52 protein-coding genes (2 of these 52 only partly in view) are annotated in these 57671 nt (G+C 42.7%); 34 read left to right on the top strand and 18 right to left on the bottom strand.

From position 1 onward, the window contains the following. The 4 genes in view from ACE2AL_RS18030 to narI are tightly spaced (each overlapping or abutting the next) and all read left to right on the top strand, a layout consistent with a single transcriptional unit that may run on beyond the window. A protein-coding gene (locus tag ACE2AL_RS18030; protein ID WP_375083740.1) for a nitrate reductase subunit alpha crosses the window boundary here: on the top strand, nt 1-1753 show its final stretch. Its footprint begins 2009 nt before the window's first position; the window shows 1753 of its 3762 coding nt (coding positions 2010-3762); its start codon lies beyond the left edge, outside the window; the stop codon is at nt 1751-1753. Continuing rightward, entirely contained in the window at nt 1753-3294 is a 1542-nt protein-coding gene (gene narH / locus ACE2AL_RS18025; RefSeq protein ID WP_375083739.1) for a nitrate reductase subunit beta, read from the top strand. Before ACE2AL_RS18030 ends, narH begins: the two co-directional genes overlap by 1 nt. Further along, entirely contained in the window at nt 3291-4013 is a 723-nt protein-coding gene (gene narJ / locus ACE2AL_RS18020; RefSeq protein WP_206083359.1) for a nitrate reductase molybdenum cofactor assembly chaperone, read from the top strand. The genes narH and narJ overlap by 4 nt, the downstream gene beginning before the upstream one ends. Then, nucleotides 4010-4687, top strand: coding sequence for a respiratory nitrate reductase subunit gamma (gene narI, locus ACE2AL_RS18015; RefSeq protein WP_206083360.1), 678 nt, complete (start codon nt 4010-4012; stop codon nt 4685-4687). Before narJ ends, narI begins: the two co-directional genes overlap by 4 nt. 120 nt (nt 4688-4807) lie before the next feature. Here narI and ACE2AL_RS18010 read toward each other — a convergent pair whose 3' ends face one another. Beyond that, on the bottom strand, nt 4808-5590 hold the full coding sequence (locus ACE2AL_RS18010; protein WP_225820483.1) for an IclR family transcriptional regulator: 783 nt from the start codon (nt 5588-5590) through the stop codon (nt 4808-4810). Between the two features lie 253 nt (nt 5591-5843). On the opposite strand from ACE2AL_RS18010, the gene ACE2AL_RS18005 reads away from it, so the two are divergent. The 20 genes from ACE2AL_RS18005 (at nt 5844) to ACE2AL_RS17910 (ending at nt 25582) form a co-directional block, all read left to right on the top strand. Then, nucleotides 5844-6839: a 2-dehydro-3-deoxygalactonokinase gene (locus ACE2AL_RS18005; protein ID WP_206083362.1), complete on the top strand. Its 996-nt coding sequence runs from the start codon at nt 5844-5846 to the stop codon at nt 6837-6839. A gap of 32 nt (nt 6840-6871) precedes the next feature. Beyond that, nucleotides 6872-7489 (top strand): 2-dehydro-3-deoxy-6-phosphogalactonate aldolase, encoded by a 618-nt coding sequence (locus tag ACE2AL_RS18000; protein WP_206083363.1) that lies wholly within the window; start codon nt 6872-6874, stop codon nt 7487-7489. A gap of 27 nt (nt 7490-7516) precedes the next feature. Then, the gene (locus ACE2AL_RS17995) at nt 7517-8953 is read left to right on the top strand and encodes an amidohydrolase family protein (protein WP_272539356.1); all 1437 of its coding nucleotides are present in this window, start codon (nt 7517-7519) and stop codon (nt 8951-8953) included. 12 nt (nt 8954-8965) lie between these two features. Further along, complete coding sequence (locus tag ACE2AL_RS17990) at nt 8966-9361, top strand: RidA family protein (protein ID WP_206083793.1); 396 nt, start codon at nt 8966-8968, stop codon at nt 9359-9361. A gap of 24 nt (nt 9362-9385) precedes the next feature. Beyond that, nucleotides 9386-10837: a sodium:solute symporter family protein gene (locus ACE2AL_RS17985; RefSeq protein WP_206083365.1), complete on the top strand. Its 1452-nt coding sequence runs from the start codon at nt 9386-9388 to the stop codon at nt 10835-10837. Between the two features lie 22 nt (nt 10838-10859). Further along, nucleotides 10860-12116, top strand: a complete 1257-nt coding sequence (locus ACE2AL_RS17980) for an amino acid deaminase (RefSeq protein ID WP_206083366.1) — start codon at nt 10860-10862, stop codon at nt 12114-12116. 1460 nt (nt 12117-13576) lie between these two features. Continuing rightward, nucleotides 13577-14107, top strand: a complete 531-nt coding sequence (locus ACE2AL_RS17975; protein ID WP_206083367.1) for a fimbrial protein — start codon at nt 13577-13579, stop codon at nt 14105-14107. 79 nt (nt 14108-14186) lie between these two features. Then, nucleotides 14187-14738, top strand: a complete 552-nt coding sequence (locus ACE2AL_RS17970) for a fimbrial protein (protein WP_225818672.1) — start codon at nt 14187-14189, stop codon at nt 14736-14738. Nucleotides 14739-14758: 20 nt separating this feature from the next. Continuing rightward, nucleotides 14759-17449, top strand: a complete 2691-nt coding sequence (locus ACE2AL_RS17965) for an outer membrane usher protein (protein ID WP_206083369.1) — start codon at nt 14759-14761, stop codon at nt 17447-17449. A gap of 35 nt (nt 17450-17484) precedes the next feature. Then, on the top strand, nt 17485-18237 hold the full coding sequence (locus tag ACE2AL_RS17960) for a fimbria/pilus periplasmic chaperone (protein ID WP_206083370.1): 753 nt from the start codon (nt 17485-17487) through the stop codon (nt 18235-18237). A gap of 13 nt (nt 18238-18250) precedes the next feature. Next, complete coding sequence (locus ACE2AL_RS17955) at nt 18251-18832, top strand: fimbrial protein (protein ID WP_206083371.1); 582 nt, start codon at nt 18251-18253, stop codon at nt 18830-18832. Beyond that, nucleotides 18825-19379 carry a fimbrial protein gene (locus ACE2AL_RS17950; RefSeq protein ID WP_206083372.1) on the top strand — a complete coding sequence of 185 codons (555 nt, stop codon included), beginning with the start codon at nt 18825-18827 and terminating at the stop codon, nt 19377-19379. The genes ACE2AL_RS17955 and ACE2AL_RS17950 overlap by 8 nt, the downstream gene beginning before the upstream one ends. 11 nt (nt 19380-19390) lie before the next feature. Then, nucleotides 19391-19876, top strand: a complete 486-nt coding sequence (locus ACE2AL_RS17945) for a fimbrial protein (protein WP_241016808.1) — start codon at nt 19391-19393, stop codon at nt 19874-19876. Next, entirely contained in the window at nt 19876-20406 is a 531-nt protein-coding gene (locus ACE2AL_RS17940) for a fimbrial protein (protein WP_206083373.1), read from the top strand. Before ACE2AL_RS17945 ends, ACE2AL_RS17940 begins: the two co-directional genes overlap by 1 nt. A gap of 17 nt (nt 20407-20423) precedes the next feature. Beyond that, nucleotides 20424-21266: an adhesin gene (locus ACE2AL_RS17935; RefSeq protein WP_349415527.1), complete on the top strand. Its 843-nt coding sequence runs from the start codon at nt 20424-20426 to the stop codon at nt 21264-21266. 14 nt (nt 21267-21280) lie between these two features. Further along, nucleotides 21281-21553, top strand: coding sequence for a helix-turn-helix domain-containing protein (locus ACE2AL_RS17930; RefSeq protein WP_206083375.1), 273 nt, complete (start codon nt 21281-21283; stop codon nt 21551-21553). A gap of 358 nt (nt 21554-21911) precedes the next feature. Next, nucleotides 21912-22880, top strand: a complete 969-nt coding sequence (locus ACE2AL_RS17925; RefSeq protein WP_206083376.1) for a siderophore ABC transporter substrate-binding protein — start codon at nt 21912-21914, stop codon at nt 22878-22880. Nucleotides 22881-22883: 3 nt separating this feature from the next. Beyond that, entirely contained in the window at nt 22884-23846 is a 963-nt protein-coding gene (locus ACE2AL_RS17920; RefSeq protein ID WP_206083377.1) for an ABC transporter permease, read from the top strand. Continuing rightward, a complete protein-coding gene (locus tag ACE2AL_RS17915; RefSeq protein WP_047757179.1) occupies nt 23833-24822 on the top strand; it encodes an iron chelate uptake ABC transporter family permease subunit in 990 nt (329 codons plus the stop codon). Before ACE2AL_RS17920 ends, ACE2AL_RS17915 begins: the two co-directional genes overlap by 14 nt. Nucleotide 24823: 1 nt before the next feature. Continuing rightward, nucleotides 24824-25582: an ABC transporter ATP-binding protein gene (locus ACE2AL_RS17910; protein WP_206083378.1), complete on the top strand. Its 759-nt coding sequence runs from the start codon at nt 24824-24826 to the stop codon at nt 25580-25582. Between the two features lie 89 nt (nt 25583-25671). Here ACE2AL_RS17910 and ACE2AL_RS17905 read toward each other — a convergent pair whose 3' ends face one another. The 4 genes from ACE2AL_RS17905 to ACE2AL_RS17890 form a co-directional block, all read right to left on the bottom strand. Then, the gene (locus tag ACE2AL_RS17905; protein WP_206083379.1) at nt 25672-27135 is read right to left on the bottom strand and encodes a hypothetical protein; all 1464 of its coding nucleotides are present in this window, start codon (nt 27133-27135) and stop codon (nt 25672-25674) included. Nucleotides 27136-27346: 211 nt separating this feature from the next. Beyond that, nucleotides 27347-27847, bottom strand: a complete 501-nt coding sequence (locus tag ACE2AL_RS17900) for a RidA family protein (protein ID WP_206083380.1) — start codon at nt 27845-27847, stop codon at nt 27347-27349. A 124-nt stretch (nt 27848-27971) separates the two neighbouring features. After that, nucleotides 27972-29390 carry an FAD-binding oxidoreductase gene (locus ACE2AL_RS17895; protein WP_206083381.1) on the bottom strand — a complete coding sequence of 473 codons (1419 nt, stop codon included), beginning with the start codon at nt 29388-29390 and terminating at the stop codon, nt 27972-27974. 883 nt (nt 29391-30273) lie between these two features. Next, nucleotides 30274-30936 (bottom strand): DUF1028 domain-containing protein, encoded by a 663-nt coding sequence (locus ACE2AL_RS17890; protein ID WP_349415528.1) that lies wholly within the window; start codon nt 30934-30936, stop codon nt 30274-30276. 161 nt (nt 30937-31097) lie between these two features. On the opposite strand from ACE2AL_RS17890, the gene ACE2AL_RS17885 reads away from it, so the two are divergent. The 6 genes from ACE2AL_RS17885 to ACE2AL_RS17860 are packed head-to-tail and all read left to right on the top strand — an operon-like array spanning nt 31098 to nt 38072. Then, nucleotides 31098-32657, top strand: coding sequence for an ABC transporter substrate-binding protein (locus ACE2AL_RS17885; RefSeq protein ID WP_375083738.1), 1560 nt, complete (start codon nt 31098-31100; stop codon nt 32655-32657). An 18-nt stretch (nt 32658-32675) separates the two neighbouring features. Further along, complete coding sequence (locus ACE2AL_RS17880) at nt 32676-33623, top strand: ABC transporter permease (protein ID WP_206083795.1); 948 nt, start codon at nt 32676-32678, stop codon at nt 33621-33623. Then, entirely contained in the window at nt 33620-35437 is a 1818-nt protein-coding gene (locus ACE2AL_RS17875; protein ID WP_206083384.1) for a dipeptide/oligopeptide/nickel ABC transporter permease/ATP-binding protein, read from the top strand. The genes ACE2AL_RS17880 and ACE2AL_RS17875 overlap by 4 nt, the downstream gene beginning before the upstream one ends. Continuing rightward, a complete protein-coding gene (locus ACE2AL_RS17870) occupies nt 35434-36228 on the top strand; it encodes an ATP-binding cassette domain-containing protein (protein ID WP_206083385.1) in 795 nt (264 codons plus the stop codon). The genes ACE2AL_RS17875 and ACE2AL_RS17870 overlap by 4 nt, the downstream gene beginning before the upstream one ends. 18 nt (nt 36229-36246) lie before the next feature. After that, the gene (locus tag ACE2AL_RS17865; RefSeq protein WP_206083386.1) at nt 36247-37017 is read left to right on the top strand and encodes a FadR/GntR family transcriptional regulator; all 771 of its coding nucleotides are present in this window, start codon (nt 36247-36249) and stop codon (nt 37015-37017) included. Nucleotides 37018-37022: 5 nt separating this feature from the next. Further along, nucleotides 37023-38072: an osmoprotectant NAGGN system M42 family peptidase gene (locus ACE2AL_RS17860; protein WP_206083387.1), complete on the top strand. Its 1050-nt coding sequence runs from the start codon at nt 37023-37025 to the stop codon at nt 38070-38072. A 43-nt stretch (nt 38073-38115) separates the two neighbouring features. On the opposite strand, the gene dsdA is transcribed toward ACE2AL_RS17860, so the two are convergent. Next, the gene (gene dsdA / locus ACE2AL_RS17855) at nt 38116-39450 is read right to left on the bottom strand and encodes a D-serine ammonia-lyase (protein ID WP_353165870.1); all 1335 of its coding nucleotides are present in this window, start codon (nt 39448-39450) and stop codon (nt 38116-38118) included. Nucleotides 39451-39462: 12 nt separating this feature from the next. Further along, nucleotides 39463-40800: a D-serine transporter DsdX gene (dsdX, locus tag ACE2AL_RS17850; protein ID WP_206083389.1), complete on the bottom strand. Its 1338-nt coding sequence runs from the start codon at nt 40798-40800 to the stop codon at nt 39463-39465. Between the two features lie 209 nt (nt 40801-41009). Between dsdX and dsdC the strand changes: the two genes are divergently transcribed. Together dsdC and ACE2AL_RS17840 are read left to right on the top strand one after the other, a co-directional pair. Next, nucleotides 41010-41963 carry a DNA-binding transcriptional regulator DsdC gene (dsdC, locus tag ACE2AL_RS17845; protein ID WP_206083390.1) on the top strand — a complete coding sequence of 318 codons (954 nt, stop codon included), beginning with the start codon at nt 41010-41012 and terminating at the stop codon, nt 41961-41963. Nucleotides 41964-42043: 80 nt separating this feature from the next. Further along, a complete protein-coding gene (locus tag ACE2AL_RS17840; RefSeq protein WP_272539344.1) occupies nt 42044-43066 on the top strand; it encodes a LacI family DNA-binding transcriptional regulator in 1023 nt (340 codons plus the stop codon). A gap of 49 nt (nt 43067-43115) precedes the next feature. Here ACE2AL_RS17840 and ACE2AL_RS17835 read toward each other — a convergent pair whose 3' ends face one another. Genes ACE2AL_RS17835 through ACE2AL_RS17820 form a run of 4 tightly spaced genes read right to left on the bottom strand, consistent with a single transcriptional unit; the run spans nt 43116 to nt 47142 of the window. Further along, nucleotides 43116-44096, bottom strand: coding sequence for an NAD(P)-dependent oxidoreductase (locus ACE2AL_RS17835; protein ID WP_206083392.1), 981 nt, complete (start codon nt 44094-44096; stop codon nt 43116-43118). Nucleotides 44097-44108: 12 nt separating this feature from the next. Then, complete coding sequence (locus ACE2AL_RS17830) at nt 44109-45389, bottom strand: MFS transporter (protein ID WP_272681475.1); 1281 nt, start codon at nt 45387-45389, stop codon at nt 44109-44111. A gap of 13 nt (nt 45390-45402) precedes the next feature. Then, nucleotides 45403-46386 carry a sugar kinase gene (locus ACE2AL_RS17825; RefSeq protein WP_272539343.1) on the bottom strand — a complete coding sequence of 328 codons (984 nt, stop codon included), beginning with the start codon at nt 46384-46386 and terminating at the stop codon, nt 45403-45405. Between the two features lie 3 nt (nt 46387-46389). Further along, on the bottom strand, nt 46390-47142 hold the full coding sequence (locus ACE2AL_RS17820) for a sugar phosphate isomerase/epimerase (protein WP_272573976.1): 753 nt from the start codon (nt 47140-47142) through the stop codon (nt 46390-46392). A gap of 513 nt (nt 47143-47655) precedes the next feature. Here ACE2AL_RS17820 and ACE2AL_RS17815 point away from each other — a divergent pair. Further along, entirely contained in the window at nt 47656-48999 is a 1344-nt protein-coding gene (locus tag ACE2AL_RS17815) for a phosphoethanolamine transferase (protein WP_272539341.1), read from the top strand. A gap of 58 nt (nt 49000-49057) precedes the next feature. On the opposite strand, the gene ACE2AL_RS17810 is transcribed toward ACE2AL_RS17815, so the two are convergent. From ACE2AL_RS17810 to ACE2AL_RS17780, 7 genes are all read right to left on the bottom strand, one after another. Next, entirely contained in the window at nt 49058-50533 is a 1476-nt protein-coding gene (locus ACE2AL_RS17810) for an FGGY-family carbohydrate kinase (protein WP_272573977.1), read from the bottom strand. A gap of 11 nt (nt 50534-50544) precedes the next feature. Then, the gene (locus tag ACE2AL_RS17805) at nt 50545-51408 is read right to left on the bottom strand and encodes an L-ribulose-5-phosphate 3-epimerase (RefSeq protein ID WP_375083737.1); all 864 of its coding nucleotides are present in this window, start codon (nt 51406-51408) and stop codon (nt 50545-50547) included. Between the two features lie 19 nt (nt 51409-51427). Beyond that, nucleotides 51428-52462 carry an ABC transporter permease gene (locus ACE2AL_RS17800; protein ID WP_206083399.1) on the bottom strand — a complete coding sequence of 345 codons (1035 nt, stop codon included), beginning with the start codon at nt 52460-52462 and terminating at the stop codon, nt 51428-51430. A 13-nt stretch (nt 52463-52475) separates the two neighbouring features. Next, entirely contained in the window at nt 52476-53465 is a 990-nt protein-coding gene (locus ACE2AL_RS17795) for an ABC transporter permease (protein WP_206083400.1), read from the bottom strand. Then, a complete protein-coding gene (locus ACE2AL_RS17790) occupies nt 53458-54975 on the bottom strand; it encodes a sugar ABC transporter ATP-binding protein (RefSeq protein ID WP_375083736.1) in 1518 nt (505 codons plus the stop codon). The genes ACE2AL_RS17795 and ACE2AL_RS17790 overlap by 8 nt, the downstream gene beginning before the upstream one ends. Nucleotides 54976-55132: 157 nt before the next feature. Further along, nucleotides 55133-56125, bottom strand: a complete 993-nt coding sequence (locus tag ACE2AL_RS17785) for a substrate-binding domain-containing protein (RefSeq protein WP_206083796.1) — start codon at nt 56123-56125, stop codon at nt 55133-55135. A 212-nt stretch (nt 56126-56337) separates the two neighbouring features. After that, complete coding sequence (locus ACE2AL_RS17780; RefSeq protein ID WP_206083402.1) at nt 56338-57150, bottom strand: DeoR/GlpR family DNA-binding transcription regulator; 813 nt, start codon at nt 57148-57150, stop codon at nt 56338-56340. 453 nt (nt 57151-57603) lie between these two features. On the opposite strand from ACE2AL_RS17780, the gene araD reads away from it, so the two are divergent. Next, a protein-coding gene (araD, locus tag ACE2AL_RS17775) for an L-ribulose-5-phosphate 4-epimerase (protein ID WP_206083403.1) crosses the window boundary here: on the top strand, nt 57604-57671 show its 5' portion. The gene runs 631 nt beyond the window's last position; 68 of the gene's 699 nt are visible here — the first part of the coding sequence; its start codon is at nt 57604-57606; the stop codon falls past the right edge of the window.

Genomic DNA, 57671 nt, shown 5'->3' with positions numbered 1-57671 from the left:
AATTGCTAAACAGGCACAAGACGTGGGGCTTTCCCCAGTAGATTACACCGTTAAGCAATTGAAGGACGGCAATATTCGTTTTGCAGCAGAACAGCCAGATGACCCACAAAATTTCCCACGTAATCTGTTTATTTGGCGCTCAAACTTATTGGGTTCCGCAGGGAAGGGCCATGAATATTTATTGAAATATTTGCTGGGTACTGAAAATGGTATTCAAGGCAAAGATTTAGGTCAACAAGGTGGCGTCAAACCTGAGGAAGTAGAATGGCAAGATACAGCAGCACAAGGGAAAGTGGACTTAGTGGTGACTCTCGATTTCAGAATGTCGAGCACCTGCCTGTTCTCAGACGTTATTTTACCGACCGCCACTTGGTATGAAAAAGACGATATGAATACCTCGGATATGCATCCGTTTATTCACCCATTATCCGCCGCGGTTGACCCTGCTTGGGAATCGAAAAGCGATTGGGAAATCTACAAAGGCATTGCCAAAGCTTTCTCAGATGTCAGTGTCGGCCATCTAGGCAAAGAAACGGATGTCGTCACACTGCCGATCCAGCACGACAGTAAAGCTGAAATGGCGCAACCTTTTGATGTGAGAGATTGGAAAAAAGGCCAGTGCGAGCTGATCCCTGGAAAAACGGCGCCGCACATTATTTGTGTTGAACGTGACTACCCCAATACTTACGCACGTTTTACCTCCCTTGGTCCATTAATGGACAAATTAGGGAACGGTGGGAAAGGCATCAGTTGGAATACGCAAGATGAAGTTGATTTCCTGAAAAAGCTGAACAAAACCCAGCCAGAAGGAGCTAATGCAGGCCGCCCTAAAATTGACACTGCCATTGATGCTGCCGAGGTGATTTTAACTTTAGCCCCCGAAACCAATGGACAAGTGGCAGTGAAAGCATGGGATGCGTTAAGCAAGGTGACAGGGCGCGACCATACGCATTTAGCACGCTACAAAGAAGATGAGAAAATTCGCTTCCGCGATATTGTGGCACAGCCACGTAAGATCATTTCCAGCCCAACGTGGTCAGGCTTAGAAGATGAACATGTCTCTTACAACGCTTGTTATACCAACGTTCACGAGATGATCCCATGGCGTACACTTAGTGGTCGTCAGCAGTTATATCAAGATCATGAATGGATGCGTGCCTTTGGTGAAAGTCTCGTGGTATATCGCCCGCCAATTGATACGCGTGCGGCTCAGCCATTAATGGGTAAAAAATCCAACGGTTACCCTGAAAAAGCGTTGAATTTCCTAACGCCACACCAAAAATGGGGTATTCACTCCACTTATAGCGACAACTTATTGATGTTGACGCTCGGTCGTGGTGGCCCTGTGGTTTGGCTAAGTGAGGACGATGCTCGCGAGTTAGGCATTGAAGATAATGATTGGGTTGAAGCGTTTAACAGCAATGGGGCGCTGACAGCAAAAGCGATCGTCAGCCAACGGATCCCTGATGGCATGATCATGATGTACCACGCGCAAGAACGGTTGATCAATTTGCCGGGGTCAGAAATTACGGCGCAGCGCGGGGGTATTCATAACTCAGTAACGCGTGTTTGCCCGAAACCTACCCATATGATTGGCGGTTACGCCCATCTAGCTTATAGCTTCAATTATTACGGAACCGTGGGTTCTAACCGTGATGAATTTGTGGTTGTTCGCAAAATGAAACAGGTCGACTGGCTGGATGGGGAAAACGATGCCTATCAGCAGACCCTGAGCGAAAAGGAGAAAGCATAATGAAAATTCGTTCTCAAGTCGGCATGGTGCTAAACCTCGATAAATGTATTGGTTGCCATACATGCTCAGTGACCTGTAAAAATGTCTGGACCAGTCGCGAAGGTGTTGAATACGCATGGTTTAATAATGTCGAGACCAAACCAGGTATCGGCTATCCCCATCACTGGGAAGATCAGGAAAAATGGAAAGGCGGTTGGATCCGTACCATCAAAGGCAAGCTGGTTCCTCGTATGGGGAACAAAGTGGGCGTGCTGTCTAAAATCTTTGCTAATCCTGATGTACCTGCTTTGGATGATTATTATGAGCCATTTAATTATGACTACGGCCATTTAAAAAATGCCAAAGAAGGCAAACATGTGCCAACTGCGCGTCCACGGTCATTGATCACAGGCGAACGGATGAGCAACGTGAAAATGGGGCCTAACTGGGAAGATGACCTCGGTGGCGAATTTGCGAAACGCGCCGCAGACAAAAACTTTGAGCACATCCAAAAAGAGATGTATGGGCAATTTGAAAATACTTTCATGATGTATTTGCCACGTCTGTGTGAACATTGTTTGAACCCTGCTTGTGTTGCAACGTGCCCAAGCGGTGCGATTTACAAGCGCTCTGAAGACGGTATCGTCTTGATTGACCAAGACAAATGCCGTGGCTGGCGTATGTGCCTGACAGGCTGCCCGTACAAAAAAATCTACTTTAACTGGAAAAGCGGCAAGTCAGAAAAATGTATTTTCTGTTACCCTCGCATTGAATCTGGCATGCCAACGGTTTGCTCGGAAACCTGTGTTGGGCGTATCCGTTATTTAGGTGTGTTGCTGTATGACGCCGATAAAATTGAATCGGCGGCGAGTGTAGAAAAAGAAACGGATCTGTATCAAAGTCAGCTCGATGTCTTCCTTGATCCACACGATCCTAAAGTGATTGAAGAAGCGCAAAAACAGGGGATCCCATTAAGTGTGATCGACGCTGCTCAGAAATCGCCAGTGTATAAAATGGCGATGGAGTGGAAACTAGCGCTGCCGCTGCATCCTGAATATCGCACATTACCGATGGTGTGGTATGTGCCACCTCTGTCACCCATTCAATCTGTCGCTGATTCGGGTTTATTGGCTAACAATGGCGTATTGCCTGATGTGGAAAGCCTGCGCATTCCAGTGCAGTACCTCGCCAATTTATTGACGGCTGGGGACACAGAGCCTGTGCTGTTAGCACTAAAACGTATGTTAGCGATGCGCCATTATAAACGTGCTGAAACCGTAGAAAACCAGTGTGATACCAGTGCGTTGGAGCAAGTGGGATTAACGGAAGAGCAAGCCCAAGAAATGTACCGTTACTTGGCAATTGCTAACTATGAAGACCGTTTTGTGATCCCATCCAGTCATCGTGAATTAGCACGTGAAGTGTTCCCTGAAGCCAAAGCTTGTGGCTTTAGTTTTGGTGATGGTTGCCATGGTAGTGATAGCAAAACCAATCTGTTTAATAGTAGACGTATTGATGCCATTGATGTGACGCCAAAAACAGCGCAGGAGAACACACTATGATGACGTTAAGAGTGATTTCTCGGCTGTTAGAATACCCGTCAGAGGCGCTTTGGCAGCACCGCGATGAGTTAATCGAAGCATTAGAGCAAGCAGATGAATTACCTGTTACTCGTGCTATTCAGTTGATGATGTTTGTGCGCGAATATCTCAATGACGACTTGTTAGATATGCAGGCGCAATATTGTGAGCTGTTTGATAGAGGGCGCGCAACATCGTTACTGTTATTCGAGCATGTTCATGGGGAATCCCGCGACCGCGGTCAAGCAATGGTCGATTTAATGGGGCAGTACCAGCAGCATGGCTTGCAAATTGATTGCAAAGAGCTACCCGACTATTTGCCTATTTACTTGGAGTATCTCACTGTTTTACCACCGCAAGAAACTGTGGGGGGCTTGCACGATATCGCACCAATCTTAGCGTTACTAGGGGAGCGATTAAAACAGCGTGAAAGCCGCTTTGCGAGCTTGTTTGAGATATTACTTGAGTTATCCAATAGCGAAATTGCCACTGAGCAACTTAGCGAAAAAGTGGCATCAGAAGCGCGGGATGACACGCCTCAAGCCCTTGATGCGGTGTGGGAAGAGGAACAAGTGAAGTTTTTTGCGGATGAGAAAACCTGCGGTGGGGAAGTCACCGCCCATCAACACCGTTTTGCCAATGCCGTCACGCCGCAATACTTGGACCTTGGTACGAGCAGCCATGTAGGAGTGCAAAAATGAATTTTCTCAATCAATTCTTCTTCGACATCTATCCGTATATTGCAGGCACCGTGTTTATTGTCGGTAGCTGGCTGCGTTATGACTACGGTCAATACACATGGCGTGCGGGTTCGAGTCAAATGTTAGATAAAAAGAATATGCGTCTGGCATCCAATTTATTCCATTTGGGGATTATTGGGATTTTTGTCGGCCATTTTCTGGGGATGTTAACACCACATTGGATGTATGAATCTTTCCTACCAATGCATATCAAGCAGTTGATGGCGATGATCGGGGGCGGCTCTGCGGGGGTGATGATGTTAATTGGTGGAGCGATGTTACTGAAACGCCGACTGACTAACCCACGTATTCGCGCCACATCTTCCTTTGGTGACATCATGATTATGGTATTGCTGGTGGTGCAAGTGTGTTTAGGGCTACTCACTATTCCATTCTCTGCGCAGCACATGGATGGCAGTGAAATGTTGAAGTTAGTGGGATGGGCGCAATCAGTTGTGACATTCCATTGGGGCGCGTCGAATTACCTTGAAGGTGTTGGCATCGTGTTCAAGTTACATATCGTGTTGGGGATGACAATATTCTTACTCTTCCCATTTTGCCGTTTAGTGCACATCTGGAGTGCACCTATCGAATACCTAAGTCGTCGGTATCAGTTGGTGAGAAATCGCCACTAAGTTCGGGTTTCACAGGGAAGTGAGCCAGTACATTGCTCTTGTGTAATTGATTCTTGTGTAAACAACAAATATGGCTATTTTGGCACCCCACCTAACATGTTAGATGGGGTTTTTTTGTGTTTATTTGCTGACAGCGGGTTCGATATAGCCCAGGCGGCGAGAAATCAGCAAACAAACATGGGCAAGTTCATCGTTGACCCTATCTATTTTGGGTAACATACGGTGTGTTGGGCCTGCAACACTGATAGCCCCAACAATGTTGCCAGTGTAGTTAAATATTGGCCTTGCAACACACGTTAGCCCTTCTTCATTTTCTTCATCATCTAAAGAAAAGCCTTTCAAACGAATATCTGCCAACAATTCATACAGTTTCATTCTATCGACAACGGTTTTTTCCGTGAATTTCACCAGAGGTTTATCCAGAACCTCATCAATTTCTTCCAACGGTTGGAACGCTAAAAGCGCTTTCCCAATCCCTGTGCAATAGGCGGGTAGCCTTGCCCCTAATTTTGCAGTTGTTTGAATTGAGAGGGTACCTTCACTTTTATACAGGTACACCACATGCCCGCTGTTATAGACCCCCAAAAAACAGGTTTCGAATGTTGAGCTCGATAGTGTTTTTAAATAAGGGATTGAAACTTCAACTAAATTGACATTCATTAAACCTTTAATGCCAAGTTCAAGGCTTTTTAAATCAAGGTTATAACGCTCTGTAAGGTGATCGATACTGACATATTGGCGTTCTTTTAACGTCTCTAATATCCGAAACGCAGTGGTTTTGGCGATCCCTGTGTTTTTAACTAATTCTGCCAATGAAATTCCATCGGAATGATTACTTATCTCTTCAAGGATGGTCAGTACTCTATCAATGTTTGATGAGTTTGCTTGGCTGTCTTTCGTCATTGTTGGCTCCTTACATGCGCTGGGGGTCATTGTACGCACAATTTCATGTGAATTAAACGTCGTTCCATTTTCTCCTTGTTGTGACTCTTTTTGTGTGTAAAGGCGGGAGATCTGTAATTAATTGATAAGCCTTGTCTTTACGTTACTGATTGTGATCACGATCGTCATTCTTATAAAAACGGAACGACATTCCTATATTTTGATGTATCTTATAAAAAAAGGAACAACGTTCCGTTATTTTAAAGGGATAAATATGTTGATAGTGACCATTGATACAGGGACAACAAATACCCGCGTGAGAGCATGGCGAAACAATATGGTTGTGGGAGAGCTGAGCGCGGAAGTTGGGATTCGGGATTGTGCGAAAAATGGAAATAATGTGCGTTTAATTCAATCAATAAAAACGCTTTTGGCACAACTTTTAGCAAAGTTTAGTGATGAAGAAAGGGAAAATTATCGCTTAGTGGCATCGGGTATGATTACTTCAGAAATTGGGTTATGTCATTTGCCTCATGAAGTGACTCCAGTTTCGATGAGACAGCTCGCACAAAAGGCCAGTGCACGCGTGATAAATGAAATTAGCGAAAAGCCAATTATTTTTATACCAGGAATTAAAAATAAAACCACGGAATTAACGTTTGACTCTATTGAAAGCATGGATGTGATGCGCGGTGAAGAGGTTGAGATCTTCGGTATCTTATCACAGCAGCCAGATTTAGGCGCTTCGCTGGTTATCTTACCAGGTTCGCATTCAAAGTTTGTTCGCATTGATGACAATAAAAATGTGATTGCACTGGCAACCACGATGGCAGGGGAAATCTTCGATACGCTGACGCACCAAACGATACTCGCAAGCTCATTAGAGCATCAATTTGTTCAGCAACTTGATCGCGAATATTTACTTAAGGGTGCCGAGTTAAGTCAGCAAGTAGGGATTGCCAGAAGCTGTTTCTCAGTCAGATTATTAGATCTTTTTACGGAAGCTACTCTTGACCAAAAATCGAGTTTTTTATTAGGCGCGATTTTAGCATCAGATTTACTTGCGATAAAAAACAGCCAGGCCTTATGTGTGACTAACGATATAAAAATTGTGATTAGTGGAAAACCTATCTTAGCAAATGCGCTTCAATTATTAATTAAAAATGATAGTTATTTCACGGGTGAAATCAGCGTATTAAAAGATAAAAAGGAACAGCCGTATTCTGGGTTAGGTGCAATTTCAATATTAAACCTTACAGAATATAAATAAGCATTCTTAATAATTTGTTATTAGGTGATTATATGAATCTTGAAAATGAAATTCCTTTAATTGCAATATTGCGTGGAATTAAACCTGAAGAGGTTTTAGAACATATTTCAATACTGGCGGAAGAAGGTTTTCAATATATAGAAATTCCATTGAATTCCCCTGAATGGGAAAAGAGTATTCCATTGGCTATTCAGCACTATGGCAATAAATTAAAAATAGGGGCAGGAACTGTCCTCAATCAACAGAATGTTGAAAAATTAGCAGCAATGAACGCAAAGATTATTGTCACACCGAATATTAATGTTTCGGTGATCAAATCATCTTTAGCAAACAAGATGGAAATATACCCAGGCTGTGCAACAGCCACTGAGGCATTTACAGCGATTGATGCAGGTGCTTGTAACTTAAAAATATTTCCAACTGCGCCGCTAGGAGTTAACTACGTTAAGTCACTGATGTCAGTGATCCCTAAAGATATAGCTATTTATGCCGTTGGTGGCGTAACGCCACAAAATTTACATGAGTACCTAAGCATTGGCTGTTATGGCGCAGGGCTTGGGAACGACCTTTACCGTGCAGGCCAATCACCAGAGAAAACCAGAGAAAACGCGAAAGCATTTATATCTGCATATATCGCATTTAAAAATTAAAATTATTAATTTAAAAGAGATATTAAAATGAAATTCGATTATGTTTTTAAAAGTGCCACTGTTATTGATGGCAGTGGTAAAAATGAATTTATCAGCGATGTGGCAATTAAAAATGGCCGTATTATTAAAATTGCTGAAAATATTAACGAAGAGTCTGAAAAAATAATTGATTGTTCAGGGTTAATTTTATCGCCTGGGTTTATTGATGTTCATACGCATGATGATTTAATTGTCATAGATAAACCAGAATATATTGAAAAAACATCACAGGGTGTTACCACCATTATTGTTGGTAACTGTGGGATCAGTGCTGCATGCGCCACATTAAAAGATGAAGTTCCTGACCCAATTAATTTGCTGGGGGAATTAAATGAATTTAATTTCGCAGATTTGGCTAGCTATAAGCAGAAAATTAATGAAATTACGCCGACCGTTAATGTAGCGACATTGATTGGCCATACCACATTAAGAAATAACTGTGTTTCGGATTTATTAAAACCTGCAACCCAGAGCAATATTGCACAGATGAAGCGGGTTTTAGAATCTGCATTAAATGAAGGTGCTTTAGGGCTAAGCACAGGGCTGTCTTACGGTAATGCCATTAACTCATCCACGGAAGAAATCTGTGAGCTGGCCGAATTATTAGCAGAGCATCAGGGCATTTACACCACGCATATGCGTACTGAATATGATGGAATCATCGATGCAATGCATGAAGCTTTTCATATTGGCCGCCATGCAAAAGTACCTGTGCAAATTTCTCACCATAAGTGTGCTGGGGCAAAAAACTGGGGACGTACTAAAGAGACGCTTGCGTTAATCGAAAAATATCAAGCAATGCAAGATATTAACTGTGATTGCTACCCCTATAGAGCGGGCTCTTCAAACTTAGATATCACGCAAGTCACTGAGGATTATGACATCCTAGTGACTTGGTCAACGCCATTCCCTGATGTTGCAGGTAAGACACTAAAAGATATCGCCATAATGTGGAATATCGATATTTACCAAGTGGCGGAAAAAATTGTCCCTGCGGGCGCTATTTATTTTCAAATGCATGAAGACGATGTTCGCCGTGTATTGCAGCACCCAAGCAGCATGGTTGGTTCAGATGGCTTACCCCGCGACCCTAATCCGCACCCACGTTTATGGGGCACCTTTCCACGCGTAATTAGTCACTACAGCCGTGATGAGAAACTGTTCCCAATGACCACCGCAATTTACAAGATGACGGGCATGTCGGCTCAGCGTTTTTCTTTGAAGGATAGAGGGCTTATCAAAGAAAACTTTTTTGCAGATATCGTCTTATTTGACCCAATAAAAATTAATGAAACCTCGACGTTCCAAGATCCAAAGCAGAAAGCAGATGGCATTGAATATGTTTTTGTTAATGGTGTTCTGACCTATACCGCAAAAGAAATGACTGGGGATAGAGCAGGTAAATTCTTAGAAAGAAATAAATAAAAGAGAGAAATAATAATGATTAAACGATTTGGCGTTGAAGGTTCAAAAGGGACTGGTGGGCAATCATTACCTTTTTCGAAAGCTGTGCTAGCGGACGGCTGGTTATATGTGTCAGGCCAAACACCGATGGTTGATGGTGAAGTGATTGATGGCGGCATTATTGCACAATCAAAACTGGCTATCGAAAACTGTTTAAACATCATGAAGGACGCGGGATTTGAGCGCCAAGATATTGTGCATATGAAAGTGGTTTTGAGTGATGCTCGATACTTTCAGTCCTTTAATAAAGTGTTTCAGCAATTCTTTGCTGAGCATCCACCAGCAAGAGTCTGTTTTGTTGCGGATCTTGTGGTTGATTGCATGGTTGAAGTGGACATCACCTGCTTTAACAGCAAGTTCAAATCTTAATCGCTGAGACGATGAGGGGCTATTATGGAACATAATAATTTCTTAATGTGGTTTTTGCTGTATGCGTTCGTCATGATGTTCATTGGCTGGTATGTAACAAGGCATCAAAAGACAGGTGAAGATTTCATTCTTGGCGGCAGAAAATTACCGATGTTACTCACCTTAGGGTCTACTGTCGGAACGATGGTGGGAACAGGGTCAAGTATTGGTGCGGTGAGTTTCGGTTATTCGAATGGTTGGGCTGGTATGTTATATGGCATCGGCGGCGCAACGGGGATCTTACTCACCGCTTGGTTATTTGCGCCAGTAAGAAACTATCGCTTTATGACAATGAGTGAGGAAATTTGTTACTACACAGGTGGCAGCCGCTTAGTCAAAAACCTGGTTGCGATATTAATTTTCTTAGCATCAATTGGTTGGTTAGGTGCGCACATCCTTGGGGGCGGCTTATACTTGGCATGGGCTGCAGACATTGATATCACAGTAGCGAAGATCATCATTGCTGTCGGGTTTGTATTCTATGTGGGTATCGGTGGTTATAAAGCTGTTTCATGGATCGATACATTACAATCCATCGTCTTATTCCTCGGGTTTATTATTCTTGCCGTCGCCTCAGTGAGCTACGTCGGCGGATGGGATGTCGTTGTACAAAATACGGATCCGAAGGCGTTCACGTTATTTGGGATTGGTAAACTTGGTATGCTACCTGCTATTTCACTTGCAATTGTGATTGGTATTGGTGTTCTAGCGACACCTTCCTATCGTCAGCGTATTTATTCAGCAGCGTCAACAAAAGCCATTCGCCAATCATTCATTATTACTGGCGTCTTATATATGGGGTTCTCGTTCTTACCTGCAATTATCGGCATGGCAACCCATGTAATGGAGCCTAATTTAGAAAACAGCAGTTTTGCTTTCTTATATGCAACCAATGCATTACCGCATGTACTGGCAATGGTGGTATTGATCGCAGGTATGTCAGCTAACATGTCATCAGGTAGCTCTGACGCCATCGCAGGGGTTTCGATAATCCTACGTGATATCTATACGATGGTAACAGGGAAAATGCCACCACCAGAGAAAGCCATTAACTTATCTCGGATCTTCTTACTTGGCGTTATCTTGCTTGCACTGGTATTCGCATTGACCTCAAATGACATCATTGGTTATATCACTAAAATGATTTCAATGATTATGTCAGGGCTTTGTGTCACCGTGTTATTAGGTAAATTTTGGCATCGCTTTAACTGGCAAGGTTGTATAGCCGCGCTGGTGGCGGGAAGCTCAACATCGTTAACGATTATTTTAACGCCAGAGTGGTCTGCAAAATTAGGTAACCCCGTGATCCCTGCATTATTGATCAGCTTGGTTTGTGCTGTGGTTGTCACTTTAGTGACACCAAAAAATAAACTCAGCCGTGAGGAAGTTTTAGAAAACATTACCCACGAAAGAGAAAATACGGCGAAAAGTAAATAAATGTTCAAATTGAGAGATGCAAATGACGAAATATAATTTTCTCGAAGAGATAAAGCATAAGTCGGCGAGGTTGCCTAACTCAGAGAGTGTGCAGATAAACATTCTTCACGAGGACGTGTGTTTACCTGCGGTGGTCGTGAAACAGCGTGAATTAGAAAATAATATTGCATGGATGCAACATTATGCGAACACCGTAAATGTGTCGTTATCACCTCATGGTAAAACGACGATGACTCCCGCAATTTTCAAACGCCAAATCGCACAAGGTGCGTGGGGGTTGAGTGTTGGAACTGTTTATCAGGCAAAGGTGGCAATTGAATCGGGTATTAAGCACATTGTGATTGCTAATCAGGTTGTTGGTAAAACGAATATTCGGTTACTTGGCGAACTGGTTAAACTCAATCAAGCCAACTTGTATTGTTGTGTTGATAGTATTCAAAATGCGAAACAACTTGCCGAGGTTTTTTCACGCGAAAACCAAACATTGAATGTTTTGATTGAACTGGGTGTTAATGGAGGGCGTTGTGGTTGTCGTACAGAGGATGAAGCACTGTTGTTAGCCGAAGAATTAAAAGCATTACCCTCTCTAGTCATTGCTGGAATTGAATTTTATGAGGGTGTTATTCATAGCGATGATGCAGAAAAAGACATTAATGAGGTGCAGCAATTCTTACAGCGAGTCTTAGCGACGAGCCAAAAACTCGATAGATTGGGGGTGTTTGATAGATATCAGGGAGAGGTATTACTCACAGGAGCAGGTTCAGTTTGGTATGACCTTGTGAGTAAGAAGGTGGCAGAGTTTACCTTTTCAAAGGCTTTTCGCTTTGTCATTCGCCCTGGTTGTTATATTACACATGACCATGGTATTTATGATGAGGCTCAACAAGCCCTAAAAGCGCGGGATAGTATCGCTTGTCAGTTAGAAGGGGACTTGATGCCCGCAATGGAAATTGTGGCATTAGTACAGTCGGTTCCTGAAAAAGGGCGGGCAATTGTTAATTTTGGTAAAAGAGATGTCGCATTTGATGCTGGGTTACCTCAACCTTTAGCACAATATCGAGATGGTCAGCGGCTTTCCTTCCAACGAGGAAGTGCAAAAACGTTTGGCTTAATGGACCAACATGCCATTTTATCTTTTGATGAAAGTTGTTATTTTCAAGTAGGGGACATCCTCGTTTTTGGTACATCGCACCCGTGCATTACGTTTGATAAGTGGAAAGTTATTTATCTGACGGATGATGAATATAACGTGCTAGAAGATATGCCAACATTTTTCTAAACCGCATTCTTGTTTGTTAATTAAAACCAGCTTCTTTGTTAAGTAGCTGGTTTTTTATTTATTTATTTTTGTAATGCCAACTGGCTGCTGTGTTATTGGATATTAGCGTACAACGTTTGAATTGCCAGCTTTAGAGTCTTACCTCATAAAGTGATTTTACGATATCAGAGGTATTTCAGTTTTTACTGACAAGACAGTGGCAGGAATTGATGTTTTATCACTATAAATTAAACGATAGGTGTCAGGTATATTCGATTTTTCTAGTGCAGATAAAGGATTCCCTTGACATAAATCAAAGGGTATTTAAGGAGATCTTAAAAAGATGATGTTAAGTTAATATTAGATAAAATGAGGATAATAATAGATGGTAGCATCTTCATTATTACGTAATCATCGCTAGTGTAAGGTATAAATTAATAATTATGAATAATATTTAAATGATGAAACTATTCAGTACTATTTAATCATTATAATTCCTAGCATTTTGGGGGGCATCGAGAGTAGATGAGTTTATTGGCTTATGTAAGGTGTCTTAATACCTTCATTCATTAATGTTGTTGACTTTGATTTTGTCTTTTATAAATGGATTTTATGGTTGTTTTATTCCATAATTAATATTGAAAGTTACAAAAAAACACACTTTGAATATTTTTGTAATGCTTTTCTTAGTGTTTTAATACGACTTGATATTTTTTTACTATTTTTTATTTAAGGATTTTCTGTTGTGTTGTTTTATTTTTACTATATATATGTGAGTGTGATTAATCATTAGTAATTGTTAATCACACATATTTCTACTCGTTTTTTGTTATATGGCTATTTTAGGGTAACTATTTGTAATTTAATGTTTTATTTTTTATTTTCATTTAAACTAACACATTAAATGTGTAACAGAAGGTAATATTGGAAACATTATGAAATTATTTAATATTTAAAATTAAGATGTTTCTTATTAAAATAAAAACATGGTTAAATGTTTTTTTTGTTATTTATTTCTGATTTTTAGTTATATTTTATTTTTAGTCATTTTTTTTCACTAATAAGCACCCGTTTTATGAGTATAAAAAACTTTATTATTGAAGAATGGAGTTATTTTGTGGTTTTTTATTAAAAAAAGTCTATTTAAATTGAAGTGTGGTTACTTAATTATCCTATATTAGAGTATTTAATGGCTGTAATTTTTGAATTATTTTATATATTTCACAAACTTACCTCTCTGGGTTGTTTATTAACTCTATAATTTGACATAATTAAAATGAGATATAATAATGGCTTCGCATTGATACATTGTTTAATTATCTGGTTTATTAGCGGAGCCTAATAAATTAGGGATAGTTAGCATGTCAATTTTTAATGTTTACTAACCAAACATATTTTAAGAAAAAATTAAAATAATCAGATTAATAATAACTCGTTATTTTAATTTGTGTCGTCTTTTTTATCTAATGGAAATGTATAAAATGAAATTAAATAAACTTGCTTTAGTATTAGGTTTAGGTCTGGCTGTTGTTGCTGGTTCTGCTTCTGCAAACCAAGGTTCTGGTACTGTAACTTTTAAAGGTTCAATCATTGATGCTCCTTGCTCAATCCCACCAGGTTCTGAAGCATTTGAAGTTAAGATGGGTGCTATCGCAACTTCAGCATTAAACGGCGGCGGTAAAAGTGTTGCTCGTCCTTTCAATATTGAGTTAGAACAGTGTGATATCACTACTCTGAAAACTGTACAAACTACATTCACAGGTACGCCAAGTACTTCTGTTAATGGTGGTTTAGCTATCGCTGGTACAGCTAAAAATGCGGGTATCGTTATCACTGACGTTAATGGCGACAAAATTGATTTAGGCGCTAAATCTCCATCTCAAACTCTGTTTACTGGTGCTAACACACTGCGCTTCACTGCATTCTTACAAGGTGATGCAGACGCGACAAACAAACCTGCTGTTCCGGGTGAATTTGATGCAATCGCAACATTTGCTCTGAGCTACCAGTAATTGGTACCGCCCGTACAAGGATGTATGGGCACTAATTTTAATGAATTGAAATTGCTCATTAAGTTGAAATGGAGTCGTTATGAATCACTTTGGCACAATTGTCATGGTGCTTTCAGGAATAATGTTTGCCCCAATAGTTAGTGCACAAAATCAAATTTCTCGGGCACAAGGTCCATTCGAAGGAACCGTCACAATGGGTGGTTCAATTATCGAAACCCCCTGTGCAATTGATGCAGATAGCCGAGATCAATCAGTAAGCATAACTACTGTGCCTGTTAGTCAAATAATTCATGACAGAGAAAGTCCAGTTCGTAATTTCTCGATACGTCTTATTAATTGTGTTCTAACACCGGTAACGCCTGGAACTCCTAATTGGCAAACTTTCAATATTACATTTGATGGTCCGACAGATGGTCGCAATTTTGATGTTTTCGGTCACGCAAATGGATTGTCAGTAAAAATTTCTGATGCTGATGGAAATGTTGCAATCCCTGGTAAGGCGATGCCTGATTTGCCTATCAAAGCAGGTGAAACAACACTTCACTATAACGTGCGTGTTGTGCCTAATAATAAACGTTTAAAGCCAGGAAACTATCAGACCACTATCCGTTTTAAGATGGATTATTACTGAGTTATTACTAAGGGACTATTATGGCTCTGTTATTAAAAAGTAAAAATAAAGTATCTAATAACTCAGTAAGTTATTTTTTAACACCTGTAGCGGCTATGGTGTTCATTGCAATTGCTCATATAAATTTAGCTAATGCGAATAATGATAGTATTGAGTTTAATACCGATGTTTTAGATCTTCAGGATAAAAGCAATATTTCTTTAAATGAGTTCTCTCGTGCTGGCTATGTGATGCCAGGGAAATATCCATTTAAGGTTAATTTAAATAACCGAGACCTCGCTGATAGCTTTGATATTGAATATATCGCTGATCCCAATGATCCTAGTATCACTACGCCATGCTTGACGGCAAATATTGTCGATAGCATTGCTTTACGAGACGAATGGAAAAAAAAGGTTCAGTTTGATAGCAAAGGGCAATGTTTAATTCCTGAAAGTATTCCAGGAATGACAATAGCTGGCTCGTTGGCTAAAGAAACTGTCACGTTGACTGTACCACAGGCTTATATTGAGTTTACTTCTGATAATTGGGATCCGCCATCCCGCTGGGACGAAGGTGTACCTGCCTTACTTTTTGACTATAACTTGAATGCTAACATCACAAGACCTGCAGATTCAGCCAATACCCAATCATTAACAGGGAATGGAACAACTGGCTTTAACTTAGGTGCATGGCGCTTTAGAGCAGATTGGCAAGCAAGTTATAATCGCACTAATGGGCAATCCACAGACCGTCGTTGGGATTGGAGCCAATATTACGCTTACCGAGCTGTAAAAGAGCTAAATGCAAAGCTGACAATGGGTGAACAGTTTTTGCGTTCAGGGCTGTTTGATTCATTCCGTTATATGGGGGCAAGTTTGATCTCTGATGAGAGAATGCTGCCGCCAAACTTACGTGGTTACGCACCTGAAGTTACAGGTGTTGCAAGAACAAATGCAAAAGTCATTGTAACTCAGCAAGGGCGAGTGATTTACGAAACCCAAGTCGCACCAGGGCCTTTTCGTATCCAAGATTTAAGTGATGCTGTTAATGGTAAGTTAGATGTACGGGTTGAAGAACAAGACGGCTCAGTACAAGAATTCCAGATGAATACTGCATCAATACCGTATTTGACTCGACCTGGTTCAGTGCTTTTCAAAGTTGCGGGTGGTCGCCCAAATAATATGGATCATAAAACCGAAGGGCAAGGGTTCGTCATGGGCGAATTCAGTTGGGGTATCTCTAACGGTTGGTCATTATTCGGTGGTGGGCTTGCAGCAGGTGACTATAACGCATTATCACTCGGTGTTGGTCGAGATTTGCTAGCCTTCGGTGCTATCTCATTCGATGTGACTGAATCACGCGCAAAACTAAAAACGGATAACAAAATTTATACAGGTGCATCGTATCGTTTAAGTTATTCAAAACGTTTCGAAGATTATGATAGCCAAGTGACGTTCGCAGGTTACCGATTCTCTGAGCGTGACTTTATGAGTATGAATCAATACTTAGATCGTCGCTACAGAGGCGTGGAGTTTGATAACAGTAAAGAGTTATACACCATTACGTTTAATAAATACTTTACAACTGCAGATCTGACGGCATATCTGAACTATAACCATGAAACGTATTGGAATAAACCAGCAGCAAAACGTTACAACCTTTCCGTTGCTAAATATTTTGATCTTGGTCGTTTTAAAAATATTAACTTAAGTCTCACGGCATTTCGTAACAAATTTGATAATAAAAACAATGATGATGGGTTATACATGAACCTGTCTGTGCCTTGGGCGGATAGAGCGTCCATAAGCTACAACAACATGATCACAAAAGACGGTAACTCACACACTGTCAGCTATTTTGACGCCATTGATGATAAGACAAATTATCGTGTTGGAACTGGGTTGAGTAGTCGAGGTCGTGGAACTATCGATGGCTTCTACACGCGTTATGCTGATTTGGCAACGATGACAGCGAGTACGAGCTATATCAATGGTGATACATCTTCAGCCGCATTCTCATTACAGGGTGGTGCAACTGTAACAGGCCACGGTGCTGCATTACACCGTATCAATACACCAGGCGGAAGCCGAGTCATGGTCAGTACAGAAGGTGTGGGGAACGTGCCTATTCAAGGTTTTGGGCCAAATACAGAAACTAATATGTTCGGTAAAGCTGTCGTTGCAGATATCAGTGACTATTACCGTACCAGTACGCGAATTGATGTGACTAACTTGCCTGACAATGTGGAAGCAGTTCGAACATCTCAGCCAATTACACTGACAGAAGGTGCCGTCGCTTACCGTGAGTTTGAAGTGTTATCAGGGATAAAAACGATGGTTAGGCTTGCGCTTGCAGATGGTAGCTATCCACCATTTGGTGCAACAGTACGAAATGAGAAAAACAGAGAGTTAGGTATCGTTACGGATAATGGTTCTGTGTATATCTCAGGTGTGAATCCAAATGAAGTGTTGGATGTTTATTGGGATGGTAGCGTGCAATGCAAGATTCAGATTCCTGAAAATATTAGCACGGCAGAGTTTAATTCCCTGTTATTACCCTGTACTAACAGCCCGAATGCCAAGCCTGGTTATATACCAGCAAAAGCGGTACCCGTGGGGAAACCAGCGCCAGCTTATAAGCCAGCGCCAATTCAGCAGGGAGTCGCACCGAGTCAGCGTTGGTTATTGAAGCCACCGGATCTCGCTCAAATTATCGATTATACCGAGTAAACCGGGTTATTAGAGTTTAAAAAGAGTTGGTACTTATGAATATTAAAAAAATTGCGTTTTTTACGACAACAATTACGTTATCGACTGTGCTGTGTGGCCAAGCGTTAGCTGCCATTGCACTGGATAGAACCCGTGTCATTTATAATGGCGCTGATAAGACTATCAGCTTAAATATTAAAAACGAAAACACTGAATTACCTTATCTTGCGCAAGGTTGGATTGAAGATGAGAATGGTAACAAAATTGAAAGTCCATTAACGGTTTTACCGCCAGTTCAACGCGTAGAAGCAGGTGAAAGTAGCCAAGTTAAGATTCAATCGCTCCCTGATGTATCCGCATTGCCACAAGATAGAGAAAGTGTTTACTACTTTAACTTACGTGAAATTCCACCACGTAGTAAAGAAGCTAACGTATTGCAAATTGCACTGCAGACACGCATTAAGTTGTTTTATCGACCAAAAGCGCTATATGCCACACGTACTGACCTCGAAAACCCATGGCAGGAAAAAATTACGTTAACGCGCAAAGGTGATGCTTATGAAGTCAGTAATCCAACGGCTTATTTTGTCACCATTGTGGATGCCAGTTCAAAAGTGGGTGGTGATACGGTTAAACAATTTGAACCAGTGATGATTTCGCCAAAAAGTAATGGAATGCTAAAAGGCAGTGCAAGTTCAATGGGTGCAAAACCAGTTCTAACGTATATCAATGACTATGGCGGAAGGCCAAAATTAACGTTCGGCTGTGCAGGCACAACATGTAAAGTTGAATCTTCGACGGACAGATAACGGAGAATAATGTATGAAAAGGACTCTCCTGTTTAGCGCTATTATATTCAGCGTCGCGCCTGTGTTTACCAGCAGCGCAGATAGTTGGGATATAGAGGGTTTACATGGAACATTGACAGTAAATGGCATGATGACAGAAGCAGCTTGTACTATGGATGTGACTAATTCAATGCGCCAAGAAGTGTCTCTAGGGGAGATCCCTTCATCTTCACTCCGTAAACCAGGTGATAGAGCTGAGCCTGTCTCATTCGAATTAGAATTTAGGCATTGCATTCGCACGGCAAGCCGAATGAGAGACATTCGAACCGATACGCCAATTTGGGATGCGATGCAACCTGTGATAACCGTCTCTTTTGTTGCGGTATCAGATAAATATTTCCCTGAAATGTTGAGTGTTAAAGGTGTCTCTGGTTTGGCATTAGAAGTCACTGATGCGCAAAGAGGTGATATTCGGCTTGGAAGCCAAGGGCGTCCTCAGTTTCTTGATGCACCACAGGGTACTCTTCAATATTTTGTCACGCCAGTGAGGACCCCAGAAAAACTAACGGAAGGAAGTTTCAGCGCTGTAATGGACTTTAAGGTGGATTATGAGTGATTTAAATAAGCAGAGGTACCTGCTGGCATTCTGCCTTGCTGGAATATTTTCAACGTCAGCTTCATATGCAGGGCTACCAGACTCACGTATTAGCCCTTCAGCGGGAACAAGGGCAACGATAACTCCTGGTATGGTGACCGTTCCGATTAAAGGCGTTGTTTTAGCACCACCACCTTGCGTCATTAATAACGGTAATATTGTCAAGGTGGACTTTCAAGAAATCATGAGCACGCGGATTGATGGCTCTGCTTACGCTAAGCCAGTTAATTACAATATAAAGTGCGATAAAAGACCCACTGAACAAATGAAAATGACCCTGGTTGGGATCCCAATATCTTTTGATTCAGGGGCAGTTGAAACGGATATTCCTGGCTTAGGTATTGCGTTTCGTTATAACGGAAACAAACTTCGCTTAAATCAAGAAATTAAGTTTGTTTATCCCAATGCACCTCAATTTGAAGCGATACCTGTTCGCGATTTATCGAAAACACTGACACAAGGTGGTGCTTTTCGTGCAGGTGTCACTATCAAACTTGATTATCAATAAGGGGAAGAACAATGCAAAAATTTATAAAAAAACTTCCTCTGGTAATGAGTTTGTTAGTTATACCTACGGGTATAGCTATTGCTGATGACGTGGAATTTACAGGCACTTTATTAATACCACCTCCGTGTACTGTATTTGAAGATAAAGTGGAAGTTATTGATTATAAAGATATTGGCTTACATAAAATTGATGGTACTAACTTCACAAAACCGATTAATTATGCGTTGAAATGTGATGCGAATTTAAAAGGTTGGGATTTAATACTCACTATTAAGGGGACGGCAACTGATTTTGACAAAGCCGCTCTGCAAACCAATATTCAAGACCTTGGAATGCGCATTACACAAAATGGCCTTGGTTTTGAAATTAATAAGCCAATGAAAATTGTTTATGGGCAAGCGCCTGTTCTCGCGGTGGTGCCTGTGAAGAAACCAGGCATTACGTTGCCAGAAGGAAGCTTTACCGCAACAGGGACATTGCTCGCGGAGTACCAATAATGAACAAATTAATTCAATGTGCAGTTGCTGGTGCTTTATTCATAAATGTGAATGCGGCTTTTGCTGTACCAGATAACTTAAAAATTATCGGTAACTTAGTGGAAGAACCCTGCACAATTTTACCTGGTGATGAAAATATCCCGATGGATTTTTTTGATACGCCAGAAAAGAACTTTTATGCCTATGGCGAAACGGTACCGAGGGAGTTTGCGATTAAATTAGCAGACTGTGATACCACAATTGGTAAATCTGTTGAGGTGACTTTCTCAGGAACACCAAACCTCGCATTACCTGGTTTTTTAGCGCTTTCAACAAGCAGTGTGGCATCAGGTTTTGCTGTGGGACTGCAAAACAGTGATAAAACAGCGCTCGATATCGAAAAAAAAGGCGCGAAGATTACATTACAAAATGGGGCTAACCAACTGCGCTTTTATGCCTATTTAAAAGGTGAGCCTGAAGCGATTAAGAACAAGACAATTAAAGTGGGGCCATACAGTGCCGTGGCCACATTTAAATTAGATTATGAATAATAAGGCTGTGAACTAATATGAAAGTTTTCTTATCTCTATTAATTGGTGCAGTCATGTTTTCATCTTCTGCATCGGCATCCATATTCTCTTATATCACAGAGTCAAAGCCAGGAGCCAATCCAGCTAGAGGGGATGCAGACTATAAATATGTTATAGCCCGTTGGGATCCTGAATCACCCAGTGTGATGAACCCTTGCTATGGTTGGTCTCAATGTTACCTCACCATTAGCCATAAACATACAGCGAATGGAACGCCTGGTGCGGCAACAGTAAAGATTGCTGAAATTTCTAAGTACCGGACGATGAGAGAGGTTCAGAACATCCCTGGAGTGATGACTAAAGCACTGGCTCCTGCAACACAATGGGCTGTACACACAGGTGTCAGGTTACAGAATAACCAAGAATGTGTGGGATTATTTTATCAAGAGACGACAGGCGTGACAAATAATGGAGGGTTAATCCCTGGTTCATTATGTGGTATTGCACCTCCACCAATTGGCGCCTGTAAGATCAATAACAGTATCCCAGATATTAACTTTGGTGCAATTAGTGAAGCTGATCTCGCAGGGCAAGCAAAAGAAGTCCCCATCACTGTAACATGTAATCTAGCGATGGATGTGCTGGTTGTCGCAACAGGGGTTAACGTTACAAATGGTCGGGTTAACTTAAAGCCAGATGGTAGTTTATATGCCAACTTATTTTTAGGGGCGAATAACACGCCAGGAGAGGCGGGTTATAAATTTTATGTGCCTGCTGGGGGAACAAATACCGTCAACCTGAAAGCCGTATTAGGGACGAATGGTCGTGTTCAACCTGGCACATTTGAAGGCGCGGCAGCCCTTATTCTAACTGTACCTTAATAAATGGTGAAAATATGTATTCAGAAAACGGTAGTGAAAAAATCCATTATATGGTCGGTCAAAGGATCTTAGAGAAACGCAGAGAGCTCGGTTATACGGGTTTTCAACTGGCTCAACTGTTAGGTGTAAGCCAGCAACAAATCTCTCGTTATGAAAGAGGGAAGATCAAAATTGACCTGTTTCATTTATTTAAACTTTCATTTTTGATGGAAACACCAATTGATTGGTTTCTGGAAGATATCAGCTCCCAACTCATTGAAAATGGGCGGCTAGATGACATTCATTGATGAGCGTTTAAATTGGTATTAATGATAAATAGGCTGGGATTATAATTTCTGTCGTTCGTTATAATTGAGCTGCCAGAATGCAAATGTAGTTGAAGACTCAGCCTATTTGTTTTTGCCCTGTATTTAGGGCGTTGATTATCCATCATTTCAATGAGTTCCTTTCTAATATTTCTTTCCTACGCTTTATTTTGATTGATATCCATTTATAGAATTGGTGATTTTGTGCGTTCTAACATCTTTTTAGCAAATGCAAATGCAAACTAATATCATTAGCGCTTAATAACGTGTAAGATACCCCCCTCTTCGAGACGTTGACATTTTATCGTCAGTACTTTTATAGATGGATGGAGGAAATGAGATGTTTGCAAAATCATTAGTTTCAGGTCTTGCCTTATTATCCGCTTTAGTTTTGGCGGGTTGCGATAACGCAAAAGAAACGCCAGAAACAACCCAAGCGGCAGAGAAACAAACCATTACAATTGAACATGTACAAGGCAAAACTGAAATTCCTCGCCATCCACAAAAAGTGATTGTCATGAACATGGAAACGCTGGACATCATGGATGCATTAGGTGCACCCGTCGCAGGGGTTCCACAAACCAACGTACGTTTTCCTGAATTCTTAACGAAATACAGTGGCTCTGAGTATGTGAATGGCGGAACGCTGTTTGAACCTGCTTATGAAACATTAAGTAACGCAAAACCTGACCTGATTTTAGGTGGTAGTCGTGCTCGTGATGCATATGATAAATTGAGCGGCGTTGCTCCAACGATTTCTTTAGATATCGACAACAAAAACTTTATCGGTAGCTTAACTGAGCGTACTAATGAGCTTGGCGCCCTGTTTGGTAAAGAAGAAGAAGCAAAAAAACTGATTGCCGATTTCAATACCAAAATTGACGGTATTAAAACTAAAGCCCCAACTGCGGGTAAAGCGATGGTGATTTTAGTCAGTGGCGGTAAAATTTCTGCTTATGGCCCAGGTTCACGTTTTGGCTTTATTTTTGATGTGTTAGGTTTCGAGCCTGCATATGTCTTTGAAGAAAACACGGGTCGTCACGGCAACATCGTCAATGCTGAATTACTGGTAAAATTAAACCCAGATTGGCTGTTTGTGATTGACCGTGATAGCGCGATTGGTAAAGCAGACGCACAACCTGCAGCGGAAGTACTTGATAACGCATTAGTGAGAAAAACAGCTGCATGGGAAAAAGGCCAGATTACTTACCTTGACCCAACAGCGGTATACATCTCAGGTGGTATCCAGACCTATTCCAAATTAATGGATGATATCAATAACGCATTAGAGAAGAGCCAAGCAAAATAACCAATGAAAACGCTTTATCTTTTTTGTGGAATTATCACGTTATTGGTTTTAGCGGTATTAAGCTTGTTTGTTGGAGCGGGTGACGTGTCACCCGTTTCGCTTTTCACCGACCCAGAGATGCAAGACATCTTTTTTATTAGCCGAATTCCTCGAACCGTCTCCCTAATTCTAGCCGGCAGTGCCATGAGTGTTGCAGGGCTTATCATGCAATTACTCACACAAAACCGCTTCGTTGAGCCCTCGCTTGCGGGTACAACACAGTCTGCCAGTTTAGGCTTACTGGTCGTGATGATTCTATTCCCAGCGGCAAGTATTATGACCAAAATGGTCGTTGCAAGTGGCTTTGCCCTGATTGGCACGATGCTGTTTATGCTGTTATTACGCCGTGTCATTTTAAAATCAGCGTTGATAGTACCATTAGTGGGTATCATGTTAGGTGCGGTGATTAGCGCGTTAACTATCTTTACAGCCTATTATTTTGACTTACTTCAGTCCCTTGGGGCATGGATGAGCGGCGACTTTTCTAGCATCATTCAGGGTCGCTATGAATTGCTTTGGCTGGTGGGCATTCTCACGTTAATCGCCTGCTGGATTGCAGATAGTTTTACTGTTGCTGGTATGGGCCGTGAATTTTCCATTAATGTGGGGCTCAATTATCGTAAAGTCATGACCATCGGCTTATCCATTATCGCGCTGATTAGCGGTGTCGTGGTCGTTGTGGTTGGTGCGTTACCTTTCCTAGGCTTAATTATTCCAAATCTTGTGAGCTTAGTGATGGGGGATAACATTCGCAAAACCATTCCGTGGATATGTATTGCGGGTGGTGGTTTAGTTTTACTGTGCGACATTATTGGGCGTTTGATCCGCTATCCATTTGAAATCCCTGCGAGTGTGATTCTAGGTGTGGTTGGCGCTGTTATTTTCTTATATTTATTGTTGAAGCAACAACGTTATGCAAAAAGTTAACTCCGCAATTGCGTTAGCAAAACCTAAAAAAGGGTTAACGCCACTGCAAAGAATATGGATATTGTTGGCTTTATCGCTGCTATCCATTGTGCTTTATATGACAATCAACTTAGGCAATAACCTTGCGTATATTCTACCGCATCGTGGTTATATCGTGTTGACCATGATTGTTGTGGCGTTTGCAGCGGGGGTATCGACAGTATTGTTCCAAACCATTGCAAATAATAAAATATTGACGCCATCAATCATGGGACTTGAGGCTTTGTTTGTCTTGTTGCAAACCGTCTTTATTTTTTATACTGACAGCTTCCCTGCTTCATGGTTACTAAATATCGGTAAGTTCCTGTTGGAATCGACTTTGCTTGTGCTGTTTTCGGTTCTGCTTTATCGCTGGTTATTTGTCTCTGTGAAAATGAATATCAACCTGGTATTGATGGTAGGTATCATTTTAGGCACGTTATTTCGCAGTGTGGCCACATTACTTCAGCGTCTAATGGATCCAAATGAGTTTTCCATTTTACAAAGCCGCATGTTTGCAACGTTCACTCGAGGTACGCCAGAGCTTATTTTCTTTACCTTGCTTATTACTGTTGTCGTTGGCGTTCTCTTGTGGCGGATGCGTTATTGCTTTGATGTCTTGGCATTAGGGCAGGCCAATGCCGTTAATTTAGGGATTAATTATCGCCAACAAGTCACGGTTATTTTACTGCTGATTTCCATCTTAGTCGCTATCTCAACCGCCTTGGTTGGGCCTTTAACCTTCTTAGGACTGATGGTGGCAAACTTGGCTTACTTTATCAGTGGGAGTAGCCAGCACCGCTATTTATTACCCGTGTCTTTCTTGTTAGGTGTGATAGCGCTGATTGGCGGACAGCTCGTTCTTGAATATGGTTTAAATATGGCGGGAACCTTGTCCGTTGTTATTGAGTTTGTTGGCGGAATATTCTTTATTTATATGGTGTTAAGAAGGTTTTAGTATGATTGAGATTAGTCAGATATCGAAAAGTTATCAGGATACTAAGGTCTTAGATAACGTCACAACAACCATTAAAAATAGCGGTATCACTTCGATTATTGGGCCCAATGGGGCAGGTAAATCCACCTTACTGTCGATTATAGGCCGTTTGTTAACACCCGATGAAGGCGGTCATGTTAAGGTCAATGAATTAGATGTTTCGACAACACCAAGCGATAAGTTAGCCAAATGTTTATCTGTCTTGCGCCAAGAAAACCAGTTTGCGAGCCGTTTAACAGTAGAAGAGCTTGTGGGGTTCGGGCGCTATCCCTACACTAAAGGGCGTTTAAACCTTGAAGATAAACAGAAAATTGATGAATCACTGTCATTTCTGAATTTATCTGATTTACGCCACCGCTATTTAGATGAGCTTTCTGGTGGACAACGCCAGCGTGCTTATGTGGCAATGGTTCTGTGTCAAGATACCGAATACGTTCTACTGGATGAGCCCTTAAATAACCTCGACATGAAACACGCAGTGATCATGATGAAGTTATTGCGCCGCGCCGCAGATGAGCTGGGTAAAACGATTATTTTAGTGATCCACGATATCAACTTCGCATCCGTGTATTCAGACTACATTGTTGCATTAAGAAATGGCCGTTTGTCTTATCATGGCAAGCCTGAAGACATCATGAAATCAGAAATTATTGAGGATATCTTTGACACGCCGGTTGATATTAAGCAGGTGGATGACCAGTATATTGCTTTGTACTATTAACTCTTTTAAATTTTCGTCATCCTTTAGGTTGTAGCCGTGGCGGCTACAACCTAAATTAGTCAAAATAATAGGATAGGAAAATAAAACGCCTACGGTGAAATCTCAATATCTTCATCGGTTGTCAGTAAGTCTAGTGACTGCAACACTTCTAAACGTTTTATCCCATCGGCATTGACTACTAAGCGCGCCAGTTCATTGTAGGTTTTTTTATTAATAGTGACGCGGCGGCAAAGGTAAATGTGATACACCTTTTCACCAATAATTGCAGGTTCATCATCATTGACAGTTAATTCTTCATAACTGATATCAATATATTTCAGGAAATCCGAAATATTAAAACGCGTAATATCAGCGATTGATGACTGGTTTTTTTCAAACACTGAATGGCGGTTATGCAGTAGCACATCTTTGCGATAATACAGGATATCTTCCATTCGCTGGACATTAACTAAATTGACCCAATGGGATTTTTGCCTCATCTCACGGATATCTGGGGAGAGTGAGTTTTCACTAATAAAGCGAAAAGACTCTTTACAAATACCCACAGGTGCTTTTACACCCTCACGATAAATACGTAATTGGCGGTCAGGGATCCATTTTTGGAATAGGCGATACAACTGCTCTCGACCTACTTCTTTCAGCCTATCTTTGAAGATATAACCGATGACCATCGCCAAAAATAAATTTGCACTTAAGGCTCCATATTTTCCCTGCCAGAAAAAGGCGATAACAGTAGCGAAAAGCATTGAAATTGCAGCAGCAATACCATAAATAGAGTGTAATAGCAGGGGAAGTCCCCGTTTATGACGAATTTCTAAATAGAGATATCGATTGATATATTTTTTCAATAAATTACGACGATAAGTCACCAACTCAGCATCGGTTTCATCACTAGGGAAACAATCAGGGTATTGTTTTTTCAGGTAACGCATTTCTTGATACCAAAAATGACGTATTTCTTCCCGTAATGGCATGTGTTTATCGGCTAACAAATCACGTAAATAATTTATGGTGTAGTAAGTCATAAACTCGTCACAGTATGAAAACGCGTTGGAATGAATATGTTTTTCAATCAGGGTGGCCTGAGTGGCGAGCTCACGATAAACAGATAGGCATTTTGCAATATTTGCCATTAATTCCGTTAAATATTCCGCAGTCTTCCGTTGTGGGTTTTGGCTCACCATTTTGATATTAATTCGTACGGTTCGCTTAAAGGTTAAGGTATAGCGCTTAAGCCTATTTTCATACTCATCTAGCGAGGGGGGATTGAGTGGATCACACTGCTCCAACCAACGTTTTAAATCGTCTAACTCCCCGTTTTCTTCCGGTAAAGCAGACAGTTTTACCGTAGGAGGGCTGAGCCGAATGTAATTTTTAAGGCTGCGCTGTAGGCTAGAGGCTGTGTATAAGTCAGGATTGATTTGCAGCGAAGAAGGCAAAAAGAAAAAGGTCTCTACTTGGTAGCGGATCTCTTTAGACTTACGTGGAATTGACACTTTTTGTTTAATCTCAAACTGTTTTTTTCCATGGATCTTGAGAGATTCTTTAATCATATTGCGCCTTTATTGGGAACTTTTATCTTTTTTGCTTCTTTATCAATCAATGAAGCATAACATGGTTTTATAAAAACCATAAAATAGCGGAAATCACGGTGACAGTCTGTGAAAGACAATGAAAAAGTATTGCGAGGGAAGGGGGAAGAGAGAAAATATAACGAGGCATATTGCTATGCCCCATTATCGATTCGCTATTCGTTAGAATAACTTATTTTTTCGCAGCAGGACGAACCGCTGTTACTTCAATTTCCACTCTCCAAGCTGGGTTAGCCAGTTTAGCGACTTGGAAAGTTGAACGAGCTGGTAGGTTAGTCACTTTCTCAGACTCATAGAACTTGTTGTAACCAGCCATAAAGCCAGCAAAGTCCATAGTCCCTTGAGTTTCTTCACCACCAACTAAGAATACTTGCATTTTAACAACGTCGTTCATAGTCAAACCCATACCTTCAAGGTTAGCTTGGATTTGTTTTAACACGTTGATAGTTTGTGCTTCGGTATTACCGTAAGACTCTAAAACGCCTTCTTTGGCATCTGCAGAGATTTTAGAAGGAACTTTTCCGCTTAGGAAAATAAGGTTGCCCGCGCTGATTTCTACTGATTCAGAGATAGGGAATCCTTTCACAGGAACGCGTTTAACATCTTCAGCTGCATTTGCACTCGCTACACCTAAAATCAAAGGCAGAGAAAGCAATAAAGTTTTATAGCGCATGTAAACTCCTTAACATTATCAAAGTAAACGGGAACTATCAGTTTCACTTAAGGCCAGTTTTTAGTTTAGCCTAATTCCATTGACTGATAGATCCCAGTAAAAAAAAACGCGACTTTTTCGCTTATTAGTTAAAACGAGAAAGTTTGTACGGCGTTGGATCGATAAATGGTGTTTCACCCATTAACAATTCAGCCGTTAAGCGACCAGATGCAGGACTTTCAGTCATACCCCAACCTGTTGCGGTATTGATGACTAAACCTGGATACTGTTCGACTGTTGAAATAATTGGAATTTCATCATCTGTTGGTGCAACGGTACCACCCCAACGTTCAACTACTTTAGACTCTTTAAATACTGGGAATTCTTTTCTCAGTCTTTCCAGAACGCCATCTAAGTGTTCATTGTTTGGTGTATTGGTTGCAGTACGGAATTCTTCAAATGGTGTTTTCTCATCTAAATTCCAAGATGTCGACATCATGAAGGAGTTAAATAAGTCTTTACCAATAGAGAATTCTAATGGTAATTCTCCGCCGCCTAATACGTGTAGGAATCTTGGGCCTAACAGGAAGCTGTCTTTAACGATAGAGCTGGTAAAGATACGTGGTGCAACCGCGTAGGTACCATCTGCTTGTTCACGGAAGTGAATACCGTTAGGTAAGTGGACGTTGCCTTTCGGTGCACCAGGAACGCCTGAAATACGTTGTTGTGACAGATAAACGTTCAGTGTTGGAACATCAACACCTAAGTTACCCATAAACAGGCGAGACCAAATACCACCAGTCAGAACGACGCGAGAGGTTTTGATAGCGCCTTTTTCAGTCACAACATCAGAAATTTTACCGCCCGCTGTTTCAATGCCGCGTACTGCACAATTGGTATAGATACGGATACCGATTGATTTTGCGTAGTTTGCCATTGCTGGGGTGACGGTTTCTGGGTCAAGGCTACCTGAATCTTCTTCAAATCCACCGATTTTCCATGGAGTTTGAGCATCAACCAGGCGATTTGCCAGTTCAGTACCTTCGATCATACGGGTACGTAATGGGGTATCGAAACCTGGGTTTTCAGAAGCAGCTTTGATCCAAGCTCTTGAAACTTCTAAATCTTCTTCGCTTGAAGGAACTTCAACACGGCCTTGAACACGGTAGCTAGTATCAGCACCGATTTTTTCGTTCATACCGAGCCATTGGATTTTTCCGTAGTGGTGTAAAGGGAAAATCGCTGGTGAGGTTTTATAGCTGATGATTTGGCTATATGCACGGCCTGATTGCTCACCGCCGACAACGCCTTTTTCACAAATAACAACATTCAAACCTTTTTCAGCAAGGTTAATGGCTGTCATGATCCCTTGAAGGCCAGCACCGATGATGACTGCATCTGCAGACTCAGGTAATTTGCCTTCAGTGCCAGCAACAGCTGGTACGCGCGATGGTGTAGATTCGAAACGGCCTTCACGACGGATCATCGGAACAACTGTTGCACCCCCTGCCAGAACACCAGCAGCACCAACCCCTAATAATAGCTTTCTTCTCGAGATTTTCATCTATAACCTCAATAACAATCTTGTTTTTTATATAGTAAATAATTTCAAATTGAGATAATGATCTTATCATATATTTTGAAATTGTTAAGTGGGGGTAGCATTTGTTAATAAAAGTCGATTAAATGAATATGAACGTAAATTGGTGTGCTCAGTGCTGTAAAGGGTTTGTCGGAGATCATTCAAATTTATGTATTAGCTAATTAATGATTTTGAAATATTAATGTAATTAAAAGTGTACGGGTGTAAAGTTAATTATTGTACTTAAGTTGTGCTTTTTGGTATTAATGCAGTGAAAAATTAAAATAATGAATGACAGAACAAAATGCTAAATATAGGTTAAGTCATGTAGCTAATCATATAATATAAAAATAATTTTTTAATTAAATGCTTGCGCTAATTTCATTCAACTTTTGATTAATTAAACGACAGATTTCATCTTCTGAATGGTAATACTCTGATTTGGTGTATTAACTTTGCTTTTTGATTTGCTTATGAATCTATCATTATGAAAAATAATAGTTTTTAAATTTATTTTTAATTGATGAATGACCTAGTGTTGATGAGGGTAATAACTTGGGGGATTTAAAATGATTTATTTCACGATGAAAAATAAATATAACCAACGCGTTGTTTATTTGAGCGAATACTCAGATATATCAGAATGTGAAATAGGTGAGATAAATATAGTGGGATTAAAGATCGAATTGTTTAATTAAATATTATTAATAAATCTATTAATTAATAATATATTTATAAAATTTCTTGTGATAAAAATACAAAAATATTAAGCACCTATCAGTTAGATGGAAAAATAACCATCTAATAATGGGGTGTATATCATTCAGTTATTTTACTTTATTGGTCGATATACACCACATAGAGGTTAATTATTAGTAATATATTCATTTCCTGTGGGGATCTGAGCGAAAAAATCAGCATAATCCTCGGCACGAACCTGTTGAAGGATGATCTCTAGCTTAGTTAAGGGGGCTTCTGACCAGTCACAACGTATATCAATATCGGCATATTGGCGGTTACTCCATATTTTTAGCGCGGCTGAACGTATGCCACGATAATCCCCACCTGATTTTGCGCCTGCTTGCATAGCGAGTAATAGCCTATCGGCGAGTTCAAGACCCCTATTTTTCTGGTAGCACTGGTGCATGGCATCAATGACTTGTTCACCCACTAACATATTTCCCGCTATCGCAACATTTTTTTCTGACAAGCTCCCGCACCAAGGCAAACAAGCTTGCCCAGTCCAATCTGCACTATTGCCAGCATTGTCGATAATAACCCACTGCCGTCGTTCAGGAGTTTCATCTTCCGTTAACAATCTGTTGAGGCATGAACTTGCAAATAGACCATGCTGTAAGTGCTCAATGCCCCTTAAACCTGCAATGGGATTTGTCATGGCTTGTGTGGCGATTGCACCAGCATAACTTGCACCATGCAGGACTAACGCCCCTACAGCAGGGCCGCCAGTTGCCGTTGCTGCACCAATTTTCCCTGTTTGTGGACAACGCGCCACAATTGAAAATGTCATTTTACACCTCATAAATTAGACATCGATCAAATTTATCATTATAAATTGTTGCGTGAAATATAATTTATCATCATAAATAAAGAAAAAGATAAAATAATTAACAAAATTGACACAAATCACATTTCAAATACCACATAGCACGGTTAACACTGGGGGGTTGTATGAGAATACGTTTAGGTAGGTGGATTGCAGCTGTTTTGCTGCTCTCTTTGTTTTCATTACCGACTCAGGCGTCAAAATATAATGATGTGCTGCTGTTAGGGCAGGTTGCAGAACCGCAATCTCTAGACCCTCAAGTGGCAACGGCAGCGAATGACTCACGGATTTTAGTCAATATCTATGAAGGGCTGGTACGCAATACGGATGGCACGTTGACGCTTGAACCTGCTCTCGCAAAGTCATGGAACGTCAGTGATGATGGGCTAACTTATACTTTCCAGTTACGCGACAATATTTGGTTTCATGATGGTAGCCCATTTAATGCGCAAGCCGTGAAGTTTACATTTGAACGTATGTTGGATAATCAGCACCCTTACTATTTTACTGGGCCATTTCCGCTGTCGTTTTTCTTTTCTGCTATCGACAAGATTGATACCCCCGATGATTTAACTGTGGTTTTTACGTTAAAAGAACCTTTTGCACCTTTTTTGTCGAATTTAGCGACACCCGCAGGCCTGATTGTGTCACCTGCTGCGGTTAAGCAATACGGTAAAGATTTTAGTCGCCACCCAAGTGGTACAGGGCCTTTTAAATTCGATGAGTGGACTGCCAACCAACGAGTGGTTGTGTCAGCTAATGACAACTATTGGGAGGGTAAACCAGCCCTAAAACACGTGGTTTTTCGTCCAATTACTGATGCCAATACGCGCGTAGCAGAGATGTTGTCTGGGGGCATTGATGCAATGGTTGAAGTCCCTGCTGATAATGTTCCCCTTTTTGCAAGGGATAGTCGCTTTCGGGTATACGAAGCTACAGGCCCTCATGTGTGGTACAGCATGTTAAATGCTTCATTACCACCGTTTGATGATGTGCGTGTTCGCCAAGCGGTGAACTATGCAGTGAATAAGCAAAATATTGTTAAATATATTCTTCAAGACTCTGCAGATGTCGCGGAAGGTCCGATCCCTTCCGCGTTCGATTGGGCATTTGATAAAGAAACCTCAGCATATCCTTATGATCCGAAAAAAGCCCGCGAGCTTATTAAAGAGGCTGGAGCCGAAGGGCAGAAAATTGTGTTTTACGTGACCGAAGGGGGCTCAGGCATGTTAGACCCTATTCCGATGGCAACAGCAATCCAAGCGGATTTAAAAGCGGTTGGGTTATCGGTGGAAATTCAAACTTTTGAATGGAATACCTATCTGTCGAAGGTCAATGCGGGGCTAAAAGAGGCGCACATGGCGGAGATGGCATGGATGACCAATGATCCTGATACATTGCCCTTCTTGACCTTACATTCCGCCTCTTGGCCTGATAAAGGCGGGTTCAATTCAGGTTATTACAGTAATAAACAACTTGATGCATTGCTGGATAAGGCGCGGGTCACCAATAGCCTTAAAGAGCGTGCTGCACTGTATCGGCAAGTGCAAAAAATAGTCCATCAAGATGCGCCTTGGTTATTTGTCGCTAACTGGAAGCAAAATGCCGTGGCAAGTGAGCATGTTCAGCACTTCAAATTACAACCGAACTTTAATTTATTACTTAAAGATGTTCGTAAAGACTAATTTTATGGGGAAAAAATGATGTGGTTATACTGTTTAAAGCGCATTTTAGCGACCATTCCCATATTGATTGGTTTGACGCTGATTGTCTTTTTGATCATGGCGATGATCCCTGGTGACCCTGCTCAAGCGCTCCTTGGGCCTTGGGCGACACCTGAGAATGTTTCGCGTGTAAAAGCGGAGCTTGGTTTAGATAAACCGTTATACCAACAGTATTTTATTTGGATGCAGAATTTAATATCGGGGGACTTTGGCCGCTCGTTTGTACTGAACCGCCCCGTCGTTGATGAAGTATTAGAACGTTTTTCGGCGACCTTAGTCCTGGGGGGGAGTGCTTTATTATTGAGCTCCGTGTTGGGCTTATTGGCAGGGATAATTTCTGCTATTCGCCAGTTTAGTTGGAGTGATAGATTCATTACTTTAGCGGTTTTATTAGGGATTTCAATGCCATCCTTCTGGATTGGGTTATTGATGATTATGGTTTTTTCCGTTCAACTGCAATGGTTCCCTGCATCAGGGATGTATGATATTTGGCAAGGTGGCGGCTTAGGGGATTTATTGCATCACCTTGTATTACCTGTCATTACGCTATCACTTGTTGCTACTGGCGTCATTGCCCGATTAACACGAACGGCCATGCTAGAAGTTTTACGCCTCGATTTCATTCGAACCGCGAGAGCCAAAGGGCTCAGTGAGCGTAAAGTCATTTTCCGTCATGCCTTTCGTATGGCACTGGTTTCCGTTATCCCCGTCATTGGGATTCAAGCGGGTTTTGTGTTTGGTGGCGCGGTGTATATCGAAACTGTTTTTCAGTGGCCAGGGCTAGGTGCAATGTTGGTCAAAGCCGTGGCAACCCGAGACTTATTCTTAGTTCAAGGGGGCGTCTTGATTGCAGCGGCGTCTTACGTGTTTATCAATTTGTTTGCTGATGTCCTGCAAGCCATGTTAGATCCGAGGTTGAAATCATGAGCCAAACGACAACACCGATTATTCAACATCGCCATCGACAATCTATTGGCTCGCTATTGCTAGCGAACCGTCTTGCGACGATTGGGTTGGTAATTTTAATGGTCATCATACTACTGGCATTATTGGCGCCTTGGCTACCATTGGATAACCCAGATGAAACCAATCTAGTGAACCGCTTATTACCTGTTTTTTCATCGGGGCATGTTTTAGGTACCGACCATTTGGGACGTGATATTTTATCGCGTTTATTATGGGGGACAAGAGTATCACTGATGGTGGGGATCTCTGCCACGCTTATTGCTGCCGTTTTTGGAACGTTAATAGGCTTAATTGCAGGCTATGTTGGTCACCGTACAGACACTATATTGATGCGTTGTATCGATATGCTTATGGCATTTCCTTATATTTTATTGGCACTGGCCATTGTCGCGGTATTAGGGCCAGGCTTATTAAATGCGTTATATGCGATTGCTTTAGTCAATATTCCCTTTTTTGCACGAAATATCCGTGGGTTAACGGTCGGGCTGCGTGATAGAGATTTCATTCAGGCAGCAAGATTGTCAGGTAAGAATCATTTACAGGTGTTATTAACTGAGGTTTTACCTAATGTACTGCCAATTATCGTGGTCACTATGTCGACGACTATTGGTTGGATGATTTTAGAAACCGCAGGGCTTTCGTTTTTAGGTTTAGGCACACAACCGCCGAATGCTGATCTCGGTTCGATGTTAGGGCAAGGGCGCGCACAAATGTTTGTGGCGCCTCATGTCGCTTTAGTGCCAGGTATTATGATTTTCCTAATTGTTATCAGTTTTAACTTATTGGGTGATGGCGTGCGTGATATTCTCGATCCACGTTTAAAATCAGGGGCTTTACACCGATCACAGCCAATGACCCAAACAGATCGCGTGAATATCCCAGCTAAAACGGCAGGCACTCAGGCCGTGCTGGAAGTGAAAAACCTTGCGGTGGCATTTCGCCAAGGCCACCAGCTACGTCCAACCGTCAAAGGGATTAGCTTTACCGTTGGTGCTGGTGAGTGCCTTGGTCTCATAGGGGAAAGTGGCTCGGGTAAGAGCGTGACCGCGCTGTCCATTATGGGGTTGTTGGCTTCGCCGCCCGCGGTGATTACAGCGGGTGGGGTGTATGTGGAACATGAAGAGATGTTGTCCTTGCCGCTTTCTATTATGCAACGGCGGCGTGGCGCACGGGTGTCGTATATTTTCCAAGACCCACTGACGACACTGCATCCGCAGTTTACGATTGGCGTACAGCTTCAGGAGGCTATCACCGCTCACCAAGCGTTATCCAACCAAGTGGCGAAAGTGAAAGCCATCGAACTTCTTGATAGCGTGGGGATCCCTGATGCGGCTGACAGATTCAGTGCTTATCCTCATGAGTTATCAGGCGGGCAACGCCAGCGGGTGGGGATTGCCATGGCGCTGGCAAACGACCCCGTGCTTATCATAGCGGATGAACCGACAACGGCGCTGGATGTGACTGTTCAAGCAAGAATTTTAGAATTACTGAATAAACTGCGCCGCGAACGGGGTGTAGCACTGTTGTTTATTACCCATGATTTCGCCGTGATTAACCAAATTTGCGACCGGGTTGCTGTGATGCAACAAGGGGAAATAGTGGAAACGGGCGTGACTCAAACGGTATTGCAGCACCCGCAACACCCTTACACGCAACGGCTAATTGCTAGTGTTCCAAAACTGGGGGAAGGCCGTCAATTTTTAACGCAAGTGGCCGCGCTTTATCGCAATGAAACCGATGACAAAAGTCTAAACGCAGCGCAGGAGGCACCATGAATACTGTGATTGAAGTGAATCAGCTAGTGAAAACATTTGGGCAGCCTCGTAGCCTATTTCATCCCAAAGGGCGGGAAGTCCATGCTCTGAAAAATATTTCACTGTCATTGTATGAAGGGGAAACATTGGCGGTTGTTGGCGAAAGTGGTTCAGGGAAAAGTACGCTCGCCCGCATTTTAGTGGGGCTGGAAAATGCCACCTCAGGGGACATTCAGGTTTTGGGTCAAAGCAAGGCACAGTGGCAAAAGCAAGGTGCTAAGGCCTTTGGACAAGCGATTCAGTACGTTTTTCAAGACCCTGTTGCATCGTTAAATCCACGAAAAACCATTGGGGAAACTTTATCGGTTCCATTGAAATATTTAAAGCACATGGCTCCCTCACAGCGTACTAATCGATTGGTAGAATTACTTGAAGCCGTCAATATGCCAATGGATTCATTAGCTTGCTACCCTCATGAGTTTTCAGGTGGGCAGGCTCAGCGCTTGGCGATAGCAAGGGCACTTGCTGCTGATGCGCGGGTATTGGTGCTTGATGAGCCCGTAAGTGCTTTGGATGTATCCGTGCAAGCCCAAGTTTTACTGCTTCTGGAAGAGTTAAAAGCGCAATTTTCACTCTCCTATTTATTTATTAGCCATGATTTAGCCGTCGTGGAATCAATCGCTGACAGAGTTGCCGTGCTGTATTTAGGGGATTTGCTTGAGTGCAGTGAAACCCGTCAGCTATTTGCGGCTCCTGAACATGCGTATACTCAAAACCTATTATCGAGTGCGCCACGTATTCGGACCTATTAAAACTTGTTGAGAGCAACTATGAGTATCGATAAGCCATCGGCAATTGAGCCGGTTCGCATTAAACGGACAGATGAAATTGTGAATGCCATTAAAGAAACCATTATGGCGGACAATCTCAGCCCCGGTGATCGGTTACCCCAAGAAAAAGACCTGATTGAGCGTTATAGCGCGAGTAAAAGCACGGTCAGGGAGGCGTTAAAATCCCTCGAAGTTCAAGGGCTGATAAAGACCAAAACGGGCCCAGGAGGCGGTGCATTTATTGATTCAATGACGGAATCACGGGCCATGAGCTTGTTATCTAACTATTTATTTACGCGGGATATTTCCATCAAGGATATCTATACATTGCGAAAATTGTTGGAGCCTGTTGTGGCAGTGAGTGCGATGGAAAAAATCGATAATGCAGGCATTCAAAAACTGTACGAAATCATCGCTATTTACGACCATGAACCTGCTGACGAAGAAGAGCGTTGGCAGCAGCGGATGGCGGAGCTCGATTTCCACACGGTTGTCGCGAGCTATTCGGATAATGTGCTTTTAGTATTTATTTGTCATTTTCTTCAGCGGTTACTGAAAGATTTAGCCGTCTGTAAAGATATTTATTTGAAACCTGAACCCGTTGATAGACGCCAAGGTATTGAATACCAATACCAATTGATAGAAGCCTTACGCCGCAAAGATGCACAAAAAGTACAAGCGGTCATGGAAGCGCACATGGATTATGCAGAACACGCCATGTTGGCTCTACAAGCCACCTTACAAGAACGTTTTTTAAGTGAAGATAGGTAATCATCATGATCGACACAGCATATCTAGCAAATGTATTACGCACATTGTTACAAACGCCGAGTCCTGTTGGGATGACTGATAAAGCGGTTGCGCAGACTCACCAATGGCTGACTGAATTGGGCTTCAAGCCACAGTATACGCGCCGTGGGGTACTGCACATTACATTAGGGTGGGATGAACCCAAACGTGCACTGGCCGCTCACTTAGATACCTTGGGAGCCATGGTCACCCAGTTAAAGTCTAACGGCCGCTTAGCGTTACGTAACACGGGGACATGGGCTGCGCGTTTTGCAGAAGGTGCAAGGGTGACAGTATTTAGTGATAACCACCAGTACCGCGGCACAATTTTGCCTTTAAAAGCATCAGGGCATCGCTTCAATACAGAGGTTGACACTCAAGTGGCGGATTGGGATAACCTCGAAATCCGCTTAGATGCTCCTTGTTATAACCTTGCTGATCTGCAATCTCACGGTTTGAACGTGGGAGACATTGTTGCGGTAGATGCTCAACCTGAATTCATTGATAACGGTTTTATTGTTTCTCGTCATTTGGATGACAAAGCAGGCTGTGCCGTCATGTTAGCTGCTCTGAAATCGCTGGTGGATGATGGCGTTGTGCCTGCGGTTTCTTGCCAAATGATGTTCACGATTTCTGAGGAAGTTGGTATTGGTGGAACCCATGGTTTTGGCTCACAAGTGCAAGAGTTATTGGCGATAGACAACTCAGTATCAGGGCCAGACCAAGCAACGCGGGATGATTCACTGACGCTAGCGTTTCGCGATAGAACAGGGCCATTTGATTTGGCAATCACCCGCCATTTATTGCAACTGTGCCAGCAATACGATATTCCCCATGTTCGCGATACGTTCAAACATTACCGCTCAGACAGTGCCGCGGCGATTGATGCAGGGTGGGATATTCGTGCGGCATTGGCGTGTTTTGCACTCGACAGTTCCCATGGTTGGGAAAGAACACACATGGATTCATTGGTGGCATTAGCCACGCTAGTCAGGCGTTATATTGAAAGTGATTTAGTTCCACTGCCTGGGCAGTAATCGATGAGAAACCCCCTCCACAGTATTGAAGGGGGTAGGATGATTAACTCAGTTTGGCTTGTGCTAAATATTTTTGCATTTCGTCACTCGGTACCATGCCGCCACCTGTTGCCCAAACAAGGTGAGTGGCATTCGCCATTTGCTGTGCACTAAGGCCTTTAGACTGCCAGTAATTAGTATTCTGTGTGACATGTATGCAACCTGTCATACCCGCAAGAGCAGAGGGTTCTAGTTTGATGCCTTCTGTTTTGTTGAGTAACCCTAACAAGTTATACATGTCTTGGTCATCAAGGGTGTAATACCCGTCGATTAACCGCTCCATCGCACGGCCTACAAAGCCAGAGGCACGCCCTACAGCAAGGCCATCTGCGGCAGTGATATTATCAATACCAATTTCTTGTACAGAAATACCATCGTGTAATCCAGTGTGGACGCCCAAAAGCATGCACGGTGAATGCGTTGGTTCCGCGAACAGACAGTGTGCGTCGTCACCAAATGCCAGTTTCAACCCAAAGGCAACCCCGCCAGGGCCACCGCCGACACCGCAAGGCAGGTAGACAAATAGTGGGTGGTCTTTATCAACAATAACACCTTGTTCCGCAAATTGTTTTTTCAGACGCAGCCCCGCGACGGCATAACCTAAAAATAGGGTTGTGGAGTTTTCGTCATCAATAAAGAAACAATTTGGGTCTTGTTCTGCTTCTTTACGACCTTGTTCAACGGCAATGCTGTAATCTTGTTCATATTCAACGACATTAACGCCATGTGAGCGTAGTTTGTCTTTCTTCCACTGGCGCGCATCCGCAGACATATGCACGCTGACGCTAAAGCCTAATTTGGCACTCATGATGCCGATAGACATCCCTAAGTTACCTGTTGAGCCAACCGCGATACTATATTGGCTAAAGAATTGGCGGAATTTATCAGAAAATAGAACTTCATAATTATCATCAATGGATAACAACCCTGCCCCAAGTGCTAGTTTTTCGGCGTGAGTGAGTACTTCATAAATCCCCCCGCGCGCTTTGATAGAGCCAGAAATAGGCAAGTGGCTATCTTTCTTTAATAAAATTTTCCCGGTGATTGGCGTTTGGTAACGCGCTTCGAGCGCGGTTTGCATATTGGCGATTGCAACTACATCAGATTCGATAATCCCTTGAGTAGCTTGTGTTTCTGGGAACGCTTTCATCAAATACGGTGCAAAACGGTTTAAACGCGCTTCGGCATCTTGAACATCACTAATGGTCAGCCCCACATAAGGTAAACCCGCTTCTGTGGTGGTGGCGTTAGGGTTGAACCATGCCACGTGTTTTAAATTGATTAAGTCCTGAACTAAAGGGTAGTCAGCAATTAACTTATTCACGTTTATCTGAGTCATAATTACTCTCTTTTAAATCACAAATGAAAGTGCAAAGGTGCCTGCCAGCGCAACAAGGGATGCGATAAGGGTGGCGACACTATAAAAACGGAATGTTTCAGCCAAGGTGGCATTACAATATTGTTTAACCAGCCAGAACAGGGAGTCTGTGACGATAGTACAACCAATCGCACCAGAACCAATGGCTAATGTCATAATTTCTGGGCTGATGTGTGGGTACATTGGCATTAACGGTGCCACAATGGCGGTGGCGCCCATCATGGCAACAGTGGCGGAGCCGACAGCAGCGTGCAGAATAATCGCCACTAACCATGCCAGCAAAATTGGGTGCATGTCGATACCAGAAAGCACTAACGCAAGAGAATCACTCAGTCCGCTACCTTTTAAAATGCCGTTAAATGCACCACCTGCACCAATAATCAGTAAGATATTGGCGATCGAACTAAAGCTTTCTTCGGTTTTACTGAGCAATACGCTCATGCCCATATTACGGCGAATACCTAGCATGTAATACGCGACAAACGCGGCAATAAACATGGCGGTAATGGGGTTACCGATAAACTGTAGTAAGGTATATAACTGATTGTCTTTACTCATGTTTAAATCAGCGGCTGTTTTGATTAACATGAGAATAATTGGCAGTAAAACGGTAAATAATGTGGCACTTAAAGAGGGTAAGTCTTTTTCGTCACGCACCTCGAGGTCAGAAAATGCCTCTGGTACGGTTTTAAACGGTAAACGCTCACCTAGGAATTTCAGAAATAGTGGCCCACCCACTAATGAAGCCACTAGCCCCACAGCCAACCCTGCAACAATTACCGTACCAATATCTGCACCTAATTCATTGGTGACAAATAGCGCGGCAGGGTGTGGTGGCACGATGCAATGCACTGCCATCAGTGCAGTACAAAGTGGAATAGCGAGTTTTAATAACGAGGTATTGGTTCTTTTGGCAATGGAAAACGCCAGTGGGATCAATAACACCACACCGACTTCAACAAACAGGGTGATACCGCAGATTAAACCAATTAACACCATGGTGACATCGGGGGTTAACCAGCGGCTTTTTTGTAAGGTGACGCCGATGCGTTCCGCAGCCCCCGAGATTTCCATCATTTTTCCGAGGATAGTCCCCAGCCCGATAATGGCGGCGAGGAAACCAAGTGTACCACCAATCCCATTTTCAATGGCATTTACCATTTCTAACGGGTTCATTTTCATGGAGATACCGACAAAGAAGCTGGCGAGTAAAAGGGCTAAAAAAGGGTGAAACTTAAATTTAATAATTGAAACGATGATCAGCAAGATACTAATAACCAGCGTGCCGAGCATCCACATTGTAGAGTCCATATCCTACCCCTAATCATTTTGTTGTTGTGCCTATATTGGATAATAAATATGCAGGAGTGACAAACGATGAAACTTAAGTCTTAGGTGAATTAAATTAACTCAATGGCGTGATATTGGTCATAAAAAAGGGTGATTTACCGATTTGCATCATAATAATTCATGTTAAACGCGCTATTCTGGAAAAATGCAGAACTGACCGAGGAGGTTCGATGTCACCTAATCTTAATCCCTTTGAGCAATCGGGTTTTATTCAATGGCATAAGCGGCTGTCAAGCCATCAGCTTTCCCGTTTACACACTTTTGAAGCGGCGGCTCGTCATTGTTCTTTTGCTCTTGCATCACAAGAATTGGCGCTAACGCCTAGTGCAGTGAGCCACCGAATTAATACCCTTGAAGAGGAATTAGGCTTTAAGTTATTTGAGCGTTTTCATCGGCGTATTGAGCTAACCGCGGACGGCGAGCGGATTTATTGGGCACTGCGCAAAAACTTGGATGATATCAACCAAGAAATTCTGGATATTAAAAACCAAGAGATTTCAGGGGAATTGACCGTGTATTCACGGCCTTCTATTGCCCAGTGTTGGCTTATCCCTAAAATTGCTGACTTTACCAACCAATACCCGTCAATTCAGCTCAATTTATTAACGGGGAATGATGACGTTAATTTTCGTGGTTATGGTATTGATGTGGCGATTTATTACGATGATATTACGCGGCCTAACTTGTATTGCGAAGATTTAATGCCTGAATCCATTGTGCCTGTATGCAGCCCACAATATGCCAAGCAGCATGATTTGATGGACAATATTTATCAACTCAAAAACTGTACTTTGTTGCATGACAGGCAGGCTTGGAGCAGTAACTCCGATTATGATGAATGGAAAGCGTGGAGCGAACACTACCAGTTATCGTTATTTCCTCACCGTCGGAACCTATGTTTTGACCGCTCAGACTTGGCGATTGTAGCAGCCATGAACCATGCGGGCGTGGCAATGGGACGCAAGCAGTTGGTTGAAAAACGCATTAAGCGCCAAGAGCTAGTGATGCCTTTTGGTGATATTGCACTCAAGTGTCAACAACGCCACTATTTTGCGATGTTAAATGAAAAACGTAACCCCAAAGCAGATATTTTTATTCAGTGGCTAAAACAGCAAGTTAGATGAATATGGCAAGAAAATTGCTGTTAATTCGAGTAAGATAAGGCATTAGCCTTTCTTTTCATCACATGGAAAAAACGCGCGCGATGGCACCGAAAATTCAAAAAGTAGCAACAATTAAAGATGTGGCTGCCAAAGCACAGGCAGGGAAAACCAGTATCTCACGTTATTTAAACGGTGAATTACATTTGCTGTCGGATAACATGCGCCAACGTATTGAAGCAGCAATCCAAGAATTGAATTATCGCCCAAACCAAATGGCGCGTAGCTTAAAGCATGGTCGTACAGGGTTGATAGGGTTGATTATTGCCGATATCGGAAATCCATTCTCGGTGGAGGTGCTCAAAGGGGTCGAGTCAGAGTCCATCAAGCAAGGGTTTATGACGGTGGTGTGCAATGCAAACAATAGCATTGAGCTGGAATGCCAATTTATTCAGTTATTAAAAGGCTACCGTGTTGATGGGTTAATTATTAATTCAGCGGGGGTGAACGCACAATTTATTGATGTGCTAAAACAAACCACATTGCCTTTTGTTTTACTCGATAGAAAAATCGAGGATTTCCCATGTGATATGGTCGGCTTAGATAACCCTGCATCTGCTGAGATGGCATTTAACCACTTGATAGAACAAGGTTTCGAGGCAATTTGCTTTGTGACCGAACCCATTGAATATAACAGCGCGCGTAAAGAGCGCCTGCAAACTTTCCAACGCTTGCTAAACCAGCAAGGGCAAGTAAAAGGCGAGTTTCACCAAATCACCTTACCAGACCCAGCGCAATTAGATTCCATCGTTGCCAACTTTTGCGCTTCGCACCGTGGTATGCGTAAAGCGATTGTGGCGGCAAATGGTGTGTTAACCTTGCAGCTTGCCTATGTGATGAACCAACAAGGGTTACGTTGGGGGGCAGATATTGGCTTTCTCAGTTTTGATAACCTCGAATGGGCGGCCTTTGCTGGGCAAGGGATCACCTCTGTTTCACAGCCTACAGCCGAAATGGGCCACAAAGCGGTTGAGTGTTTATTAGAAAAGCTGGAAAATCCCGAAAAAGCCCCAACACAATATCTGTTCCATGGTGAGTTAGTGGTGAGGAATTCAACCACATTGTAAGGCAGGATAACACAAAGAGGGGAGCGCCTCTTTGTGTTATCGATAGAAACTAGCGTGCTTGTATCGCGCTTATATTGGCGCAATTTTCGCTAAGGTCACCGTTTAGTGCGGCAATGAGGTTATCGACTGCACATTCGACCATCGCATAGCGCGTTTCATGGGTGGCAGAACCGATGTGGGGCAGGGCAACCACATTCGGTAATGTGAGCAGTTTAGAATCTGTTGGTAGTGGCTCTACCTCAAACACATCCAAGCCCGCACCGCGTATCGTGCCATTTTCTAAGGCTGCAATCAGCGCCGCTTCATCAATAATCTTCCCGCGAGAACCATTGATCAAAAATGCGCTAGGTTTCATTTTCGCCAGCTCGGTTTTACCGATCAGTTTTTCCGTGGATGGCAATAATGGGACTACCACGCAAACAAAGTCAGACTCTTTCAGTAGCGTATCTAAATCACAGCGTCGGGCATTCAGTTTTGTCTCAGCCTCTGCATGTGCATGGTTGCTGTAATAGAGAACAGGCATGCCAAAGCCTGCATTTGCGCGCTTTGCCACGGCATAACCAATACGACCCATACCTAAAATACCGATGGTTTTGCCATTCACGTTACTGCCGTAATCACTTTCGCCAATGCTTTTTGTCCATTGACCATTTTTCACCATTTCCGCCATTTCAATAATGCGGCGGGCACTGCAAAGTACTAAGGTGAAAATAGTGTCTGCGGTGGTTTCAGTGAGCACATTGGGGGTGTGCATTAAGGGGATTTTACGAGCATTCATAGCGTCAATGTCAAACTGGTCAACGCCAACTGAAATGGTTGATGCTGCTTTTAAGTGTGGCGCAAGGGCTAGCTCTTTTGCCGTAATCGGGTAGCTTGCGCCAATAATACCCTCTGCGGTACTTAATGCTTGCTGGAAACTCGCTCTGTTTTCTTCTGTCACTTCATCAAAAACAGTAACATTAAATTGCTGCTGTAAGCGTGCAAGTTGCGTATTGGGGATCGTTTTATACAAAATAACATTCTTTTTCATGGTTGCCCCTTATTAAGCGTGTTTGGCGATAGCGGAACTGTTGTTCGGTTCTTGGTTGGGTTTCACAATTAGCGTAAAGAACACTGAGGCTAACAATGCTAGACCCATAAACATATAGGAAGCACTTGGGCTTCCTGTGGCACCATTGAGGTAACCGACAAACCATGAGCCAAAGAATGACCCCAAGGCCCCCATGCTGTTGATCAGCGCCATTGCGCCTCCAGCCACGTTTTTCGGTAACATTTCAGGGATAATCGCAAAAAATGGGCCATAAGGTGCGTACATGGCGGCACCCGCAATCACCAGTAATGTATAAGATAACCAGAAATTTGAATTGCCTAGCATGTAAGAACCAAGAAAGCACACTGCGCCGATTAAGAGCATTGGCCAGACAAATAATTTACGGTTATGCATACGGTCTGAAGCCCATGATACCAAAATCATCGCCAACGTGGCGGCAAGATATGGCACCGCAGAGAGCCAGCCTGTTTCTACCATGCCTAAGTTTGATGCACCGCGAATAATCGAAGGTAGCCATAACACAAAGCCATAAACCCCGATACTCCAGCAGAAATATTGTGCGCACAGCAGCACAACATTGCGTGATTTGAACGCCTCGCGGTAATTGCGTACAGGTTTAATATTTTTTTGTTCATCACTGAGGATTTTGTCTAAATCGTCTTTTTCTTGTTGGCTTAACCAATTAACTTGGCTTGGTTTATCACGTGCAGTTCGCCACCAGAAAAATGCCCATAAAACCGCGGGAACACCTTCAATGATGAACATTTCACGCCAACCAAAAGCTTGGATTAAGTAACCCGATAACACTGACATCCATAACACTGTTACGGGATTACCTAAAATTAAAAAGGTATTCGCTCGTGAGCGTTCGGATTGAGTGAACCAGTTACTGATGTAGATAAGCATGGCTGGCATGACCGCGGCTTCGACCACACCTAAGCTGAAACGGATAATCACCAACATAGGGATATTGCTGACCATCCCTGTCAAGCTGGCAAACATACCCCACAGGAAAATACAGGCAAAAATCAGTTTTCTGACGCTGCGTTTCTCCGCGTAGATAGCCCCAGGGATTTGGAAGAAAAAGTACCCCAAGAAAAATAGGGAACCAAGCAGGGAGGACATCCCTTTGGTAATCCCTAGGTCGGCGTTGATCCCTGCGGCAGCGGCAAAGCTATAGTTTGCGCGGTCGAGGTAGGCAAGGCTGTAGGTGATAAACACGATTGGCATAATGCGCCACCAACGTGACATCGCAGGAGCTCTGGTTGTCATAATCTATTCCTTCTTAGCACGCAGCATCTGCGGTGGTTGAGGGGGAAAATGCCATTATTTCTTGCTGTAACTGCGCTTTCGTCGGTAAGCCTTCACTATCACCAATCACTTGGATAGCCCTTGCACCGATAAAGTTTCCTCTTTCGACGGCTTGAGGTAAAGATAACCCTTCGAGAAGCGCGCTAATAACCCCAACGGCAAAGCCATCGCCAGCGCCAACGGTATCCACCACATTTTTGACTAAGTAAGCAGGGACGATACCTTGCTGGTTATTTGATGTTTTATAATAAGCGCCTTGCTCACCTGTTTTGATGACAACGGCTTCTACCCCTTGCGAGAGGTAAAAATCGGCAATGGCTTCGGGTTGGTCAAAACCTGTGAGGATTTTCCCCTCTTTTAAACCTGGCAAGACCCAATTGGCGTGAAAGGCTAACTGGTTTAATTGCGCCACCATTTCATTTTCACTGCGCCATAACGATGGGCGCAAGTTAGGGTCAAAAGATAATGTTTTTCCTACATTTCGCATCCATTTCGCAGCATAGAGTGATAATTGGTAACTGGTGGCAGAAAGCGCTGCGGCGACGCCGCTTAAATGTAAGTGGCGTGCAGAGGAAAAATAATCTTCATTGAAATCAGTGAGGTCTAAATGACTTGCTGCTGAACCTTTACGGAAATACTCCACTTTGGGATCGGTTCCATTTTCAGCTTTAGATTTAAGCTGAAAGCCCGTTGGGTAATTTTCATCGAATTTAACACATTGATGATCAACATGTTCTTTATCTAGTGTACTTTGGATAAAGCGCCCAAAAGAATCATTGCCTAGGCGACTCACCCAGCCGCTTTTTAAGCCGATACGAGAAAGACCTATCGCCACATTCAGTTCTGCTCCCGCAGCACGGCGAACAAAGCTTTCAACTTCATGGAGCTCACCAGTATTTATCGCCACAAACATCATCATGGCTTCGCCAAGGGTTACAACATCTAATTGATTTTTCATGAATTAAATCTCGTTTAACAGAGAAACATAGTGTTCAGTTTCCGCGCGTAGGTCATCACCCTCAAGAGGGAATTCAATCCCGCGGGGAACGTTGTTAGGTAGTAATTTTAAGACGGCTTTCCATGATCCGTTGCTATCATCAAGGGCAACAGCAACGCGTTTATTATCTGCACGTAACTGGCTGGCTTTTACGTGGATGTAGGCGACCAAAGGGGCAAAGTGTTGTGCGGCAACGACAGGGTTTTCACCGAGCCAGTGCCAATTGGCCATATCGAATGCCATTTTGATTGGCATATTTTGTGCCACGACATCCTTAAAAAAGCGTCGGAGTGGGGCAATATGACCACCGACCTCTGTTTGGTCATTTTCGATAACTAGCTGGGTGGAATAATGTTTGAGTAGGTTGATAACGTCCGTTAAATCGTACTGTTCTGGCAGGTCACCTAACGAGAGTTTAAGGAAACAGGCATTCAACTTTTTTGCATCGTCGAAATAACGCTGTAGTTTTGTGATTTCAATCGGTAAATGGTGCTGAAATAAGGTATCTGGCACAGAATAGACCGCGCTGAGTTGCCTTGTTTGCAGCCCATTAGCGATATCATCAAGGTTATCGTTGGGGAGCAATAACTCTTGACGGATCTCGACACCATCAGCGTTTGCCCCTTGAATAACATCAAATAAAGCCTGTTGACCCCCCAGCTGTTTTACGGTTTGTGCGCCGTAGGCGGCGGTAACGACAATAATTTCTTTGCTCATGACTTTCCTCTGTCTTCTTGGAGGGGACAAACCCCATTGCCATTGCGAATAACTTATTATGGAATCGGTTCCATTTTGGTTTCTAGCGAGGAAAATGGAAAATAAGAGCTATATCACTAATCCAGGCTTGGTAAACGCTGAATTACCGATCTCCATCACAACTCTTAATGTAATGAATGCAAGTGAAAAAAATGCCGAATAGGAAGGCAGCTATAACTCAGTAATTATTTGTTTAATAAAGAAATTAAAAGCTGAGTAAAGGTCGTGATAACACAAACAAGGTATTTTTCTCTCCATTTTAGATATTTTTTATTGGTACTTGTATCCCAATTTCTTAACCTAACGCTTTCAATGAAATATTATTTCAATATATTGACTGAGTGATGAAATTTTGGTGCATGCTGTTATGACAAAAAGCTATGGAAAAAGTTATGCGAAAGCCATGCAAAAAAATTTTATCGGTTTGCTCCATCAGTATAGAAAAAATAAACGATAAAAATGAAGGATCTGGAGATGAAATTAATCAATACCACCGCATTCTACAGCACGCTGTTACTGACCACAGTTTCATGGGCGCAGGCGAACACCACCGAAAATGCAGGAGTGTATACCAAAGCATGTACGCCTGAACTCATACAAGCAGCAAAATCCAACGCCGATCTTTGTTATGGCGTGAATACCAAAACAGATATTCAAATTACCAAGAAAAATGCGGACAAATACAAGATAAAGGTTGTCATCATCGGGGAAAGTACCAATAAAAACTATATGCACACCTATGGCTATCCATTGGAAAACACGCCGTTTCTGTCTTCAGTAAATGGTCGTTTTTTTAACCACTTTATCAGCGCTGCGTCGAATACTGTACCAACGCTGACTCGTGCATTAGCCAAAAATGATCTCAGCACTATCACTGAGCACCACGAAAAGCCATATTACAACAATAATTCCATTGTTGACCTTGCCAACCAAGCGGGCTATGAAACCTACTATATTGGTAATAACGGTAGTTTTGGGGACGATGAAATCGGTTTTACGAACTACTTTTTAAAAGCCAATTATTTTTTACCCGTAAGGGACAGTAAAGCTGGGTTTGAAAACTTGTTTGTACAAGAGAAATTTACGGTTGACGATAGTGTGAATAAACTCACTAACGACTTCAAAATGCTGCCCGCCTTTAAAGCTGCATTAAATAACCCGTCAGACAAAGAAAAAGTGATTTTTGTGCATATGTGGGGGCCACATCATGATGGCTGGCCAAAAGGCGCATGTGGGCTTATCAAAGAGAACTACAACATCAATCCTGAGCAGTTTGATACAGGGTGGGGCAGTCTGGTGAATTGTTATGTCTCAGGGATAAAACTCAGTGATGATTTTATTGGTGACGTGTATAACATTTTGCAAGAAAACAATAAAAATGGTGAAAACCCATTCTCCATCCTGTATTTTGCTGACCATGGGCAAGGTTTAGTGAAAGCGAATAAGCAGCACGTTGCGGCTTTGGAGGCAGAATATAAAGGCTTCATTAAAGAGGGCAACTTGTATCTACGCCACGGACAATTGGTGAAAGGGGCGTATCAAATTCCGCTAGTGGTGATGAATTCGGACGATACACAACGTGAATTCCGTGATGAAACGTTAAGTGAGTGGAATTTGTTTGATTACTTTGCGTCTTGGTTAGGGGTTGAAACGAACCTGACATCGCCAGCAAAAAGTATTGTCGCGGACACTATCACACCAGAAAAAGATATCGATGTGTTTGTTTTCCCACGAGATGAGTTTGTGAAATATGACAGCTTACCGCAGGATACCGTGCTTTCCCCTGCAACGGTTAACACAAAAGTTGTTGCGGATTAATTGAACAAAAATAAAGGCAGGGCTTAATATCAGCGCTGCCTTTATGATTTTCGTGTATTTAATGACGACTTAATGCATCCGCGACCGCTTTAAAACGCGTGAATTTATCACGTAATTGCTGGTGACCTAGCGCATTAGGTTGGTAAGTGGTGATTTTGGGCGTACTCGCGGCAATCGCCGCATCAAAACCTGAATAATACCCGCTCCCTACCGCAGCACACAATGCCGCAGCTTGGCAGCCAGATTGTTGCACGTTCACAACATCTAGCGGCAAATTACTGGCATCACAGAACATCTGCATCCACAGTGGTGATTGTGTTGGCCCACCCGTGAAACGGATGGATTCAGTGGCATTATCAAGGCCAACAATGCGGTCTTGGTGCAGTAAATGCGAGAACACGATGCCTTGGTAAATAGCGTAAACAATGTCCGCGTCGGTGTGGTGTGAGCTCAAGCCTAATAAGCCGCCATGTAGGTTACTGTGGTAGTTCGAACCGTACAGCCAGGGAAAGAACAAAATATCGTTTTTCCGTGTTGCCCCTTCGGCAACGCAATGGTTTAGCACGTCATAATCTTGCAACCGTTGGTTGAAGAAATGGCGAGTAAACCATGCCAAATTACTGGCTGACGTTGGGCTGCCCTCATGGACAAAATAGGTGCCTGGAATACAGTATTTGCTCCAAACATACGGGTAGTCTGAGGGAACAATTTCGTCGAAAACACGAGTGGAAATTGTCCATGTTCCTGCAACTGCGCTGAGTTTGTCTTTTTGACTGACACCCGATGCTAATGCTGCGCCAACGACATCAAAGAAGCCGCCAAATACAGGCGTTCCTTCCATAAGGCCTGATTCTTCAGCCGCTTGGCGAGTAACTGTCCCCGCAAGCTCTGCGGAATTGATAACAGGGGCGAGCTTATCATTCACCTCATCAATGCCGAAAAGTTGGCAAAGTTTAGGGTCATAACCCGATTGGATTTGGTTAAACAGCTGGCTACCTGAAATATTGGTTTCTTCACACGCGATTTGTTCAGTTAGGCGGTACCGAATATAGTCGTGTACCATCAAAATATGGCCCGTATCGCGGTAGTTATCGGGCTCGTTTTCTTTTAACCAACGCAGTAATGCGACAGGGTGTGAAGCCCACAGCTGCTGCAAACTCAGCGGATAAGCGTTGTCTGCGGTGCCATTTTGATGCCATTTATCGACAATGGCTTGGGCGCGTGAGTCCGAGGACACAATCCCTTTGCGAACAGGTTTACCCTGTTTATCTAATAAGTACAGGCCTTTACCGTGTGAGGAAAAACTGACGCCAGATATTTGGGATGCATTTAATCGGCTGTTTTTGATGGCATCGCGGATAACATGGCAAGAAGCTTGCCATAGTTCGTTCATATTCCGTTCGCTGAAGCCCGCCTCAGGGCTTTCGGTGGGAAACGGGTGTTCAGCAACAGTAATTTCTTGGCCTTCAGGCGTGTAGATCCCCGCTTTAATGACTGTCCCACCGAGGTCAACACCCATAAAAAATGTGCTCATTTTGGGCTCCTTTACGCGTTGTTCCAACCCGCTTGCTGCATTTTATCTTCCATCCACTGACGCGCTTTAATAATTTCGACTAGTGGCTCATCGGCTTTTTCCGTCCACATTTCAATTAAGAAAGTACCACGGTAATTTAGACGTTTTAACAGCTTGAATAAACTCACAAAGTCGACGCAACCTTCACCAAATGGCACATCGCGAAATTGCCCTTTACAGGTGTCAGTGACAGCATAAGTATCTTTTAAATGAATAGCCGCGACATGTTCAATACCTTTTGTGAATTCTTGCTCTACATCATTACCCCAAGCTGTCAGGTTGCCGACATCTGGGTAAACGCTGAACCATGGTGAGCGAATTTTGTCGGATAATGCTTGCCATTTGCTAATGGAATTCATAAATGGTGTATCCATGATCTCCACCGCACACATTACTTGGGAAGCGGCTGCGATTTCACTGACCCATTGCATCCCTTTTTCAAAATTTGCAATGGTTTGGGCATCTTGCTCTTCATAGTAGACATCGTAGCCAGCCAACTGGATAGTGCGGATACCTAAGTCTTGAGCCAGTTTGATGGCTTTTTCCATTAAGGTATATGCCGTCACGCGCGTGGCTTCATCATGGCTACCAAATGGGAAGCGACGATGACCAGATAAACACATACTTGGGATGCGAACGCCAGTGTCTTGCATGGCTTTGACGAGTGCTAAGCGCTCTGCTTGGCTCCAGTCTAATCGGGCAAGGCGCTCGTCAGTTTCATCCACCGACATTTCAACAAAATCAAATCCCGCGGCTTTGGCTATGGCTAACTTTTCTAACCAGCTGCTGTTTTTCGGTAAGGCTTTTTCATAAATTCCAATCGGATGCTTGCGCATAATAATCTCCCTGAAAAATTTAACTTTGTGACGATGCTTTATTGAGTTTTTGGTTACGGGTCATCGCACGTTTGGCGCTCCATTTTTCTTTAAAGAATTTGAACGCTAACGCCAAGATTAAGGTGATACCCCAAACCGCAAGGTTAAAGTGCAAGCTGATACCGAGCAGGCTTAAACCTGTAGCAATCACCTGCAAAACCAAGAGTGCACAGAACACACGGCTCACCTTACCAACTCCCCCGAATGGGTTGGTTCCGCCTAATACGATAGCAAGGATGGTCAGTAATAAATAAGAGTCACCGTATCCCATACGCGCCGAGTTAAAGCGCGCCATCATAATCAGCCCTGCCAGCACACACAGCAGGCTCGAAATGGTGTAAATCGCTATCATCACACGGTCAGTTCGAATGCCACTGAACCACGTTGCGTTAATATTGCTGCCGCTCATGTAGATGTTTTTACCCAAGCGGGTACAGCCTAAGAACAGCGCCAATAAAACAGCGGTGACAATAAAGATAATCATGGCAATCGGTACACCAAAGACGGTATCAGAACCGATAGCGCGTACAATCGGTGGCATCCCACTGAGCGCCGCACCTTTGGTCAGGTATACGCCAATACCGCTGATGATGGTCATTGTCCCTAAAGTCACGAGGATAGGGTGGGCACCGATATGGGAAATCATTAACCCCGTTAAGCTACCGATAATCACGGCGATCACTGTGGCGCCCACTAAAGCTATCACGAGCCACATAATCTGCGTGCCCGTACCTGCATCGACGGGGAGATAGTTGATAAATACCCACGCCATAAACAACCCAGTTAAGTTGGCAGTACTGATGATCGCAAGGTTCAAGCCGCCGCTTAACATAGGCACGAACATGGCAAATGTCAGTAACCCCAACTCAGGGAGCTGGAAGGTAATACTCAAAAATGTATTTTGAGTGAAAAAGTGCCCTGGCATCGCGATACTGAAGGCCGCGATAGCCAGTACAAAGATTGAAAGCAGTCCGATAACAGAGCCATCAATTTTAAAAAAAGCTTGTTTTTTCATGGTGATATTCCTGTTAAACAAAACCTACGTCCGTCTCTTTGCGTTTCTTATAGTGGGTAATACAAATCGCAATGAGAATAACCATACCGATGACGATATTGACGAAGTAGTTTGAGACACCAATCAGGTTAAGGCCGTTTTTCAAGATACCGATGAGGAATACCCCCATCAGCGTACCAATAACGCTTCCGCGCCCACCAGATAAACTTGCTCCCCCTAACACGGCTGCCGCGAGTACATCTAACTCACCTCCCACGAGAGCACTTGGCACGACTTCGCTCATACGGTAGGTCTGTAACATGCCGCCAATGGCCGCCATTGCACCAAGATAACCGTATGCAAACAGGTAAATTACCCATACCCGAATCCCGATGCGAGATGCTGATTCTTGACTACCCCCCACTGCATACAGTTGGCGACCAATGTGGGTTTTGTTCATTAAAATCCAGGTTAAACAGGCGATCCCCAACATAACAACGAGTGGCAAGCCAATTTGGTAATATTCCCCGTCTACCTCGAAAGGTAAGATGGTCACAGGATCAACCCACCAATCAGGCAGGTCATAAATGCTGTGCCCGTTAGTTAGCCACATCAACATACCAAATAGCAGTGATTGCATACTGATGGTGATAATGATCGACACCACATTCAGCGAGTAAATTAAAATCGCGTTGATTAAGCCAAAAGTGATCCCGATGATAATCGCCAGCGTGATGCTTAATGCTGGGCTGGCAATAAAGCCTTGAAGTAGCCATGTCGCTATGACGTACTGCACCACAGAAGCCACGGCAGCGAAGGAAATATCAATCCCGCCGGTGACTAAGACAACAAATAACCCTAATGCAAAGATGCCTGTAACCGCATAGCTTTCACTGAGGTCGAGTAAGTTTTGGATCGTCAGAAATTGCGGGCTCATGGTGGTAAAGAAAATCACCATAATTAGGATGACCCACGTTAACCAACCTTCGACAGATTGGGGACGAAGTTTTTGCCAATTAGCCATTGATGATTTCCTCCAATTGCTGCTCATTGATGGAATCCGTCACAATCTCTTTAACGATAGAACCTTGTTTCATATGTATAATTCGGTCACAGTTGTAATAAGCTTCGGAGGCTTCATCGGTAATTAATAAAATGGAAATTCCCACACCTGATAAGCGGTGGATTAGCTTGTAAATACTGTCTTTTGCACCAATATCGACCCCAACGGTTGGTGAATCTAAAATTAACACTTTAGGGCGTGTTAAAATCCATTTCGCCAGTACCACTTTTTGTTGGTTACCGCCCGATAACGTCGAAAGGGCGTTATTGGGGTCAGTGACTTTGATGTCTAAGTCGGCGATCCACTCTTGCACAATTTCTTGGCACTGTTTTTCATCGATTAAATGCAGTGGGGTTTTAAGGCGATCCAGAATCGAAATCACCATATTGTCCGCGATGGATTGTTGCAAAATCGCACCTAATGTCAGGCGGTCTTCAGAGACATAACCAATGCCATGTTTAATCGCATCGGTATTGTTTTTTAACTTAACTGGCTTGCCTTCAATTTTCATTTCACCGCTATCGGGATGGGTGATCCCAAACAGCGATAAGGCGAGCTCAGTACGGCCAGAACCTAACAAACCACATAAACCCAGTACTTCACCGCGTTTTAAGTTCAGTGAAACATCGCTATATTGCCCCGCACGGCTTAAGTTTTTCAGCTCTAACACGGAACGGCGGTCTTCGGCATTATTTGGTGGCTTACGCTCATGGACGATGTCTAAGCCCGTCATGAGTTCAGTGATTTTACGGGTAGTGAGGCCTTCTGCTGGCCATGTGCCAATTTTTTGCCCATCACGGATAACCGTAATACGGTCTGAAATTTCTTTCACTTCTTCCAAACGGTGGCTAACAAATACGACCGTAATACCTTTATTTTTTAAATAGTTAACTGTAGATAAAAGCTGGTTTACTTCGGTACGGGTTAAGGAAGCTGTTGGCTCATCCATAATCACCAGACGTGCGTCTGCGACTAATGCACGGCAAATTGCGACTTGCTGGCGCTGGGCGATGGGTAAAAACTGCACGGGCGTGTCTGGATTAATGGTAAAAGCGAGTTCGTTTAAGATCTCTAATGCTTTTTCGCGCAGTTGTTTTTGACGAAACCAACCAAAATAGCCTTTGAGATTCAGTTCAAATGCAATATTTTCCGCAACGGTTAAGTTCGGAAATAACGATAAATCTTGGTAGATAACTTGCACGCCCAATTCACGGGCTTTGTCTGGGGTAAGACGGTTGTAGCTTTTGCCGTCTATCTCAATTTTGCTACCGTCATCAGGGGCATAGACACCACTAATGGTTTTGATCAGTGTGCTCTTCCCACACCCATTCGTGCCCGCTAAGCAGTGCACTTCACCTTTGTTGAGCGTCAAATCGATATTGCGTAGCGCGCGGTGGCCGCCAAAGCTTTTTGAAAGGTCGCGCAAGGTAATGAGTGGATCGGATTTGTCAGCTTTTGAGGTGGTTGTCATAAGTACAATTCCTACTGCAAATAAATTGGTGTTGGCTTGTTCTTCATCATTCAAGCTGCCACGCTATTGGTGGCAACTCGAACGATTTGAAAACAGAAAATTTAAAATCTGGGTAAATCTTATTTTTTTGTTTTATATGACATTTTATAGAGGGTAATTACAGGCCGACTTCAACCAGTTTTTTGGTATTCTCAATATTCAGGTTAACTGGGTTATCGCTTAAAATTGTGTTGCCACTGACTTTAATTTCACCCATATCCCCGATTGAAACGCCATCTTTGATCGCTTCGCCATTCATCATTGCGGTCGCAACTTGAACGAAAACTTGCCCTGCCACTTTTGGATTGGAAATATAACCGCCATCAATTGCGCCTTTTTCCAGTAATTTGATGCCTTGGCCTGGGGTGAAAGTACCGAATACGCATGTTTCAGCATTTTTACGGCGTTTATCGATAGCACGACCCGCACCGATAGGGCCTTGTGAACCGAATGACATGATGCCTTTTAGGTCTTTATGTTTGGATAACAGGTCATTAGCGGTACGCATTGAGTCATCAACGGATTCAGCTACGCCGAAACGGTCATCGACCATTTGCATTTTCGGGTAGTTGGCTTTTTGGTAAGCGATGGCCGCATCTGCCCACTCATTTACCAGAGGAACGGTTAAGCTACCGACAAACATGGCGTATTTACCTTCTTCACCCATACAGGCAGCCATATCTCTCATATGGTTAGCGCCCATACTTTGGGTGTCGAGTAATTCGAAGTCCCAGTCTGCGTTCGTTTGGTTTGGTGATTCGTGGGTGATAACTTTGATACCCGCTTCTTGTGCACGTTTCAGTACAGGCTCAAGCACTTTTGCATCATTTGGCACGACACCGATAACATCCACTTTTTTTGCGATTAAATCTTCGATTGCACGAACTTGTTCTGCAGGATCAGCGGTTGTTGGACCAACTTGGAATGCATTCACACCGAGTTTTTTACCTTCTTCTGTGATCCCTTGTTCCATCACGTTAAACCAAGGAATACCACCGACTTTCACCACAACGCCCATGGTAAAGGGTTTTTGTGCTTTTTGAGATTCAGCCATCGCAACATTTGAAAACAGTGCAACGCTCATTAAACAAGGTAAAACTAGCTTCTTCATGTTCATAGTTGTATTCCTTAGTGTAGATGGATACTAAAATCGGCTATCTCATCAACGTAGGGTCAATGTTATTATCGAATTTAGGTATGCCTATAATTAAGTGCTTAGGAATTATGGGTACATAATATCCCTGCACTTTTTAATACAGAAAATAAATTAACAATTATTATTTTACTTACATCACGGTTACGGACTTTTTATATTTTAATAAATTACTTATCGCACTCGATAATATTCAAATTCGGAAATTGTGTTTGAAAATTAGTATCATTAAGCTTATTGGTAATTAGCACATTAATATCATCAAATGTACAAACTTGGCTAAACGCATATTTTCCAAGCTTACTGTTATCGGCGAGCAAAACAGTATTCTCAGAAACCTGCAGCATAATATTTTTCAGTTTTGAGTTTATTTCGCTACCATCACGAATACCATTTTCAATATTAAAACCTTGGCACGATAAAAATAAGGTTTTAATTTGGAAGCTACGGATAATGCTTTCTGCAATCGGGCCATGAAAATCATCATGGCGTTCTGAATATTCACCGCCAATCCCAATAACACGTACTCGATCGCGGCACGCTAAGGCTTGGATAATTTTGACAGAATTCGTGACCACAGTGATATCAATGTCAGGGATCTGTCTTGCTAGAAACCAGCAAGTACTGCTGTTATCTAACATAATACAATCACCAGGCTGGATAAATTTCAGTGCAGCTTTGGAAATCTTCATTTTCGCATCGGGGTGCTCTTCAGTTCTTTTGCGAAAAGACTCTGCACCATCAACCATTTGACTGAGTTTGACTGAAGATGGCATCACATTGACCATCGGTATTTCTTCTTGGTCAATGGCGACAGCACCACCGAAGCTACGAATGATACGATTCTCGCGCTCCAGTACCGTTAAATCACGGCGAATAGTTTCTTGGGAAACCAGACATAACTGAGCTAATTCACGCACTAACGCCGAACCATTTTGAGCAACATGGGAACAAATTAATTTATGGCGTTCGGCTTGTAACATTTTTAGCTCCTATTCTTTCCACGATATTTATTCTGCCTGCGTTACTTTTTTTTTGTCGTGACTAGATTCAAGTAATCCCTTTTTGAAAAAAACAAAGCATTTTAAAGTGATCTTTATTTCAGTATTTGAAACACAGGGAGTTTCGTTACATTCAATTTGTGATTTGAATCTCATTATTTGCGTTATCTTTCGGTGTAATCCATGAGAAACAAAAAAAAATGGGCTAACTCAGTCACTTTTCCACATATGAAATTTGACTAAATGCGACCAATTACGACCGAGTATGACCGAGTAAGCCTGATTTGTTGCGAGTTTGTAAATGTGGCTGCTTTTTAAATCAGCAGAATCTGTTTACCTTAATAGGTAGAGACAGGTTATCAACACACAAAACACACCCAGAGAATAAATTTTTGTTGTTGATATTTAAGCAAATTTTATAGCTAGGGGATCATTATGTTAGAGAAACTCAAACAACAAGTCTTTGAAGCGAACCTTGCTTTACCAAAGCACAACTTAGTGAC

The organism is Providencia xihuensis (assembly GCF_041953405.1).
In the GTDB taxonomy this organism is placed as follows: Bacteria; Pseudomonadota; Gammaproteobacteria; order Enterobacterales; family Enterobacteriaceae; genus Providencia; species Providencia vermicola.
This window is presented reverse-complemented; position numbering and strand designations above follow the sequence as displayed.

Bases quoted from the DNA above. Each gene is read 5' to 3' on its own strand.
- narH (WP_375083739.1), top strand. From the start codon at position 1,753: ATGAAAATTCGTTCTCAAGTCGGCATGGTGCTAAACCTCGATAAATGT.
- narJ (WP_206083359.1), top strand. From the start codon at position 3,291: ATGATGACGTTAAGAGTGATTTCTCGGCTGTTAGAATACCCGTCAGAG.
- narI (WP_206083360.1), top strand. From the start codon at position 4,010: ATGAATTTTCTCAATCAATTCTTCTTCGACATCTATCCGTATATTGCA.
- ACE2AL_RS18010 (WP_225820483.1), bottom strand. From the start codon at position 5,590: ATGACGAAAGACAGCCAAGCAAACTCATCAAACATTGATAGAGTACTG.
- ACE2AL_RS18005 (WP_206083362.1), top strand. From the start codon at position 5,844: ATGTTGATAGTGACCATTGATACAGGGACAACAAATACCCGCGTGAGA.
- ACE2AL_RS18000 (WP_206083363.1), top strand. From the start codon at position 6,872: ATGAATCTTGAAAATGAAATTCCTTTAATTGCAATATTGCGTGGAATT.
- ACE2AL_RS17995 (WP_272539356.1), top strand. From the start codon at position 7,517: ATGAAATTCGATTATGTTTTTAAAAGTGCCACTGTTATTGATGGCAGT.
- ACE2AL_RS17985 (WP_206083365.1), top strand. From the start codon at position 9,386: ATGGAACATAATAATTTCTTAATGTGGTTTTTGCTGTATGCGTTCGTC.
- ACE2AL_RS17980 (WP_206083366.1), top strand. From the start codon at position 10,860: ATGACGAAATATAATTTTCTCGAAGAGATAAAGCATAAGTCGGCGAGG.
- ACE2AL_RS17975 (WP_206083367.1), top strand. From the start codon at position 13,577: ATGAAATTAAATAAACTTGCTTTAGTATTAGGTTTAGGTCTGGCTGTT.
- ACE2AL_RS17970 (WP_225818672.1), top strand. From the start codon at position 14,187: ATGAATCACTTTGGCACAATTGTCATGGTGCTTTCAGGAATAATGTTT.
- ACE2AL_RS17965 (WP_206083369.1), top strand. From the start codon at position 14,759: ATGGCTCTGTTATTAAAAAGTAAAAATAAAGTATCTAATAACTCAGTA.
- ACE2AL_RS17960 (WP_206083370.1), top strand. From the start codon at position 17,485: ATGAATATTAAAAAAATTGCGTTTTTTACGACAACAATTACGTTATCG.
- ACE2AL_RS17955 (WP_206083371.1), top strand. From the start codon at position 18,251: ATGAAAAGGACTCTCCTGTTTAGCGCTATTATATTCAGCGTCGCGCCT.
- ACE2AL_RS17950 (WP_206083372.1), top strand. From the start codon at position 18,825: ATGAGTGATTTAAATAAGCAGAGGTACCTGCTGGCATTCTGCCTTGCT.
- ACE2AL_RS17945 (WP_241016808.1), top strand. From the start codon at position 19,391: ATGCAAAAATTTATAAAAAAACTTCCTCTGGTAATGAGTTTGTTAGTT.
- ACE2AL_RS17940 (WP_206083373.1), top strand. From the start codon at position 19,876: ATGAACAAATTAATTCAATGTGCAGTTGCTGGTGCTTTATTCATAAAT.
- ACE2AL_RS17935 (WP_349415527.1), top strand. From the start codon at position 20,424: ATGAAAGTTTTCTTATCTCTATTAATTGGTGCAGTCATGTTTTCATCT.
- ACE2AL_RS17930 (WP_206083375.1), top strand. From the start codon at position 21,281: ATGTATTCAGAAAACGGTAGTGAAAAAATCCATTATATGGTCGGTCAA.
- ACE2AL_RS17925 (WP_206083376.1), top strand. From the start codon at position 21,912: ATGTTTGCAAAATCATTAGTTTCAGGTCTTGCCTTATTATCCGCTTTA.
- ACE2AL_RS17920 (WP_206083377.1), top strand. From the start codon at position 22,884: ATGAAAACGCTTTATCTTTTTTGTGGAATTATCACGTTATTGGTTTTA.
- ACE2AL_RS17915 (WP_047757179.1), top strand. From the start codon at position 23,833: ATGCAAAAAGTTAACTCCGCAATTGCGTTAGCAAAACCTAAAAAAGGG.
- ACE2AL_RS17910 (WP_206083378.1), top strand. From the start codon at position 24,824: ATGATTGAGATTAGTCAGATATCGAAAAGTTATCAGGATACTAAGGTC.
- ACE2AL_RS17905 (WP_206083379.1), bottom strand. From the start codon at position 27,135: ATGATTAAAGAATCTCTCAAGATCCATGGAAAAAAACAGTTTGAGATT.
- ACE2AL_RS17900 (WP_206083380.1), bottom strand. From the start codon at position 27,847: ATGCGCTATAAAACTTTATTGCTTTCTCTGCCTTTGATTTTAGGTGTA.
- ACE2AL_RS17895 (WP_206083381.1), bottom strand. From the start codon at position 29,390: ATGAAAATCTCGAGAAGAAAGCTATTATTAGGGGTTGGTGCTGCTGGT.
- ACE2AL_RS17890 (WP_349415528.1), bottom strand. From the start codon at position 30,936: ATGACATTTTCAATTGTGGCGCGTTGTCCACAAACAGGGAAAATTGGT.
- ACE2AL_RS17885 (WP_375083738.1), top strand. From the start codon at position 31,098: ATGAGAATACGTTTAGGTAGGTGGATTGCAGCTGTTTTGCTGCTCTCT.
- ACE2AL_RS17880 (WP_206083795.1), top strand. From the start codon at position 32,676: ATGTGGTTATACTGTTTAAAGCGCATTTTAGCGACCATTCCCATATTG.
- ACE2AL_RS17875 (WP_206083384.1), top strand. From the start codon at position 33,620: ATGAGCCAAACGACAACACCGATTATTCAACATCGCCATCGACAATCT.
- ACE2AL_RS17870 (WP_206083385.1), top strand. From the start codon at position 35,434: ATGAATACTGTGATTGAAGTGAATCAGCTAGTGAAAACATTTGGGCAG.
- ACE2AL_RS17865 (WP_206083386.1), top strand. From the start codon at position 36,247: ATGAGTATCGATAAGCCATCGGCAATTGAGCCGGTTCGCATTAAACGG.
- ACE2AL_RS17860 (WP_206083387.1), top strand. From the start codon at position 37,023: ATGATCGACACAGCATATCTAGCAAATGTATTACGCACATTGTTACAA.
- dsdA (WP_353165870.1), bottom strand. From the start codon at position 39,450: ATGACTCAGATAAACGTGAATAAGTTAATTGCTGACTACCCTTTAGTT.
- dsdX (WP_206083389.1), bottom strand. From the start codon at position 40,800: ATGGACTCTACAATGTGGATGCTCGGCACGCTGGTTATTAGTATCTTG.
- dsdC (WP_206083390.1), top strand. From the start codon at position 41,010: ATGTCACCTAATCTTAATCCCTTTGAGCAATCGGGTTTTATTCAATGG.
- ACE2AL_RS17840 (WP_272539344.1), top strand. From the start codon at position 42,044: ATGGCACCGAAAATTCAAAAAGTAGCAACAATTAAAGATGTGGCTGCC.
- ACE2AL_RS17835 (WP_206083392.1), bottom strand. From the start codon at position 44,096: ATGAAAAAGAATGTTATTTTGTATAAAACGATCCCCAATACGCAACTT.
- ACE2AL_RS17830 (WP_272681475.1), bottom strand. From the start codon at position 45,389: ATGACAACCAGAGCTCCTGCGATGTCACGTTGGTGGCGCATTATGCCA.
- ACE2AL_RS17825 (WP_272539343.1), bottom strand. From the start codon at position 46,386: ATGAAAAATCAATTAGATGTTGTAACCCTTGGCGAAGCCATGATGATG.
- ACE2AL_RS17820 (WP_272573976.1), bottom strand. From the start codon at position 47,142: ATGAGCAAAGAAATTATTGTCGTTACCGCCGCCTACGGCGCACAAACC.
- ACE2AL_RS17815 (WP_272539341.1), top strand. From the start codon at position 47,656: ATGAAATTAATCAATACCACCGCATTCTACAGCACGCTGTTACTGACC.
- ACE2AL_RS17810 (WP_272573977.1), bottom strand. From the start codon at position 50,533: ATGAGCACATTTTTTATGGGTGTTGACCTCGGTGGGACAGTCATTAAA.
- ACE2AL_RS17805 (WP_375083737.1), bottom strand. From the start codon at position 51,408: ATGCGCAAGCATCCGATTGGAATTTATGAAAAAGCCTTACCGAAAAAC.
- ACE2AL_RS17800 (WP_206083399.1), bottom strand. From the start codon at position 52,462: ATGAAAAAACAAGCTTTTTTTAAAATTGATGGCTCTGTTATCGGACTG.
- ACE2AL_RS17795 (WP_206083400.1), bottom strand. From the start codon at position 53,465: ATGGCTAATTGGCAAAAACTTCGTCCCCAATCTGTCGAAGGTTGGTTA.
- ACE2AL_RS17790 (WP_375083736.1), bottom strand. From the start codon at position 54,975: ATGACAACCACCTCAAAAGCTGACAAATCCGATCCACTCATTACCTTG.
- ACE2AL_RS17785 (WP_206083796.1), bottom strand. From the start codon at position 56,125: ATGAAGAAGCTAGTTTTACCTTGTTTAATGAGCGTTGCACTGTTTTCA.
- ACE2AL_RS17780 (WP_206083402.1), bottom strand. From the start codon at position 57,150: ATGTTACAAGCCGAACGCCATAAATTAATTTGTTCCCATGTTGCTCAA.